Raw genomic sequence first — 57,671 nt, 5'->3', positions numbered from 1 at the left:
TGTGGTGTATCAGATCACAGGGATTCGGGTTAGCGAAACCGTACCTGATGCCTTGTTAAAACGTTTGAAAGATATTCGTCTGGTCGATCTACCTGTGCCTGAATTATTAGAACGTATGAATCACGGCAAGATTTATTTGGCTGATGTTGCACCGCATGCACTGCAAGGTTTTTTTAAACCTGCACATTTAACCGCTTTACGTGATTTAGCGATTCAAACCGTTGCAGGACAAGTTGAAATTGATTATCGGGAAAAGTTTGTCGCACAAGGACAGATTATCCCGATTCAGAATCATGTCATGTTGGCGATTGATGGATCAGAGTTTTCGGAGGACTTGGTACGGCGGGCGCATCGTATTGCCGAAAGACGCAATGCAGCTTGGAGTGTGATTTCGATTCAAAAAAGTCAGAATTCCAATACACTAGTTTTTGCAGTGACCAAAGCCTTTAATCTAGCACGTAAACTGGGTGCAGATACCTATTTGCTCTATAGCAATCATATTGCGTCGACCATTTTACAGGCGGCCTATGATTATGGTGCATCGAATATTCTGCTCGGCAAAAGTCCTCAGAAATCATTATGGCAGCGTTTATTCTCAGACCATATTGCCGATCAACTGTTAGAAAAGCAGCATCCTTTTGAAATTACTTTTGTCCAACCCTTAAAAGCCAAAAATCATGAGACGAAGCCGCAGGTCGATAGCAATGCTTCACCGTGGTCGAAGCAAGCACTGACATTTCATCCACGTGAAATGATAGAAAGTATTTTGATTATCTTGCTGGGGCTGATTGCTGCAACGGTGAGTGATCATTTTATTGGTTATAGTGAGTTGGCTCTAATTTTTGTGGTCACGGTACTTGTGGTCGCAATGCGAGCAAGGATGTTTATCACGATTCTAAGTGTCCTGATTTGTTTCTTGCTCTACAACTATTTCTTTATCGAACCTCGTTTTACCTTTCGAATTAGTGCTGAGCGTGGCGTGATGACGATTGTTATCTTTATCGTTTCAGCCCTGCTGGTGGGACGTTTAGCTAATCAGTTACGTGCTCAGGTTTTGAGTTTACGCGCGGCGAATTCTCTCTCTTTACAACTACAAGAATTGGAACGGAAATTATCCAGCTGTGTTGATATTGAACAAGTTTTAAGTGTCGCCAAACAACATTTAGAAAGTTCTTTAAATGCTGTGGTTTGGCTTCGGATTGGAACACAGGAGTTGGGTGATCATTCTGTATTTAATGAAAAAGATCAGATTGCAGCAAATTGGACTCAGAAAAACGCCAAGCCTTGTGGCCGTTTTACCAATACCTTAACCCAGTCTGAATGGTGGTTTAATCCGCTCAATCTCGTCGGTGGATTTGGGGTGATTGCAATACGCTTTCAGCAAAATGCAGAAAATATCAGTTTTGAACAACAACGTCTGGCTGAGTTGATGATCGATGATATTGCCCAAACGGCTTCTCGGGTGCAGCTGTCTTTACAGTTAGAAAATTCACGAGTGGTGGCTGAAACTGAAAAGTTACGTTCTGCGCTATTGTCTTCGGTTTCGCATGACCTACGCTCACCGTTGGCCGCGATGATTGGTTCTGCGGATAGTCTGAAATACTACGGCGAGCAAATGTCAGAACAAGATCGACATGAATTGTTAGATACCATTCATGTCGAAGGTGAACGCTTGGATCGTTATATTCAAAACTTATTGGATATGACCCGACTCGGTCATCAAGGTTTAAGTTTAAGCCGAGACTGGATTGGGGTGGAAGAACTGATAGGATCTGCCACCCAACGATTGAAACGATATCAACCCAAGGTCAATATTGATGTGGCTTTGAGTGAGGATTTACCTCAACTCTACGTGCATCCAGCATTAATTGAACAGGCTATTTTCAATGTATTGGAAAATGCTGCCAAGTTTTCACCTGATGATGTACCCATCAAAGTAACAATCAAACAAGAGGATAATTTCTTACAGATTGATATCGTCGATCAAGGTGTCGGGATTCCCGAAGATGAACGTGAGCAAATCTTTGATATGTTCTATACCATGCAACGTGGAGATCGTGGTAAAACAGGAACAGGCTTAGGTCTCGCCATTGTAAAAGCCATTATTGGGGCGCATATGGGCAGTATTGAAGCCTTGGCAGGCACACAGGGTCAGGGCACCTTGATTAGAATACGATTACCACTTCATCAGGATTAAAATCATCATTTATGCCGCAAACATTCAATCAGCATGCTTCTATTCTCATTATTGATGATGAGCCACAAATTCGGAAATTTTTGGATATCGCTTTGCGTGCGCAAGGCTATCAAGTGTATGTCGCTGAAAATGGTATGAAAGGGTTGGAGGCGTTGGCGACACGTGGCGCTGATCTGTTGATTCTAGATCTGGGTTTACCCGATATGGAAGGACAAGAGGTTTTAACAGAATTGCGGCAGTGGTCAGATATTCCTGTCATCGTGCTATCAGCACGTCCAGACGAAAATCAAAAAATTAAACTGCTGGATGCAGGCGCCAATGATTATGTCACCAAGCCCTTTAGCATTCAGGAGTTATGTGCTCGTATTCGTGTGATGTTTCGAAATAAACCACAGCACTCAGAGCAAAATACGGTGTTTAATGATGGGCAGCTTTGGGTTGATGTCGCAGAACATGTCGCCAAACTGGCAGATGAAGAAATCCCGTTAACCAAAAAAGAATTTCAGCTATTGGCGTTGTTGATCCGTCATCAAGGCAAGATCGTGACACAAAAACAGATCATGACCGAATTATGGGGAATTACCCATGAAGAAGATACCCACTATCTGAGAATATTGGTGAAAAAACTCAGAACTAAAATAGGCGATTCTGCAGTGACACCAAAGTATATTTTTACCATTGCTGGGGTTGGATTACGCTTTGGTGAATAGTGAGTTTCTTCTGTCACGGTATTCCGTCACTAGGATTTTAGTAAAAAATCTCCATATTTTTCACGCAGTTCTGCTTTAACAATTTTTCCAGTTCCATTGATAGGCAGAGCCTCAACAAAAATCACAGCATCTGGAACCTGCCAAGATGCGATTTTATCTGCAAAATATGCAAGCACATCTTGTTCGGTTAAAGAAGCGTGCTCTTGTTTCACAGCAATTAAAATTGGACGTTCATCCCATTTTGGATGGCGTGCAGCAATGGCTGCTGCCATACGAATTTCAGGATGGCCCACAGCAATATTTTCTAATTCAACTGATGAAATCCACTCACCACCAGATTTGATTAAATCTTTGGCGCGATCACGAATGGTCATGTATCCATCTGAATCAATGGTTGCAATATCACCTGTATCAAACCAACCATCTGAAGTAAGAGAACTTTTCGCTTGATTAAAATAGTGATCAACGACCCATGGACCACGGACTTGTAGGTTTCCTTGGGTGTGCCCATCGTTTGCTAGCGGTGTGATGCTATTTTCATCAACAATGCGTAGCTCTATACCAAAAGGTGGACGGCCTTGGCTTTGTCGCAATTTCTCAAGTTCTTCTGGATTTAACGCATCATGTTTTGCTTTGGGTTGATTGGCTGTGCCCAGTGGGCTTATTTCTGACATTCCCCATGCATGAATTGTGTCGCAATGATACGTGTTTTTAAATTCACGGATGATCGATGGCGGGCAGGTCGCACCTCCAACAACATTGCGCTGCATACTTTCCAAGCTGCTGCCTATTTTTTTAGCAGCAACCAATAGACCTTGCCAAATGGTTGGCACACCCAAAGCCACGCTCACTTTATAATTGTCAATCAAGTGAACGAGGCTCTCACCATCTAAATTTGGTCCAGGCAAAACCAAAGAGCTACCTACCATCGCAGCTGCATAGGGGATGCCCCATGCATTGACATGGAACATGGGAACCACAGGCATGACAATATCTCGAGCAGAAATATTTAAAGAATCAGGCAGTGCAATTGCCATACTATGCAGTAAGGTCGAACGATGGCTATATAAGACACCCTTAGGATTTCCTGTCGTGCCAGAGGTATAACATAAGGAACTTGGTGTTTCTTCTTTGAATTGTGGCCAATCAAATTCAATCGATTGATCTTGAATTAACGCATCATAGAAAATAACGTTTGGAAGTGCAGCAGCGACGCTTTCATCATACGCACTTAAACAGATAAATTTCTCAACAGAAGGCACCTTATCTTTAAGGGCGCTGATTAATGGTAAAAATGTAATATCGAAGAAAATAATTTTATCTTGGGCATCATTAATAATGAAGGTTAATTGCTCTAAAAATAATCGGGGGTTAATGGTATGGCAAACATAACCACATCCAGAAATGGCATACCATGATTCTAAATGGCGGTGGTTATTCCATGCAATTGTTGCAATACGATCGCCCTCGGTTAAGTTAAATGCCTTGAAAGCATTTGCTAAGCGTTTGCTATTTTGCTGGACGCGTTTCCAATCCGTTTTGTAGAGTTGACCATCGACTTCACGTGAAAAAATAGCAGTATCTGCATGGTATTTTGCTGCATGCTCAATTAAGTTACTGATCAATAAATCCTGATGTATCATTTTTCCAAACATTTTTTATCCTTTTTCGCGGGTTGGTGTATTCAATTATGGGGTGAGCATGAAGTTGATTGTGTGACTTTTTATCGTTACTGACTGAAATAAAATGATATTTAAAAGGTAAGCTCAGGACAAATGAGCGATCTAAAAACCTACCATATCGGTATAGAGAAAATTTTAGGTATGGCAAAATGAAAGTAGCATTGAGAAAAATAGTGGTCAATATGAACGCAAATTTTATTCATATTTATCATACAAACGCTGAATAACGCGATGCATTTCAGCTCACTGATTTACAGCAATTTTATACAAGTTATATGAGCAAATTAGATACATAAGATTTTAGAAAATAATAGAAAATTTAAAATATATTTTTGAAACGCTAATTGTCATTTTATGTGATTGAGACAAGAAATAGGTTCATCTGCTCGTTCATCACAGCGTATTGAGCGATCATCAGATACTTGTAATGTGTAATATATTTGAAGGTATAAAATTAATTTTTATTATAATTAATAATGGTTTAGCCTTTTAATGGTTATAGGCTATATTCAGCTTTTTAGTATATACTGCTGAGACTTTTTTATGTCTTGCTTATTAGAGTCAAAATGAAAAAATTATTAGCGATTACTGTATTCAGTTCTTTAGGTTTAATGGCCTGTTCAACCACAGAAACTTCAAAATCAATCCAAAGCCCACAAGTGACGGTAGCAGTACAACAAATTAAATATAACGGCGTGAAAGTACCTGTTTCAATTGGCAAGTTTGATAATCGCTCAAGTTATATGAGAGGAATATTTTCAGATAATGTCGATCGTCTTGGCGGACAGGCAAAAACTATTTTAGAAACACATCTACAGCAAACAGGTTATTTCTCGGTTTTAAATCGCGATAATTTGTCTGAACTCAAACAAGAAGTCGGTTATAGTAATTCGGCCCAAACCATTAAAGGCGCACGCTATGTCATTACAGGCGATGTATCTGAGTTCGGCCGAAAAGAAGTGGGTGACCAACAGTTATTCGGTATTTTAGGCCGTGGTAAACAGCAAATTGCCTATGCAAAAGTGAACTTAAATATTGTAGATGTGAAAACCTCAGAGATTGTTCATTCAGTGCAAGGTGCAGGTGAATACGCATTGAGCGCGCGTGAAGTGCTCGGTTTTGGCTCTACAGCATCTTATGATTCTACTTTAAACGGTAAAGTCTTAGACTTGGCGGTACGTGAAGCAGTCAACAATTTGGTTACCGATATTCAGAATAATCGCTGGACTGCACAATAAGACTGGGCCGTTGTAACATGAAAAAAATTCTTTTGGCCAGTCTGATGGCGATCGGATTGGTTGGCTGTGCTGCTGGGCCTCAACCTTTGTATAGTTGGGGTTCTTATACACAGCAAACCTATCTGATGTATAACGCGCCAGAAAAAGCAACGCCCAATGCACAAATGATCAAGTTGGAAGCAGAAATAGAGAAAGCGAAAGCAAAAAATCTGGCGGTTCCACCTGGACTATATGCACATCTAGGGTTGTTGTCTTTACAGCAAAATAATGCACAGAAGGCAGTTGAATATTTTCAATTGGAGCGGCAGGTCTACCCTGAATCTACGGTATTGATGGATCGTTTGTTGCAGAAAATGAATGCCAATGCAGGGGACCCAAAGCCATGATGAAGGCATTTTTAGTTTCGAGCCTTCTGCTCGCGAGCGTGCTTGTGTCGGGATGTGCATCATCTCCTGCGGTGAATAAGGATATGACTGTTTATAAACAGCATATGCCGAAATCCATTTTGGTATTACCCCCTGTAAATGATTCTCCTGATGTTAAGGCAACCTATAGCTATTGGCCGACAGTGATTACGCCAGTTGCTGAAGCAGGATACTATGTCTTTCCAATCTCTGTGGTCGATTCGATGTTCAAAGAGAATGGTGTGACCAATGGTCATGATGCTCAAAGCATTTCGCCGCAGAAATTACAGGAAATCTTTGGGGCTGATGCGGCCTTATATATTCGAATCAAAGAATATGGATCAAAATATCAGGTCATTCAAAGTGTTGCTACCGTAAGCGTGGAAGCCAAACTGGTTGATCTAAAGACCAATGAAACTATTTGGACTGGCGAGAAGAAAGCGGTTCAATCGAGTAATAATGGCAACAACGATTTACTTACTGCACTGGTTGGAGCATTGGTTGAACAAATTGCGGGCAGTGTCAATGATCGTGCTTATCCTTTGGCGACGATTGTTAATACCCAATTATTTACACCAACACAGCACAATCCTGGATTAGGGTTGCTGTATGGACCTCGTTCACCCAAATATCAACAAGATGGCATGATGAAGTAAACCATTTACTTGCATGTAAAAAATAAAAAAGCCTCATCTAGAGGCTTTTTTATTTTCAGTGATTATTTAATATTTGGGTCGCCCTGTTTCAGGAAGAAACGTATAGCCAGTTTTTGTACCCAAGTGCCATAAGGAGGATAGAACAGTTGGGTTGGGAAGAAGCGATGACGGGCAAAGACGGTTTTTGCATGGGAAAGTTCACGGAAACCTTCTTCGCCATGATAAGTTCCCATGCCTGAGTTACCAATCCCACCGAATGGCGCATCATGGTTTACCACATGCCAGCCCCAATCATTGACGGTGACTCCACCTGAGTGAGTCCGTTTTAAAATATAATCAAGTTCGTTGGCATCATGGCTAAAGCAATATAAAGCCAATGGTCTTTCACCTGCTTGAATATACTGAAGCGCATCATCTAATGCCTCATAAGCAACGACAGGTAAAACAGGACCAAACAGTTCTTCTTTTAAAATACGCATCTCTGGTGTGCAATTCAGTACGATATGTACAGGCATACGACGCGCATCTTGGTCGCGGTCATATTCACCACAGGCAATGACTTGTGCGCCTTTGGCTTTGGCATCATCCAGAATTTCGAGCAAACGTTTCAGGTGGCGATCATTCACAATCGAGGTGTAATTGTCGTTATTGCGAATACTTTTGCCATACATGCTGGTGAAATTCGCTTGGCATTCTGCGACAAATTGATCGACTTTTTCTTTTGGTACCAGTGCATAGTCGGGTGCAACACAGATTTGACCACAGTTCGTTGCTTTACCATGTAAAACACGTTTTGCAGCATCGGCTAGAGGATAATTACGGCTGACCAATGCAGGAGATTTACCACCCAGCTCCAAGGTGACTGGAGTTAAATTATCTGCTGCGGCACGCATGACCACACGACCAATTGCTGGCGAGCCTGTAAATACAATATGGTTGAATGGCAGTGAAGTGAATTGTGCTGGATCAAGGATCTCTTCACCAAAAACAGCAACCTCATCTTCATTAAAGATTTCAGCCAACATCCGTTTAACCACTGCATTAGTGGCTGGAGTCACTTCAGGTAACTTGATCATCACGCGATTGCCTGCTGCAATTGCCGCAACCAATGGACCAAGTGCTAAATAAACAGGAAAGTTCCATGGGACAATGACACCAACGACACCTTTGGGTTGGTATTGCACGCGCAAACGATTCGATAAAAACAGCAATTCGGTGCTACGTTTGCTTGGTCGCATCCAACGTCTCAAATGACGAATGGCATGTTCTGCTTCAAGCACAGAACCAAGCAAATCAAGTAGTTTGGATTCATCTAGAGAGCGTGAACTAAAATCCGCATTGATTGCAGCCGCAATTACATCTTGATAACGGATAATTTGTTTTTTAATTTTCAGTAACTTGGTACGTCGATCATCGAGATCAGGGTAGGGCTGAGCATCAAAAGCAGCACGCTGTTGATTAAAAACCGAATACATATGTTCGGTTGCAGAATCACTGAATTGTTGTGAAGTTGAAAGTGTCATTGTTGCTCCTTTCATGCTTATTAGTAGAATAGACTTTATGATTGATGAGATTTGTAGTCGATGTTAAATTGAGACAACAAAAGGTAATTTAGTGCCATTATGCATCATCACTCAAGGGATGAGGTGAAAAAATGCGTAAACAGGATGTGAACTCGAAGATGATTGAAGCACGATACGATCAGAATCAATTAGGTCAAGGTACAGCAATCTTAGGTCTTAGCAGTCTTCTTGAAGCAATGCAACAACAAGGTTATAGCTTAGCTGAAATATTAAAAGGTACAGGTATCGCTCATGATGCACTGAGCAGTGCAGCTTCCCAGATTTCACCCTATCAAAAATTACAACTTTTTCAGACGATTCAGCATTTATCAAAAGACCCTTTGATTGGTATGCGAGCAGGACAAAAACAGAAACTTTCGGACTTTGGTGTCTATGGTTATGCGCTTTATTCTTCTCGTAATTTTCAACAGGCGGTGGAGTTTGGGATTCGCCATATTAAGCTCGCTGCACCTGTATTAAAGAAATCATTTTCTATTCAAAAGCACGCTGCGGTTTTTGAAGGGAGTGAAATTATTGCACTGGGTAAATTACTGCCTTTGGTTTGTGAGTTCTGGTTTAGTTCAATGCAAACTTTGATTGAGTGTGTATTAGAAGCGCCTTTTCAGGCTCAAAAATTATTGTTACCTTATCCTGCACCGGACTATGCCGATGAATACCAAAAGGTATTTCGTTGTCCAGTTGAATTTGATGCAGAGGTGATGCAGTGGCATTTTGATCTTGACTGGCTAGACAAGCCTTGCCCAAATGCCAATCCGATTACGGCTGATATGTGCCAGTCATTCTGTGAACGAATGCTAGGTACAGATGAGCATGAAGAACCAGAATTGGTTCGTAATATTCGGCTGCTGTTGTTAGATGCGGTAGGTAGCTTTCCAACAGCGCAACAGATGGCGGATCAATTGCATTTATCTAAAAGAACACTCTATCGTCGCTTAGCGGATATTGAGGTCAGTTATCAGGATATTCTAGATAGTACCAGAAGGCGACTTGCTGATGAGTATTTAGAGGCTACAACATTAAGTATTGATGAAATTGCAGCAAGATTGGGCTTTTCTGACACCTCGAATTTTAGGAAAGCATATCGAAATTGGGTAGGGATTTCACCAAATGAATATCGAGAGCATCAAACTCACCATATTTAGTTTTAATCAGTGCTATTATTCTCAAAATATGAGTTTTTTATTTTATTTTTAATATGAAATAAAAAGCATTATTGTTATAATTTTTCCGTAATTTTGAATAATACTGTTTTCGCTTGGATTTTAACCAGATTGGCTGTCTGATAAATAAATACGATTTGTTTTGATTATCATTTCCTCAAAATTGTTAAATTTTAATCAAAAAATGCACCATAATATTACATTCTTTTCTTGAATATAGTTCATTGAAAAAGTTGATTTTGATTGAATGGTATATATATTAAAAACAAAATTAATTACAAATCATAATCTTATATTGAAAGTATATTTGCATACTTTTAAGGTATTTTTCATGTGAATGGGTGCTTTAGGCATATAACTAAATTAAATGAATTGACTAAAGTTAAATCGCATAGAATCTGTGCTGGATTAGGGTAGGTCTACCCATTAAAAAAAACTTATTATGCTAAGGATTGCTTTCAATGCTGACTTTTTTAGGTATCAGCATGATCATGTGCTTTATGTATTTGATCATGTCAAAACGTCTCAGTGCATTAGTTGCATTAATTTTAATCCCATTCATATTCGCTATTATCGCTTGGGGCTTAGGTTTTTATTTTGAGAGCTTAAGTCATATTCAATTGGCCGAACTTGGCAATACCATGTTAGAGGGTATTAAAAAGTTAGCACCAACAGGCGTAATGCTTCTTTTCGCTATTTTATATTTTGCATTAATGATTGATTCGGGGTTATTTGACCCTTCGGTAAGATGGATTTTAAAGAAAGTAAAGGGCGATCCATTAAAAATCACTTTAGGTACTGTTTTTCTAACATTATTGGTTTCTTTAGATGGTGATGGTTCAACCACGTATATGATTTGTGTGGCGGCAATGATGCCATTGTACAAACGTGTTGGCATGAATCCATTGATCATGACCTGCTTGATGCTGCTTTGTAGTGGAGTCATGAATTTGACACCATGGGGTGGGCCAACAGCACGTGCTGCAAGTGCGCTTCAGGTCGATGCCAGTGAAGTCTTCATTCCAATGATTCCATCAATGATTGTTGCTGCTGCCTGGTTATTCTTCTTAGCCTACTTGTATGGTATGTATGAACGCAAACGTTTAGGCGTGATTGAACTGGTCGATATCAGCCATGCGGATGACATCTCTATTTCAAAAGATCCAGAAGCACAACGTCCGCATTTACGCTGGTTTAACGGTATCTTGACCTTAGTTTTAATGGCTTCTTTGGTAAAAGGATTTTTACCAATGTCGATTCTGTTCATGCTGGGTTTCTGTATTGCTTTAGTCGTGAACTATCCATGCGTCAACATGCAGAAAAAACGTATTGCCATGCATGCAGATAGCGTACTCGCAGTCGTCGGTGTGATCTTTGCTGCAGGTGTTTTTACCGGAATTCTATCTGGTACAGGCATGGTTGAAGCGATGTCTAAAGGTTTCGTGGCTGTGATTCCACCAAGTATGGGACCTTATTTGGCACCAATTACAGGTGTCTTAAGTATGCCTTTAACCTTCTTTATGTCGAATGATGCCTTTTATTTTGGTGTTTTACCGATTCTTGCCGAAGCTGCATCACATTATGGAATTTCAGCGGTTGAAATTGCACGTGCTTCAATTATTGGGCAACCGATTCACCTGTTATCACCACTCGTTCCTTCAACCTATTTATTATGTGGTTTGGCGGCTGTAGAAATGGGTGATCATCAGAAATTCACGTTGAAATGGGCCTTTATTACCTGCTGCGTGTTGATGGGCAGTGCGTTAATATTTGGTGTATTCCCATTTTATAATATGTAAATCAAATTGTTATAATGCTTTTATATTCATGAGAATATAAAAGCAGACCTGTTTACACATTCCCACTTAATTCTAAATTTTGCTTGAAACAGAGCGAAATGGGGCTTTTTTACACTTTTTTTAGATGGTTAGGAACATAAAAAATGAAGATGAAACTTGCGCTTGCGACAATCATAAGTATTGCAACCAGTTCTGCATTTGCAGCGCCAAAATTGTATGGAGAAATTGACGCAAGTTTGGATTATTTACCTGAAGTGAATGCCAACTCATCAGATCGTGATGTATGGAAAATAAATAGTAATAGTTCATTTCTTGGGATTAAAGGCGAAGAAAAATTAACTGAGCATTTGAGCGCGATTTATTTAGCGGAATGGGCTTTTTATGCCGATGGTGATAAAACAGACTGGTCACAACGAAACCGTTATGTTGGATTAAAAGATGATCGCTTCGGTGCAATTAAAGTGGGCAAGCACAATACACCTTTGAAAGATTTATCGAGCCCAGTCGATAGCTTTAATAACTATATTAGTAATAAAGCTGATATCACGGGCATCATGACAGGTGAGAACCGTGTCAATAACGTCGTGGTCTATGATTCTCCTGAACTTGCTTTTAATGGTGGTAATTTTGAAGCAAGCGTCTTAGTTGCAACGGGTGAAAATAAAAGTAAGGGAATTGAAGATGACAACCGTGGTGGCGTCAATGTCGCTGGTGGCGGTCTAGGGGATGCATGGTCTGCGTCACTGAGTTATAGCCATCCATTATTCTTAGTCGGTTTGGGCTACGATAAAGCGATTCCAAGTGATTTCTTGGGACATGGTTTATTGAACTCTAGCGACACTGAAACGCAAGTGGATGAAGTGTTTGCTGCTGCGAATACAGTGCGTGTGATTGGTCGTTTGACGCCAATTGAAGGACTGGCATTAAAAACCTTATATCAGACCTCGAAAGTTGCTGATAAAAAAGGAAATGATGACGCTGCGATCAATATTGATGATTCGCAAGGCTGGCTCATCGGTGCTGAATACAAGTTACCGAATCAATCAAAATGGACGGTGAAAGCACAATATAGCCAAAATTCAACCAGCTTTAAAAGCAATGCAGTTGACTTTGATGCCAAGCAACTTTTATTAGGCGCAGACTACTCATTTACTAAACAAGCGAAAGTGTATGGTTATGCAGGCTATTCAACTTTTGAACAAGCAAGTGCCAAAGATAAGCAACCTGTTGCGGGCACTGGTTTAGAATTTAAGTTCTAAACTTCAGTCAATTAACGTCAATAAATAGGATAAATTTGTCCTATTTATTGATGATTTTAGTTGAGGGATTTTGTTATAAAATTCAGCAATACTTGACTTCAATCCTTTTGGAATATGTGAATAATAAAATATAAAAATTATTAATAATTTCTTCATTATTATCCTGTATATTGAGCGCATTGATCTTCATGGATAGTGTGGATAGAAACGGAAATGATTTTTAAAGAATTAAATATCTCTTTGTTTAATAGTATAAATTCTTTTGCAAAGGAACATGCAGTTTTAGACAAGGTCGCAATTTTTCTAGCCGATGATCTCAACACTGTGTTTATCAGTTTTCTTGTATTTTTGTTAGTGACACAATGGAAAATCTATAACCTGCTGTTCGCAAAAACATTGGTGATCGTCCTGTTTTCTTTACTGCTCAGCGACATCATTGAGTTTTTTTATCATCATCCACGCCCATTTCAGATTGATTTAGGTCATAAATTGATTGGTCATGGTTCAAGTTCATCATTCCCAAGCCAGCATACGCTAACCATTGTTATTATTGCATTTTCATATTTATTGGCGGGTTTCAAAAAGATTGGAATCATCGGTTTGATCTTGAGCGCGATTGTTGGGTTATCACGGGTTTTTGTCGGGGTACATTTTCCATTCGATGTGATCGGTTCGTTTGTAATTGGTTTCATGCTAGTTGTTTCAATCAATTATGCATTGAAAGAATTGGCTGTAAGATTAAGACGATTAAAGTCCATTCGGCTCCTCGACTAAGCATCAAGAATAAATTGATTTATTGTTTTAAAAAACGGAGTCTGACTCCGTTTTTTATTGCGCGTTTTTATGAAAAATTTATTCAATACCACAATGAGTTTACGCACTGTTTACGTTACTTATATTGAGGCTTGTTCTAAGCTGAATCTATCGAATAACTAGAGTTTTCAGCTATGAGTGCTGTACTTGTTGAGATCAATCATCCATCTGTACTTAAAAAGTATATGCATACCACCATGCATAAAAATGAGCGCAATGATCTTGAGTTAAAGAATTTATTTATAGAAGAAATTGAGGCCTATTTACAACAGTATCCAAATACTCAACATGTCGATGTGTACTTATGTGATTTGAATGGGCACTTGCGTGGCAAAAGAATTGATATTGGCTGCTTAAAAAATCTGGTAAAAGGTTGCTATTTCCCATTGTCGATTTACGCCATGAGCTTAGATGGCAAGGTGATTGAAGAGACAGGATTGGGAAAATATATCGGTGAGCCAGATCATTTGTGTGAACCTATTTTAGGGTCCTTACAACCTCATCCCACCGATCCTGAGCATAACGCACAGTTGCTTCTTAGTATGAAAGACGATTGTGGAAAAGATTGTTTGTATGAGCCTCGGAATGTGTTGAAAAAGATTTTGTATCAATTGCATGACAAAAATTATTATCCTTGCATCGCAGCAGAAATAGAGTTTTATTTACATCCTTTAAGCACTGCTAGAGACGCTGAAGAAACGATTACGCAATGCTTTGATATTAATACTTCTGACCATTATCAAAATATTCTGAATGAACTTGAATCGGTTGCAAAATTACAGAACATTCAGATTACAGGCATCGTTTCTGAGTCATCATCGGGGCAATATGAGATCAATCTGCAACATACTACGAATATTTTAAAGCTATGTGATCAGATCATGGTGTTGAAGAGAACCATTAAGCAGATTGCACATAAATATCACTTGCGAGCAAATTTCCTTGCCAAGCCAGAGATGCATAAGGCGGGCAGTGGGATGCACTTTCATATGAGTATTTTAGATCAACATCAGCAGAATGTTTTTAGCTCAACGTCAGACAAGCTCTCTGAGGCATTATTAAAAGCAATCAGTGGTTTGCTATTATTTATGCCTGATTCTATGGCAATTTTAGCGCCAAATTTAAACTCTTTCCGTCGCTTCAAGTTGGGGAATCATGTTCCTTTGGAAGCCAATTGGGGGTTGAATAATCGAAATGTGGCGATCCGAATTCCCTGCTCAGATCAAGAAAATCAGCGTTTGGAATATCGCGTAGCAGGAGCAGACTGTAATCCTTATTTGGCGGTAACTACAATTTTGATCGGTGCTTTGCATGGTTTGACCCACCAGTTGACGCTGCCAAAGCAAGCACACCAATTAAAACTTAAAAGTGAGCATGTGTTATTGCCAACTGAGCAAATGCAAGCACTGAGCTTATTGAAGGACAATACATGCTTAACTGAATATCTAGGTAAAGCCTTTGTTGAACTGTGGTGTACGGTGAAACAGGCAGAGTACCAAAGTGTCTATAGCCAAATTACCGCCATCGAAAAGAACTGGGATATTTAATCTTTCCCTTCTTTAAAATATAAAAGAGCTAAAAGGTTATGCGCTCAGCGGGACTCGAACCCACGTCGGTCGCTTAGGAGGCAACTGCTCTATCCAGTTAAGCTATAAGCGCATAATTTTATGATTATAAACAAAAAAGTGATTGCAGAAGCAATCACTTTTTCATCAAACCGATCAACTGTTAAAGAGAAAGATAAATTTATGGAAAGCCTCTAGGGATAAATAAGTTAGCTAAACCAAAACTGACTATCGCTAATAGTAAAAAAATTATAAACAAAGCTAATCTATTTTTTGAGAGTTTAGAAAATTTTGCTGGTGCAATAGGTGCATAAAGAGCCAGAATAAAAAAGATAGGAACGAGGCACCCGAAAAAATAAACAAGAGCATTTGTAAAAAAATTTGGATTATCAATCATAATTTTCTCTTACTTCGACAGCTTAACTTCGTCAATCAACCCTTTCTCAGTTGTATCCAGAATAATATGCCCATTCCTATATGCTACTCGTTGCTGCCACATATATGATTGTTCTGACGCAGTGGTCTTAGATCCATTAATTAAAGGGCTGGCATTCGTAGTATGTCCCATAACGGATGATTGTGTTTTACCTGCACTATACAGCTTTTTAGACCATTCAGAAGCAAGATTATTCGCAGCTTGCGGATTTGCGGCAGTCTGGCAACCGTGAATCTCTATTTTTGCATTTTGTGTAAAAGTCTTATATTGCAAAGAGGATAAGTCCGAAGATGAAAAAGTTTTATTGTGAAACGCATAACGCCATAAGCGATATTGGCTCGGGGACCAGCTATCAGATTGGCGTACAGATACCATGTAAAGCGAATCTTCGCCGCCGTGAGTGAATATATCTAATGAGCGTATGCTATTTTCAGGCTGGCGATTAATCAGATCAATAAAATCATCTTTAGTTTTAATCTCCCTCACAAATATATTGTATTTGTTTCCATCCTTATTTTTATAAGCCCTTTGTAGGTTGTTTGCAGTGTCTAAAAAGGTGTGATTATCACTTTTAGAATAAGCCCCACCCCAAGCGATAATCCTGTTTTTACGATTCACAGTTACTTGAGTGGTCGAGTTTTTAGAGCTATTCGTTGGTACTTTTTTGGGCTGGGTTGTCATGTTTGATTAGCCTCATTTATTTTAATTTCGGCATCATCACCTAGCCAGACTTTTAATTCACTTTTCTTTGAAGTTGCGATTCTTGGACAATTTCCAAAGCTATCGGTTTTGCCTTTGTATATTTCACCCTCTACCGTTTCGATGTAATAACTTATATCTGGTATAAGTGCACCTTGCTCATCGACAGCGATAATTTGTTCATCGTAAATAAGATGATTTGTCTGGGAAAAACTTGATTTGGTTGAGCTAGAAGATCCAGATCAATTGCTTGGTCCCGTAGCCCCAACAACGAGATTTTGTTTAGGAAGCAATTTACAGCCGCATGAAAGGCTATCATTCACTCTTGCTGCCGCTTTACCTATAACTTGCATATACGGATCACCTGAGATGATTGTTGAAACCGTCTTATGCTTTGGACATGTTGCTTTATCACCTACACAGGCAATGGGGATACCTTCAATTAAAAAGCTACAGTTTCCTGAGATAACTTGGCCACCGCCCGTTGTAGGGCATCCAATCACAATATAAGGTGTTGCCATAATTTATTTTACCCTCTTAATTCTTATAGAAGGATAATAGTAAGCCATATACAGAACATACTGTTTAGTTTTTTTAATAAGTTTCTAAAATTAAAATTTAATTATTCTAAAACTGGTTCAGGGCTTTTGGTTCTTTCAGAGCTTTGTGGCTAAAAAATAAAGTCGTTCTATTAACCGTAATTTAATGATTATAAACAAAAAAGTGATTGCAGAAGCAATCACTTTTTCATCAAACCGATCAACTGTTAATGTTCAGTTTTGCGATTTAAAATTTTATAGAAAATAAACATGCCTACGATCCAAATCGGAATCATCAGTACAGATTCTTTGAAGCCCTGTTGCCACATGATATAGAGCACAACAGCAATAAATGCTAATACCAAATAGTTGCTGAATGGAGACCATAATGCTGGATAAGAAGTTTTAATTTGAGCAGCTTTGATGTGACTTCTATATTTCAAGTGGGTCAAGCTGATCATGGCCCAGTTTAGAACCAGAGCACCAACAACGACATACATCAAATGACCTAAGGCATCTTCAGGCACAAAGTAGTTGAGTAATACGCAGCCAAAAATCAGGAATGCTGAGAGGAGTACTGCTGGAACAGGGACACCTTGTTTATTGGTTTTGGTAAATACTTTCGGCGCATTACCTTGTTGGGCTAGACCAAACACCATACGGCTGTTGGCATACATACCACTGTTATAAACCGATAATGCTGCCGTCAGAATAATAAAATTAAGTAAATGTGCTGCCCAAGCAATACCCATCTGACTGAAAATCATCACGAATGGACTTTTATCTAAGCCACCTAGGTCCAGTTGGTTCCAAGGCACCAGCGACAATAGAATGGTCAGTGAGCCCACGTAGAAAACCAGAATACGAATAACCACTTGGTTAATCGCTTTTGGAATAGTTGTTTTTGGATCTTTAGCTTCTGCTGCGGCCATACCAATCAGTTCAATGCCACCAAAAGCAAACATCAAGAAAGCCAACATATAGAACAGGCCATCAAAGCCATGCGGAAAAAAGCCGCCATGTGACCAGAGGTTGCTAAATGAAGCTGTTGAGTTTGCATCGGCAGTGAAGAGCAGGAATAAACCAAACAAGATCATGGCAACCACGGCAGTGACCTTGATGATCGCTAACCAGAATTCTGATTCACCATAAAATTTAACATTGGTCAGGTTGACTGCGGTAATCACGACAAAGAAAAATAATACAGACTGCCAAGCGGGGATTTGAGGCCACCAGTAATTAATATATTTACCTACCGCCGTTAACTCAGTCATTGCGACAAGGATGTAGAGCACCCAATAGTTCCAGCCTGTAATAAAGCCTGGAAATTTACCCCAATACTTATAAGCAAAATGACTAAATGAACCTGCAACAGGCTCTTCGACAATCATTTCACCTAAATGACGCATGATGAGAAAAACAATCAAGCCGCCAATTGCATACCCCAAAATAATAGATGGTCCAGCAGACTGAATAATTTGCGCAGAACCTAAAAATAAGCCCGTACCAATTGCTCCACCCATCGCGATGAGTTGGATATGGCGGTTTTTTAGTCCACGCTGAAGTTGAGAAGAATCGTTGTTCAAAGGACTGAGCTCGACGAGGAATTAACTGGATTATTCTAATAGATTGAAAGATTTTCGCCTAGTAAAAGTACAGTGATGCTATGACTGGAAAGTTGTTTTTAAAAGTTATTTAAAATCTTATATTTATATGAATATTAAAATGAAATATGCTGTAATTTTATACAGTTGGGAAATATCCCTGTTTTTCCCGACGGATGGATCACTATTTCTACCATGATCAAAGCCTTGAAATCTACTCACTAAAATGCACAGATTCTAGGCGTTACGACCAATCCCAAAACAATTGGTCGTATGGTATTTTTGATGGCAGTGCAGTACCTTTAGATTCAAAATTTATCTGCATCAAGAACATGATAAAAGGAAGACATTGACATGAGCTCAGTACCGCAAATTAAAGTCCCAGCAACCTATATGCGTGGTGGCACAAGTAAAGGTGTATTTTTCAAACTGGATGATTTACCTGAAGCGGCACAAGTAGCAGGCAAAGCACGTGATCAACTTCTTCTGCGTGTGATTGGTAGCCCAGATCCTTATGGCAAGCAGATTGATGGAATGGGTGCTGCAACTTCAAGTACCAGTAAAACCGTGATTTTGGCAAAAAGTTCACAGCCAGAACATGATGTTGATTATCTATTTGGTCAAGTTTCGATTGATCAACCATTTGTCGACTGGAGTGGTAACTGTGGCAATCTCACTGCGGCAGTGGGATCATTTGCGATTTCAAATGGTTTGGTGGATGCAGCGCGTATTCCTGAAAATGGGATTTGTACAGTACGGATTTGGCAGAAAAATATTGCAAAAACGATTATTGCACATGTCCCTGTGAGCAACGGTCAAGTTCAGGAAACAGGTGATTTTGAACTGGATGGCGTGACTTTTCCTGCCGCTGAAGTGCAAATTGAATTTTTAGACCCTGCTGATGATGGTGAAGAAGGGAGCGATATGTTCCCGACAGGAAACGTTGTTGATCAACTGGTTGTTCCTGATGTAGGTACTTTTCAGGCAACATTTATCAATGCAGGCATTCCAACCATTTTCTTAAATGCTGAAGACATTGGTTATCAAGGGACAGAATTACAAGATCAAATTAATGGTGATGCTGCAGCTTTAGCGCGTTTTGAAAAAATCCGTGCGTATGGCGCAGTACACATGGGTTTGATTAAAGATATTTCAGAAGCTGTTGCGCGTCAGCATACGCCTAAAATTGCTTTTGTATCACAGCCAAAGCGTTATAGCTCTTCGAGTGGTAAAGCCGTTGAAGCGACTGATGTAGATTTATTGGTACGTGCGTTGTCGATGGGTAAATTACATCATGCCATGATGGGAACGGCAGCAGTTGCGATTGGTACAGCAGCAGCCATTCCGGGAACCTTGGTAAATTTAGCTGCGGGTGGCGGTGAGCGTGAAGCAGTTCGTTTCGGTCATCCTTCTGGAACCTTACGTGTCGGTGCTCAAGCTGAATTGATTGATGGAAAATGGTCTGTAAAAAAAGCCATCATGAGCCGTAGCGCACGTGTACTGATGGAAGGCTGGGTTCGTGTACCCGGCGATACCTTCTAATTTATTTTGTTTTGAATTTATTGCTAAAGCCTTCATTTGAAGGCTTTATTATTTTGAATCTATTAAAAATACAAACACAATTTCATGAGATAAATAATGTTATGATGTTGCCATTCTGACAAGTCTTGTCATTTTACTCTTCCATTCAGATTTCCTGAGGCAACAACTGTGTCATCTATTTCTCAAGTTAATGCGGATGTTCTAAAACAAGCTCAACAACGTATTCAACAGGATTTATTGACAGCATTGGCTGCATTTTCAATTCCAGAACCTTTAAAAGCTGCTGTTCACCACACGGTGATGTTGGGTGGGAAACGTGTTCGCCCAGCTTTGTGTTATGCGGCAGCTTCATTGCAAGCCAATCATAACTTTGCAGCGGCACGACGCGCGGCGGTTGCAGTAGAATTGATTCATTGCTACTCGTTGGCACATGATGATTTGCCTTGTATGGATAATGACTTACTACGTCGTGGACAACCAACTTGCCATGTCGCATTTGGTGAAGATACTGCCTTATTGGCAGGTGATATTTTACAGTCGATGGCCTTTGAAATTTTGGGCAGTCGTTTGTTTGATGAGCAGGGTCAAGGTACTGAAGCAGCCATTGTCTTAAAACAGGTGCAGATTTTAGCAACAGCAAGTTCAAGAATGGTTTGTGGTCAGGTATTGGATTTGCAGGCTGAAGGGGAAGGAAAGCAAGTCGATCAAGCTGAATTGGAAAATATTCACCGTAATAAAACAGGTGCTTTGATTCAAGCGGCAATCATGATGGGTGCGGTGACCATTTTTAATGGCACTGATCCAGCAATTCCGAAATTACGCCAATTTGGACAAACGATTGGTTTAGCCTTCCAAGTGCAGGATGATATTCTGGATGTTACTGCAAGCACTGAAACTTTAGGCAAGACCGCTGGTAAAGATGAGCAGGTTCAAAAATCGACTTATCCATCCTTGATGGGCCTAGCGCAAGCACAAGATTATGCACAGACTTTACATGATCAAGCCTTTGAAGCATTGGCTTATTTCGGTGAAGATGCCAAAGAATTGGTGGCAATCTCGCAATTTTTATTGGCACGGAAAAGTTAATATTTTTTCAGCTTTGATCGATTCTTGAATGTTATAAAAGACCATACTTGTATGGTCTTTATTTTTGGAATAGATGTACATTTAAATACGATCAATAGAATGGGTTTAAGCGACTTATAAATCATTGTTTTAATATAAAAGCGAATCTAAGATAAAAAGATGATCCAGAGAAATAACAACAGGCCATCGCTTTATGAATGACGATCAACTTGAACAATGTGCTTTGCAATATGGCAAAAATTTGGCTTTTGCAAATCAGTCACAACCCTTTGGACCTGATTGTGAAGTCTTTAAAGTCTTTGACAAAATGTTTATGTACGTGGCTTCCCATGCGGGGAAACTAATTGTAACCGTCAAATGCAAGCCTGAGAAAAGTATGGAATATCAGGAACTTTATTCCTCAATTTCGGCTGGTTATCACATGAATAAAAAACACTGGATTTCGATTGCAAGTAGTAGTGAGATTACGGCTGATTTACTCGAGGATCTGATCAACGATTCTTATGATTTGGTGGTGAAGAAACTGTCCGTCAAAGATCGAAAAAAGATTCAAGAAGCTTAAAAAATAAAGCAGCGTGAACGCTGCTTTATTTGATCGAAATATGGATTAGTGTTTGCCCATAATTCCACGAATGGCATTGAGTACATCGGCTGGAAGTACCACAGTTTTTGCATTACTTGATTTAGAAAGATCCTGCATCGCTTTCACATATTGCTCACCAAGTAAGTAAGCAACAGGGATTTCTTTATCACCGACAGCAGTAGTGACCATTTCAATCGCACGTTGTGATGATTCAGCAAGTACAACCTGTGCCTCTGCATCACGACGCGATGCTTCTAAACGACCATCAGCTTCTAAAATTGCAGCTTGTTTTTCACCATCTGCTCTGGTTACAGTCGCACGACGTTGACGTTCAGCAGCAGCTTGAGCTTCCATCGCCGCTTGCATGGTGTTAGATGGTTGAATATCTTGGATTTCAACTGTTTTAAGCGTAATCCCCCAATCTGAAATATCATCAGAAATGGCTGCTTTCAATTTCGCTTTGATATGATCACGTGAAGACAGTGCATCATCCAAGTCCATTTCACCCACAATTGAACGGAGTGAAGTTTGAACAAGGTTTTGAATTGCCCATGTATAGTTTTCAATCCCGTACACCGCTTTTTCTGGTGTTGTAAGATTGATATAAGCCACGGCGTTCATGACCAGTACGGCATTGTCTCGGGTAATTACTTCTTGTGAAGGAATATCTAAAACAATATCTTTGGTGGTAATTTTATAAGCAACTTCGTCTACATAGGGGATAACGAAGTTGAGACCAGGATTCAACGTAGTATGGTATTTACCTAAACGTTGAACAATCCATTTATAACCTTGGGGAACAATACGAACCCCTTTAAAAATGGTTACAGCGACAAAAGCGGCAAAAGCTAAAACAATAATAATACCGACAGACATTGAAAACCCTCTTTCTGTTTATGACGTATGAGGTTGGACGACTAAATCATTACCCAAAATATCAACCACACGAACGCGATCACCAACTTGTACTGGAGTCATACAACGGCAATGCCATTCATCAGAACCTAAGACAGGTATTGGGAAGCGCACAATAATTTGTTCATGCTCAAGTCCAGTCTGGATGACCATACCCACTTGTCCAATAGTTGCTTCACGAGGAAGTCCTGCTTTGGTTTTATCAATGGAGAGTGGTTTGATAAATTTGAACCAAAGAATCGTACATAAAATAGATAAAATCCCCCAAGTAATCACTTGGGTTGTAAAGCCCATCATCGGGAAAAGCCACAGTAAAATACAGACCATGACTGCTGCTATGCCAAACCATAATGCAGCAAAAGCAGGCAAAATTAACTCTGAAAGAATCAGTAAAATCCCTAATACAAACCAGTGCCAAGGTTCAACTACAAATTCCATAGATTTGCTCGCATCATTAAACGGAGTGGAGGTGAAAAAATATTCACCTTTAGCACTCTAGCAGATCATTATCTTTATGAATATACAAAGATTGTTTTTTTAGGATTTAGGGCTGATGCATGCTAAAAATCTGCCTTGAATCGCAAGTATTTATAGACAACAACAGCCCTAGATGAGGGCTTTTAGAATTTTGGTCTAGGAGCAGGTTTTAATGCAGCAGGGGAGTTCTTAAATGTAGTAATGGCATTCCGAATAGCAGTGATCTTGGCCTGTGTTGCTTTTTCACCTTCTAAAATCGCTTCATTACTAGATTTAAGGTCAAGTACACCCAAGTGGCCTACTTTTGGTTGAATCACAATGGTGGCTTGATTGAGTTCTTCATTAATACTCTGCTGGCCCATGATGTTAATGGTTTGGTCCAATAGACCCCACATGCTTAAGGGCTTATCACCCGCTGGACGAGCAGAAATATCCACGGCAATGACAATATCTGCACCCATATCTTTTGCTGTTTTGACTGGAATCGGGCTGACTAAGCCACCATCCACATATTTGGTATTGCCAATCACAGCAGGGACAAACACGTTTGGAATACTACAAGATGCACGTACCGCTTGGCCGGCATTGCCTTTGATAAACTCTGCTTTTTTTCCACTGTCTAAGCGCGTTGCGACCGCAGCAAAACGAATCGGGAATTGTTCGATCGGTTTATTGCCGACTTGGTTATTCACATAATTTTGTAGCTTTTGACCGAGGATAATGCCTTGGCTATTGAGGGTTAGATCACGCAAGTCAGATTCTTGCAGTTTTAAAGCCAGATTCTGCATTTGATAAGGCGTTTGCCCACTGGCATAAATGCTGCCGACAAAGCTACCTGCACTGGTACCTGTCACGATTTTGGCTTTAATACCATGCGATTCTAAAACTTTAATCACACCAATATGGGCAAAGCCCTTGGCACCGCCACCGCCTAAAGCGAGAGCAATCACGGGTTCACGTGCTTTAATTGCTGTTATAGGTGGTGTTTTCTTTGCTGTTTGATCACAACCAAATAAAGCCAAGCTAATAATAGCCAAGCAAGACAGTCGAGCAATTTTCATATCAGGTGCAGATAAAATGTACAAAAAGATGGGCACATCAGAGCAGATTTACCCTCAATTTTCTAGTTTTTTTTCACAAGTTTTTGTAAGGGTTCTGCCAACCAATCTGGATTCTTTGGTGAGAAGTGTCCTACATAGCATTGCATGATTTGTTCGAGGTCTTGTTGGTAGTGGCCTGTCGGTGTAAAGGCACCCAAGCAATAAATAGTTTTGTGATCATAATCAAAGGCAAACATCACGATGGGGATACCCGCGGCATGGGCAATATGGTAAAAACCACTTTTCATTTTTTCGGCTTTTTTGCGAGTACCTTCTGGGGCCATGCCAATCCAGATTTTATCGTGCTGATGAATCGTGGCAACAACCTGTTCTGTCAGTCCGTGTGCGCTGTCGCGACGGACAGGAATCAGACCAGCCCAATTTAATAAGGGCTGAAATGGTGGCTTAAACAGACTATCTTTGCCTAACACGGTAATTTTTAAACCTAAGCCGCCAATGGCTAAAAAGCCATACCAACCATCAATATTGGAGGTATGCGGGGAAATAATCGCAACCGCTTTGGGTAAGTTTGGTATTTCACCAACGACCGTCCAGCCTTGCCCGAGAAAAAGCTTTTTACACAGCGCACGGCTATAAGCGGTCCCACGTTGTGGAACCAGCGGAGGTAAATCAGGAAAATGTTGTGGCATAAATCACGATATGTAATGACAACTATAATCATGTTAAACACTCATTACAGCGACTGCATTGGCAAAAAATAAGATTTTATTGCCATGTAGATGAAAGGATTAGATACTTGAGCAACTTCATCGTATAGCCATGGAAAACTCAAAAATGCTTAATCTTAAACAGGTTTACATTTTATTGTTTTCTTTATATTGGGCACAGGGCTTACCTGTTGGATTCATGACCCATGCTTTGCCCGTGATCTTAAGAGCGCAAGGCGTATCGTTGGCGCATATCGGCGGTTTTGGCTTATTGATGTTGCCTTGGTCGATTAAGATTTTTTGGGCAGCTTATGTAGATCGTTTTGCTTTATCAACATTAGGACATTACCGTAGCTGGATCATTCCGACGCAACTGTGCAGTGTCATTATTCTGATTGTCCTATCATTTTTCCCTATTCATACTTTGGATCAACCGAGTTATCTACTGATTTTCTTTGTGTTGCTGCTGTTAATGAATTTAACTGGCGCAACCCAAGACATTGCAACTGATGGCTTGGCAGTGAATTTACTCAAAAGTGATCAACAGCATTGGGGCAATACCTTTCAAGTGGTTGGATCTCGGTTGGGCTTTATTGTTGGGGGTGGAGCTGTACTCTGGTGTTTGGATTGGCTGCATTGGCAAAACACCTTTCTGGCTTTGGCTGTTTTGGTGTTTCTAAATACGCTCCCAGTTTTGTTTTATCGCGAACCGCAACACCTGAGCAAAACTACGCCTGATAGCGTTGCTTCGCAATCCTTTATGCAAGCGGTAAAGACCTATTTAAATTATTTTCAATCCTCCAAAGAACTAAAAGCATGGTTGTTGGTGCTGATCAGTTTTAAAGTGGCTGATGGTCTCGCAGGTCCACTATTAAAACCTTTAATGGTCGATATGGGACTGAACTTCACTCAAATAGGTGTGTTTATTACCATGTTTGGTGCCGTGGCTGCGTTGTTGGGTGCTGCCATTGCAGGTTTATTATTGAAGCATTATTCCAGAGTACATTGCTTAGTTGTGTTTTCGGTTCTGAAAATCATCAGTTTAGGGGGATATATCGTTCTCGCTTATTACTATGAAGCTCAGAAGCACATTACACCGATCTGGCTGTATGGTGTGAATGCATTTGAAGATGCCTGTTCAGCCATGCTACTTGTTGTCATGTTAACGCTCGTTATGCAGTATAGCCGTAAACAATTTGCAGCAACTGACTTTACGTTCCAAGTTTCTATTATGGCAACCGTGAGTGGCGTGCTCTATTTAGGCAGTGGCGTGGTGGGTGATTGGCTTGGATACTATCGTTATTTGATTGTGATTTGTATGGTTTCGATGCTTTGTTTGGCACCAATTTATTATTGGAAAAATAAAGCAAGATAAGGATCATCTTTTATTACAATTTTTGTATTAAGCAGACACTTTGTGAAACAAAGCGTATTGGCTTATATAGAAATGAGGCAATATCTGTCGGATTTTTTATTTTTTTGAATATAGAAAATAATAGCAGAAAATGGTTAATGGAAGGGTTTTAATTAATTGATATTGCAATTAATTTGTTCATCAATAAAAGCATAAAAATCTTTTGTGCTCATAAAAAGTGAGTGTATAAAAATTAAACTTTAGTCGAAATTGGAATAAATTAATAAGATTTTAATCGTTTTGTCATATAAAGTTAATGTGTAGGATTTGTTACAAATTTAACCAGGATGTAAACAATGAAAATCAAAATTGTAACAGCAGCAGTGCTTAGTTTACTTGCAACAACCACATTTGCAGCACCGACATTTTATGGTGAGATTGATGCCAGTGTTGATTATTTACCAGAAAAAAATGCAACCAAATCAAACAAAGACGTTTGGGAAATTAGCTCAAACAGTTCATTCCTTGGATTAAAGGGTGATGAAAAGCTGACTGATCGTTTAAGTGCAGTTTATGCGATTGAATGGGCGTTTAATGCTGATGGTGATGGCGACGACTGGAGCAAGCGTAACCGTTTTGTCGGTTTAAAAGATTCACAATTAGGTACATTGAAAATTGGTGCGCATGACACGCCATTAAAGCAATTATCGAGTGTGGTAGATACGTTCAACAACTATGTTGCTAATAAAGCGGATATCACGGGGATTTTTACAGGTGAAAACCGTGTGTCGAATGTTGTGGTGTATGAGTCTCCAGCACTTAAATTATTAGATGGTGCATTTAAATTCAATGCTTTATTGGCTACTGGTGAGTCGAGTGGGATCAAATCAGACAAAGGCGTTGTCAAAACTGCAGGTCGTGGTTTAGGTGATGCATGGTCTGCATCTGTCACTTATGAAAACCCATTAGTGGTTGCTGGTATTGGTTATGACAAAGCCATTCCAAGTAACTTCTTGGGCCGTGGTTTCTTAAATGCAGCTGAACCAGCTATTCCAACAACTAATCCGTCTTCTGCACCAACTGTTTTTGCAGCGGCGAATACTGTACGTGCAATTGGTAAAGTAACGCCGCTTGATGGTTTGGCATTAAAAGCACTTTATCAGACATCTGAAGTGGAAAAAGCTGACGGAAATACAACTGGTTCTGAAAACATTGATGATGCACAAGGTTGGTTAGTGGGTGCGGAATATAATATCCCACAAGCAAAAAACTGGACGGTGAAAGGTCAATATAGCCAAAACGATACAAGCTTTAAAAATAATACTGCCGACTTTAAAGCAAAACAAATTATCGCTGGCGCAGACTATGCATTTAACAAGCAAGTTAAAACCTATGGTTATGCAGGTTATCTAACGCTTGAACAAGCAAGCAAAAAGGATAAACAACCTGTTGCAGGCTTAGGTTTAGAATATAAATTCTAATCTGCGGTTATTCAAAAAAGCCCTTTAAGTCTGCTTAGAGGGCTTTTTTATATTAGATTGTTATAAGAACAAAAAATTTACTTTATCAATGATAAAAAATGTGATCAGCACTTTTAGCTGATGTTGTTCATCCTACTTTTTGAATAAAGCAATCCTACAATTCAGCAAATCCACGCCCTTATTACAGGGTTTAAGTGATTTTTAAGTTTTTATTCTTATTTTAAAAAAAGCAAAGAAAATTATTTTTAGATTGTGATGCCTATGTTGCTACAAAGATTCAAGCTCAAGCCTATTTCGTTACTGACCTTCAATGTGCTACTCGCAATTTGGTTAGGTGTATTTTTGAATGCTGCATTTTATCAAAAGATGCAAGCATTAACGCCTTATACGGGACTTAAGGCTGGACTGTTTGTGGCTGCTTCTGTGGGTGTCGTGACCGCATTGTATCTGTTTGCTTTACAGATTTTAAACTGGAAATGGACGGCAAAGCCTATTGCAATTGCTTTGATATTTATTGGTGGTTTTGCAGCCTATGCGGTGAATACTTTAGGCGTTTGGATTACCGCTGACCAAATTCAGAACATGATGCAAACCAATATTGCAGAGGCCCGTGATACCTGGTCTTGGCGGTTAGTCATTTGGTTTATTGGCATGGTGATTGTGCCGATCGTGGTTATTTTAAAAGTTCGGTTAAAGCCTGAGTCTGGGTTGAAACAAGTCTTCAAGAAAATAATGGCATTGCTGGTTTCTTTAATGTTGGTGGGCGGCTTATTATTTATTTTCTATGTCGATTTTGCGGCAATCTTTCGTGAAAATCGTGATTTAAAAGGCATGATTTCCCCACAAAATATGATTGCTGCCTCGGTGTCTTATTATAAAAAGAAAGCACCTAAACAGAATTTACCGCTCGTACATTACGGTGAGGATGCACAACTTTCTCAAGCCTTAAAAGGTGCACCTAAATTAATGGTGTTGGTGGTCGGTGAAACGGCTCGTGCTGAAAACTTTGCTTTAAATGGGTATGCGAAAGACACTAATCCTAGACTCTCTAAGCAAGATATTTTAAATTTTTCTCAAGTCAGTTCATGTGGTACTGCGACGGCAGTATCCGTACCATGTATGTTCTCTGGTATGCCACGGGTCGATTATGATGAGCGTTTGGCCAGTCATCGAGAAGGGCTACTGGATATTGCAAAACGTGCGGGTTACCAAGTCACTTGGATTGATAACAATTCAAGCTGTAAAGGCACATGTGATCGGATTGGAGAATATAAAATTCCAGAACCGATCAAGCAGAAATGGTGTAAGAATGGTGAATGTCTGGATGAAATTTTGATTGATAGCCTGAAAGCTTATCTTGAAACCATTCCAAAAGATGATCAACGGCCACAATTGGTAGTCTTACATCAAATGGGCAGTCATGGGCCAGCTTATTATAAGCGTGCACCTGCAGCGTTTCGTGTCTTCAAGCCAATTTGTGATACCAATGCGATTCAGGGATGTACTCAAGAAGCCTTAATCAATACCTATGACAATACCTTACTTTATACAGATTATGTTTTAGACTCATTGATCAATACATTAAAAAATACTACGCAATATCAAACAGGTTTGTGGTATTTATCAGATCATGGTGAATCAACTGGTGAAAGTGGGATGTATTTGCATGGTGCACCGTATGCGATTGCACCGAGCCAACAGACACATGTTCCGATGTTGATGTGGTTCTCTAGCGCATGGCAGCAACAGGAAGCCAAGCAAATTAAATGTTTAGCACAACAAAGTAAAAATAAACTCAGTCAGGATAATTTATTCCCAACTATGCTCAGTTTGCTTGATATTAAAACTAAAGTAATTAATCCTAAAGATGACATGTTACAAACATGTCCTAAGCCATAAGGTGAAGTGAAATCATGACCAAGATCTTGATGATAGAAGATGATTTTATGATTGCAGAGTCAACCTTGACTCTATTGCGATATCATCAGTTTGATGTGGAGTGGGTCAACAATGGGGTAGATGGATTGGCTTTGCTGACCAAGCAGGCTTTTGATTTGGTTCTGTTGGACTTGGGCCTTCCTTTAATGGATGGCATGCAAATTCTTAAACAGATTCGTCAGCGTAGCACCGTTCCTGTATTGATTATTTCTGCGCGTGATCAGCTACAGAATCGGGTTGATGGTTTAAATCAAGGTGCGGATGATTATCTGATCAAGCCTTATGAATTTGATGAACTGCTTGCACGAATTAATGCTTTGTTGCGCCGTGGCAGCAATGAGACTGCACAGCTGAAAAGCCAGTCGCAATTGCTAAAAAGTGGTGAATTGACTCTGGATGTCGAGCAGCACCTAGCTACATTTAAAGGCCAACAGATTGAACTGTCCAATCGTGAATGGGCCATCCTCATTCCGATGGTTTCTCATCCAAATAAAATTTTCTCGAAAGCTAATCTTGAAGATAAGTTGTATGATTTTGATAGTGAAGTCACGAGTAATACCATTGAGGTCTATGTGCATCATTTGCGCGCCAAATTAGGCAAAGACTTTATTCGTACGATTCGCGGCTTAGGTTATCGTTTGGGACAAGCTTAAATTGATGAAAGCAGCACGGCATTATTCACTGAAGAAAAGACTGATTTGGGGAACCTCCATTTTCAGTATTGTGCTGGGCTGTTTTTTGATTTTGGCCGCTTATAAAGTTTCCTTGCATGAAGTTGATGAAATTTTAGATACCCAAATGCAATATATGGCTGAACGCTCAACCTTGCAGCCACTTACGCCAACGGCCAGTCGGGTTGAGTTACATCGCACCTATCATGAAGAAGATTTGTTGATTGATATCTGGGCCTATAAAGATAAGAGTCATCTGTGGCATCAAACCCATTTACTGGTTCCACCCGTGAAGCAAGCGGGTTTTTATATGCAAAACACGCCGCAAGGGAAGTGGCGTGTTTATGTGATTCCTTTGAAAGATTTCCAGATTCAGGTCAGCCAGCAGGAACAGGTCCGTAAGGTTTTTGCGTTGGAGTTGGCTGGAAGCATGTTTATTCCCTACCTGCTTCTGCTACCGATCGCAATTATTGTGCTGGCATTCATCATTAGCTTGAGTTTAAAGCCTTTAGATGACTTCAAAGCTGAATTGACCCAACGTGATTCAGATGGCTTGGCACCGATTGATAGCACTGATTATCCTCAAGAATTACAACCGACCATTGAAGAAATGAATCGGTTATTCGAGCGGATTCAACATGCACAGACTGAACAAAAGCAATTTATTGCCGATGCGGCCCATGAGCTACGGACACCTGTGACGGCACTGAATTTGCAAACCCGAATTCTGATCAGCCAGTTTCCCGAGCATGAAGCCTTACAGAATCTCAGCAAAGGTTTAGCCCGTATTCAGCACTTGGTCACCCAGCTTCTGGCTTTGGCAAAACAGGATGTTGCGCTGAGTTTAATTGAACCAAATACACAGTTTAAGCTCAATGACGTGGCTTTAAATTGTGTAGAGCAATTGGTCAATTTGGCGATGCAAAAGGAGATTGATTTAGGCTTTGAGCGTAATGATCCGATTGAAATGCAGAGTCTTGAATCAACAGTACATTCGATTATTTTTAATCTGATTGATAACGCCATTAAATACACGCCCAATCAAGGAATTATTAATATTTCAGTGTATAGCGATACCGATGGCTATGCCTATATCCAAATTGATGACAGCGGGGCAGGTATTGACCCCGAACAGTATGACAAAGTACTAAAACGTTTTTATCGCGTGCATCATCATTTAGAAGTGGGCAGTGGGCTGGGGCTATCGATTGTAGATAAAGCAACCCAACGTTTAGGTGGCATTTTAACTTTGTCGAGAAGTATTGAACTCGGTGGCTTGAGCGTATTGGTCAAGCTACCTAAAAAAATGGCACATCATGAACAACATTAAGAATGAGAAAACACCTCATCTAGTGTTCATTCACTTTTGTTGACTTCTGCTTGTTCTTTAAGATAACGCAGGAACAGCACACATTTTTGAATGCGTTTACCATCATTCCCCACTTTGCTCACATTCAAACGCAATACCCAGTTCAAGCGTTTTCCAACTTTGCAAATGTCTTTGTAAACTTGAGGTTCATCCAGTAAAGCTTGATAGAGTAACTGACTGGCTTGCTCAAGTTGTTCAAATTCAAAATGATACGCCGTAGAAAAGATAAACAGTAACCAGTCGCGGACAAAGCAATCATGTAAGCTAAGCACATCTTGAGGATCAGTTTCAAAATCAATAAATGTAAATTGATTTTGTTGATCAACCAAGATATTTCGCGCAAAGGCTTCACTCAAATAGCCTTGTTGTTGATGTAGCTGACTAATCGATTGGATGGCTTGGCTAAACAGTTGAAATTGTTGTTCTGGATGATGCTTCAAGCTTCCTAACTTTTGATCTAGTTGACTGACAGGGCTTTGGCGTTGTGAGCCGACATCTTCTAATAAAATGCCTTTTTTAGAGAGCGCCAAGACATTTGGGGTGGAAATGCCCAATGCTTTGAGCTGTTGGATTCGCTTGAATTCACATTGGATTGCAGCAGATCCCCCTTGGTTGGGAACAGGGGTAATTGAACCTAAATTGAATATTTTAGCTAACCATTTCAATGGAGTATATAACCATAATCCATGGCGTTCAGATGCTTTTTTAAGCCATACTTTACGTGAATCTAGTTCATAGGATTGAATAGAGTCTTGTTGTGTTTTTAAAGTGGATTCTAAAAAAGTTTCAAAGTCAGACATAGGCCAGCAAAAATAATCCTAATATGAATGTAAGCAGTACTCGTTCTATGAGCACGAGCATTTACTTTACCATATCAACTACCGGGAAAGGTACAGAATTACGATTTGCAACTGCTTGATGATGCTTATAAGTCAATGCATAACAAAGTAAATTAATCGCAACACAAACCCAAGCCGTCCAAAGATTATGACTCAGGAAATGAGCGCCACGCATCATTTGTGCCCACCCCATGGCAAAGCCGAGGATTAGACCTGCTATTAAATAGAACCAAGCACGTTGTGTTTGATGTAAGCGATAAACAAAATAACCAGTGATGAGCGCGAAACCTGTGCTGGCATGTCCACCTGGGAAACAATGTCCAGCTGTTGCTGAGAAATCCCAGACAAAGCCTATGGCAGTTTCATGGGTCATATACCACGGGCAGGCTTGGGCAGAATGTGCTTTGAGTAATCCGACAATACAGGTGCAGAGCATACTGACCCAAAACATATAGCCATATTGCCAACGATTTGGTTTTAGTTTTTCAACTTTAAAAGAAGCAGCCCATAAAAAGAAAAACATGACATAAACAACGGTTAGCAATTGTTTGACATAACTATGATTCAGTTTATCGAGGAACCAATCATTTTTATATGGAAATGTACCATGTTGGCTGACCCAAGGTTGAATCAGCTTTAAGTCAATTGTTCCACCGACAGGAAATACCCATAACAAAATGAAAAAACTAATAAAAAGTAAAAAACTTAGCCATAAAAAAAAGGGTGTTTTCAAGATCATGGAACTGGCTGTGAGGGCTAGATGATGGTCTGATTATTTAATGCGGAGAAGCTTAATTGGCTCTTAAATGAGTCTTAAAAAGAGCGAAAGGTGATCACTGAAAAATAAGCTAGGTGATTTATTTTATAAGGTATTCAAGATCAAGCAGCCCAAAAAGGCTGCTTGATCTTGGGTTGAAAAAAGAAGGATTTAATGCAGAATTTTATCCAGAAATTGCTGGGCACGTTCACCACGTGGTGTACCAAAGAATTCATCTTTGGAGCAGTCCTCAACAATTTTTCCTTGGTCCATGAAAATAATACGATTGGCCACCTGACGAGCAAAGCCCATTTCATGGGTTACACACATCATGGTCATACCTTCTTTGGCCAGTCCAACCATCACATCGAGAACTTCATTGATCATTTCTGGGTCAAGCGCAGACGTTGGCTCATCAAAGAGCATAGCAATCGGGTCCATGCTCAGCGCACGAGCAATCGCAACCCGTTGCTGTTGACCACCTGAAAGCTGAGCAGGATATTTATTGGCATGTGCGCTCAGTCCAACCCGATCCAGATAAGCCAATCCCTTTTTATTGGCCTCTGCTTCTGAGCGGCCAAGTACCTTGACCTGAGCAATAGTCAGATTCTCGGTAATGCTCAGGTGTGGAAACAGTTCAAAGTGCTGGAAGACCATACCAACACGGCTACGTAGTTTGGTCATATCGGTTTTGGGTTCGTGAACAGGGACACTATCGACAAAGATTTTACCTTGCTGAAACGGTTCTAGCCCATTTACGGTTTTAATCAAGGTCGATTTACCTGAGCCTGATGGACCACAGACCACCACCACTTCACCTTGACGGATCTGGGTGCTACAGTCGGTCAGTACCTGAAATTGTTCATACCACTTACTGACATTTTGGAGGTCTATCATTACTTTATTGTCGCTCATACACGTAACCTCCTTTGTAAACGTTTCACTGTGAATGTCGCTAAAGCACTGATGCTAAAGTACACCAGTCCTGCAAATAGAATATATTGGGTGAGTAGTGACATTAAATCGCCACGAACATAATTGGTTCTGAAAAAATCCAGTAACCCGATGGCATAGACCATGGTTGAATCCTGAAACAGGATAATCGTCTGTTGTAATAGCAAGGGCGTCATTTTTCTGAATGCCTGCGGTAGAATAATCAAGCGCATCGACTGGTTGTAATTCATCCCCAGTGCATATGCTGCAGCAGCTTGACCCTTAGGAATGGATTGAATTCCAGCACGTACAATTTCAGAAAAATAAGCAGCTTCAAAGAGCATGAATGCCACGATGCTTGAAACCAAAGCCGTATCAATGGTGAGGTATTGACCTGTGATCGCGGTATAAAAAAACGGAACGGCAAAGTAAAACCACATCAACACCAACAGTAGGGGAATCGAGCGGAATAGGTCGACATAAGCCTGCGCAATCCAATTCAGAATTTTGATCGATGAGAGACGCATCAGTGCCAGTATTGTACCAATGGCAATACCGCCAATTGTTGCGAGAACAACGACTTTTAAAGTAATGCTGAAACCGTACCAGAGCGCAGGCCCAGACTGCTGTAAATCATTAAGAAAAGAAGTTAACCATTCCATACTACTTTCCTCCTGATATTAAACCAGGAATACGCAGACGTTTTTCCAGCAGGTTCATACTAAAAATAAGACAGACATTGATCACAATGAAAATGATGGTGACGTAGGTGTAAATTTCGATGGTGTTCTGGGTATATTCACTAATGGTTTTCATCTGCGAAATAATTTCTGCTACTCCAACCAAAGAGGCGACTGAGGTATTTTTTACGCAGTTGGTCAGCTCTGAACTCAGCGGCGGTAAAATGGTGCGAAAAGACTGTGGCAGAATGATATAGCGATAGAGTTGTGCCGTGGAAAACCCCATGGCATAACCTGCATTAATTTGCCCCTTGGGTAAGGCTTCAATACCTGTCCGCACCTGTTCACATACACGTGCAGCCGTGAATAGCCCGAGCCCAACACTGGCAGAAATCAGGGCCGTGGTATTGGCACCCAGATCATTCATCCACCAGCTTTTGATGGGCGCAGGGAGAAAATTGGGAACCACATAAAACCAGATAAATAACTGAACAAGTAAAGGCACATTCCTGAACAGCGTGACATAGGCTGTACCAACGGCTCTGGCGGTTTTATTCGGGAGCGTACGCATAATGCCAAGGATGCTGCCGAGAAGCATGGCAATGCTCCATGCGACAATCGCAATCACCACAAGCCATCCCAGACCCGTTATAATCCAGCTAAGGTAGGTTGTATCCCCGATACCTGTAGATTGCCACAAAACTCCCCAGTTCCAGCTATAATTCATAATAACTCCTGAGAAGAAGCGGGAGAACATCCACTGTTCCCCGGTTCCATAATAAGATTTTGGTTATAAGGACAAATTATTGATCCCGATCATGCGGGCTGCTGATTAATGCTTTAAGTTGATCGGACATGGCAAAGTTCAAATTAATGTTCTTTGGTGGAATCGGTTGCTGGAACCATTTTTCATACATCTTGTTGATTTCACCAGAGGCATAGGTTGCTTTAATTGCATCATCGACGACTTGTTTAAAACCAGTATCGCCCTTACGCAGCATACAACCATAGATTTCATGAATCGGTGCAGTACCAACGATGTCCCATTGATTTGGATCTTTGGCTTTGGATTTCTCACCTGCGAGTAGGATATCGTCCATCATAAAGGCCACAGCACGGCCATTTTGCAGCATCAAGAAAGATTCAGCGTGGTCCTTGGCAGAAATGATTTCACCGATACCAAGTTCTTGCTGGTGTTGGCGGATATAGCGTTCAGAGGTGGTTCCTGCTGTGGTCACCAGTTTTTTGCCTTTTAAATCTGAAAAATCTTTAATTCCAGAGTTTTTAGCCGTGAGCAATCGAGAGCCAACTTCAAAGAAACCAACAGAAAAATCAACCTGTTGCTGTCGCTCTTTATTGTTGGTGGTTGATCCACATTCCAAGTCCACCGTACCATTCGAGACCAGAGGAATACGGTTCTGACTGGTCACAAGGTTATAACGAACTTTCAGATCTGGCATGTTGAGTTTCTGCTTTACGGCTTCAACAACTTTTAGTTGCAGATCGTGTGCATAACCTACTGGCTGATTTGGGGTAGAGGCAATATAAGAAAATGGAATAGATGAATCACGATAACCCAGCACAATAGTGCCCGAGCTTTTGATTTTGTTTAACGTACCAGAGTCGGAAGCGCTACCTTCAGCAGCTTTTTCACCAGCTGCGGGTGCTTTATTGTCACTACAGGCACTTAAGCCGAGCATCAAGGCGCTTGCACAAAGCAGGGAAGTCATGGTGCGTTTAGGTGTCATATACAAAACTCCTTTTGTATCGTTATGATCGCATTCGTAATTGTTGCGGTTTAACCGTTCATTGTTATGAAAAATAATGTGCTCTTTTTTATGCATAAAAAATACATTATTTTTCATCTTAATAGACTTCAATACGATTGCTCAAGCGATATTCTTTACCGTTTTGTTAATAGTAACTGTCGATGAATTAAGCAATTTTTAAATGAATGAATTACAGTAAAAATTGCAAGAAACGTAAAGCATAATATGTGCCATGATTGTTATTTTGATTTCAAATGCAACCAAGAATTGCTGTGTCTATTCCAATTGATAGACATGCGCAATCAAATAGCTTTTGGTGCTGATAAGGGCACATCAATTAGATTAAAGATGCGCTTATATTTTTAATCACATATAAAAAAAGCGGCATGGATAGCCGCTTAAATAGCTTGAAAAAGACTAGAACATTGACTCTTCAGAGTTGGCTGAGATTTTGTGAATCGAAAGGTCTGCACCACGGTATTCATCTTCTTGAGAAAGGCGAATTCCCATGGTTACTTTGAGTAGGCCATACACAATGAAACCACCTGCAAGTGCAATGCCGATGCCTAAACTGGTACCAATGATCTGAGAAATGATTGACACACCACCGAGACCGCCAAGTGCTTGTTGCCCAAAAATTCCTGCCGCAATACCGCCTAATGCACCACATACGCCGTGTAAGGGCCACACCCCAAGTACATCATCTACTTTCAGTTTGTTTTGAGTATAAGTAAATAAGTAAACAAAGAGTGCACCAGCAGTACCACCAATTACTAGCGCACCAATTGGGTGCACGATGTCTGAGCCTGCACAAATCGCTACCAGCCCAGCCAATGGGCCATTGTGTAAGAAACCAGGGTCATCTTTACCCATAAAGTTTGCAGCTAAGGTTCCACCGACCATTGCCATCAGAGAGTTGATTGCAACCAGACCAGAAATTGCTTCGACACGTTGTGCGCTCATCACGTTAAAGCCAAACCAACCCACGATTAGAATCCATGAGCCTAAGGCAAGGAATGGAATTGATGAAGGTGGGTGTGCGCTGACACGACCATCATTTTTATAACGGCCATGACGTGCACCGAGTAAAATCACAGCAGCCAAGGCAATCCATCCACCCATTGCATGCACGACAACTGAACCTGCAAAGTCATGGAAACTTGCACCAAAAGAGTTCTCTAACCACTTTTGCAAGCCATAGTTACCATTCCAGATCATGCCTTCGAAGAACGGATAGATCAATGCAACCAAGATTAGCGTTGCAATCGCTTGAGCGCGCATTTTGGCACGTTCTGCAATGCCGCCTGAGATAATTGCAGGAATTGCAGCGGCAAAGGTGAGCAAGAAGAAGCAGCGCATCAGGTTATAGCCATGATCGGCTGCTAAGGTGCTGCCTGCATGGAAAAAGTTTTGACCATATGCAATCCAATAGCCTACAAAGAAATAGGCAATCGCTGAAATGGCAAAATCGGTAAGGATTTTACTCAGTGCATTGACTTGGTTTTTATGGCGGACTGTGCCTAATTCCAAGAATGCAAAGCCAGCGTGCATTGCTAGTACCAGTACTGCACCGAGCAGTAAGAAAAATAGATCTACGTTTTGCATAGTGGTGCTCAAAAAAAGTGCTAAATTCTATTTTTATGCAAATATTTGATTCATTTTTTGCACCAAAATAGATTTAGTAAATCTAAAAACTCAAGTTGTCTTGAAACAACTCAATTTGATGGAATTTATAATGCAAAAAACGCACCAATATAGAAATTAAATTGTAATTTTGATGAAAAGTGGTGCAATTTGCTTAAAAATAGCACAGTTTCTGGCATGAATAAAATTCAACAGCAGAATATCGCTTTGATTTGTTTAGAGGCATGAACAATCGTGGAGCAATAAAAAACACCGTAACGTTTCATCCTGATCAGATTAAAGATGAAAGATTACGGTGGATAATGATGAAGTAATTACATCACGGGCGGGGTGTAGGTTAAGGTACGTCCTAAAATCCAAAGTAAGAACAACACCAAAGGAAGATGGAACACCAACTGAGTGACGGTAAAACCAATCACGTCTTTGGCCTTGAGTTTCAAAATCCCCAACATCGGAAGCATAAAGAATGGATTGATCAAATTCGGCAATGCTTCGGCAGCATTATAAATCTGTACCGACCAGCCCAAATGTACTTGCAAATCATTGGCGGCTTGCATCACATAAGGCGCTTCAATAATCCACTTACCACCGCCAGATGGTACAAAGAAACCCAGTACTGCAGAATAAATACCCATCACAATCGCAAAGGTTTCTTTCGAAGCAATCGAAACAAAGAACTCTGCAATATAGTGCGATAGTGATAGATCCTGACTATTCAATGCTTGGGTCATAATGAAAGCAATACTGCCGTAGAGCGGGAACTGGATCAGAATCCCCGACACCGCAGGCACCGCCTGACTGACGGCATTGAGAAAATTACGTGGGGTACGATGGAGTGCCAGACCGAGCATCAAGAACACAAAGTTATAGGTATTGAGGCTGGAAATGGCGATGATGGGATTGGTTTTAGAAAACTCGATAAACATCCAGATCAAGCCTAATGCCACCACAATAATAGTTAATAGTGGGGAGTTCTCTAACCAATCCCCAGGTCGAGTCGATTTGACTTCGGTTTTTTCTTCTTCGTCAAAGTTGAGCTCAAAATCCTGCATGGTTTTGACATTGTCACCCTTCGGTGCAGACCAATAGGCAATCGCAATCGAGACAATCACCAAGATCAAGGTCATGAGCATCGATTGCCACAGAAAGATAGTTTCGGTAAATGGAATCACACCTGTGAGGTTATAGATGGATTCAGGCAAACTGGCTTTATTGGCCTGTAATTGTGCCGCAGATGAACTAATGCCCAGTGCCCATGTTGCGCCCATACCAATAATTGCCGCAGCGGCAGCAGCACGATAGTCCATTTGTAGTTCTTTACGCTTTGCCAACGCAATTACCAACAATGCGGTCAAAATGGTACTGACTGCCCAATTGACCAGAGAAATCAATAAACTGACGGTAGCCACCAATACGATTGCACTGCGACCTGAGTGCGGAATACGTGCCATCTTCTGAATCAGTTTTTTTACAGGTGCAGAAACAGAAACCACATAACCGACAATAATCAGCATGGTCATTTGTAAGGTGAAGGGGATTAAGCTCCAAAAGCCATTACCAAATGAGCTGGCGACATCTTGTACGGATGCACCAATGCCAATGGCAGCAAATGAAACAATAATTACACCGAGCAGGGCAAAAATGTAGGAGTCTGGAAACCACTTTTCCGACCAATTACTAATACGCAAGGCAAAACGTTCTAACAAAGCAGGTTGTTTATTCATCTTCAGCATCCATCTTTGATTTTGTTGTTTCTCATTCATTTGTCCTAAATGAATTTCTGCTGTTAAAAAACAGCGAAAAGTGATGCTCGTAAAAAGCATCACTTCAATAAGAAAAAATAAGATTAAAAAGTTTGATTAAGCTTTGGCTTCAATCAAAAGTTCGACACCTGTAGCAGCTTGAATTTGCTGTTTAGTCACATCAGGTGCTAACTCCACCAGTTTGATTCCTTCAGCAACAACATCCAAAACACCTAAGTCGCTAATAATGCGATGCACGACTTTTTGACCCGTCAGTGGCAAGCTGCACTGTTTAACAATTTTGGCAGTACCATCTTTGGCATTGTGTTCCATCAACACCACCACGCGCTGTACGCCTGCGACCAAGTCCATCGCACCACCCATGCCTTTGACTTTCTTGCCCGGAATCATCCAGTTGGCCAAGTCTCCTTGCTCGGAGACTTCCATTGCACCCAGAATGGCAATGTTGACGTGTCCGCCACGAATCATGGCAAAGGATTCACTGCTTGAGAAAAAGGCTGCACCTGCACGAGCGGTGACGGTTTGTTTGCCTGCATTGATTAAATCGGGGTCGAGTTGCTGTTCAGTTGGAAATTCACCAATGCCAAGTAGGCCATTTTCCGATTGCAGCCACACATCCATATCCTCTGGAATGTAGTTGGCAACTAGAGTTGGCAGGCCAATACCTAGATTGACGTAGAAACCATCTTGTAATTCTTGCGCGGCACGTTGTGCCATTTGTTCACGTGTCCATGCCATGATTATGCGTCCTGTGCTTTTAGGGTTTTTTGTTCGATACGTTTTTCTGGTGTGGCATTGAGCACCACACGATTGACGTAAATCCCTGCTAAATGGATTTCATCTGGATCCAGTTCGCCAATTTCAACAATCTGTTCAACCTCGGCAATGGTGATTTTTCCTGCCATTGCACATTCAGGGTTAAAGTTTTGAGCGGTTTTACGGAACACCAGATTGCCTGCTTTGTCTGCTTTATAAGCTTTGACCAATGCCACATCCGCAGTGAGAGATAGTTCCAGAATATAGGTATGACCATTAAATTCGCGTTGTTCCTTACCTTCAGCCACCAATGTGCCCGCACCAGTTGCGGTATAAAAGGCTGGAATGCCTGCACCACCAGCGCGTAGTTTTTCCGCCAATGTGCCTTGTGGGGTGAGTTCAACTTCGAGTTCACCATTTAGATATTGGCGTTCAAATTCTTTATTTTCGCCCACATAAGAAGAAATCATTTTTTTAATTTGTCGGGTCTTGAGTAATACACCCAAACCAAAATCATCAATACCTGCATTATTGGAGATACAAGTCAGGCCCGTGACACCTGTTTCTTTAAGCGCCTGAATCAAGGCCTCTGGAATACCGCATAAGCCAAAACCGCCAACCGCAAAAGTCTGCTGATCTTGCACCACATCTTGTAGTGCCTGTGCCGCTGTTGAATAGACTTTATTCATTTTTTCACCTGTAAATTCCTTGGTTTCTATTAGTTTTAGCACTCAGGGATTATTTACAGAAGTTTAAATTTTTAAAGGATTAATGAGAGAAACTCATTAATACAAGAAAATTCATCTATTTCACTAAGACGGCACTCTGACGGGGCTTAGCCAAAATCATGTTGTAGCAAGATCTCGATAAACTCGGCCGAAATATTGGAAAGCTCAAAGTCCTTCTTATACACAATACCAATCGCCTGAGGTAGTTTGCCATCCTCAATCTCAATCAGCACATTATGTTCCTTGTCGATAAAGTTCTGAAAATGACGCGGTATGGCACTGACACCCATATCCAGCGCAACAAAGCTGGAGAGGGAACTGATCTGATGGCATTCGACTTTTAAATCCAAAGTTAGGTGATTTTTGAGACAGTTTTCTTCAATCAGGTGCCGCACAATCGAGGGGTGTTGCAAGGTTACAAAGGGATTGGCGCACAGTTGTTTCCAACTGATCGATTCTGCTGTTGCCAGTGGATGCGTTTTTGGTAAGAGCGCAAGGAAGTCTTCTTCAAATAAAGGTTTAAATTCTAGTTGATCATTGCGTGGCGGCTCAAAGCAAATGCCAATTTCAAAAATGCCATCCTGAACATTTTCCAGCACTTTTTCATTCGGGATATCATGAATGGAAAAGCTGATATTGGGATGCTTGGCTAAAAAGCTATGAATCACTTGCGGTAAAATCGCATGGGTGACAAAGGGCATCGAAGCAATATTCAATGTGCCGCGATTGAGCTTAAAACGTTGTTTGACGTCTTTTTCCATATCTTCCCAATTGGCTAATAATTTCTTGGCATAGGGAATCAGAGACTTTCCTTCTTGTGTCAGCTCAACGCGACGGGTATTGCGTTTAAATAGCTTGCCGCCCAGTTCTTCTTCTAGTGATTTGATACTCAAACTTAAAGCAGACTGACTGAGATGCAATTCAGCAGAGGCGTTTGCATAATTCAGGGTACGAGTCAAAGCCAGAAATGCTTTGAGTTGCTTTAAAGTCATGGTGGACGACCTATGAGAAAAGTTTTTGATTTATATGCTGTAATTTATAAAAAAAACAGCACATTGTGACTGGCATTTTTGTTAATTCGCTGATCAGAGGCAAGTCGTTTATTTTTTTAAATATGATATGAGATTATTCATTTATTTTATCTCAATATCGAAAAATAGATTATTAAAATAATAAGCTAAATATACTTTGAATGGATTGATGAGTATTTTTAAATAGTTAATTTGTTTTATTAATCAATCAAAATAATTAAGCTTTATTTTGTTATATATTTGATTTTTATAATTAATTTAAATTATTATTTTTGTTTTAATGATATTGTTTTTTATGATTTTAATGCTATTTTAAAATACGTTTTAACATGCGTCTTTGCTTTAGATTCTGTACTGCAGTTCGCAGTATTTTAATTTTATTTATGGTTAGGATAACCACCACACAGTATAAAAAAAATAATTTGGTTGACCCTGACATATATTCTTTGGAATGGAGTAAAAGAATATGTGGGACTTATTTGTCATTCTGCTGTCTTTAGGTTTGTTGATGTACACCGCCTATCGCGGTTTTTCTGTGATTTTGATGGCGCCATTGTGCGCATTGCTGGCGGTTTTTCTGATTAACCCCGCCAATGTACTGCCGTTTTATTCAGGCGTTTTCATGCCGAAAATGGTCAATTTCATCAAAGACTATTTCTTGGTGTTCTTGCTTGGTGCAATCTTTGGCAAAGTGGTGGAAATGTCGGGGATTGCCGAGTCGATTGCCCGTACTATCGTCAATTTGATTGGTGCAAAGAAAGCCATTTTAACCGTGGTTTTACTCGGTGCCATTCTGACTTATAGCGGTGTCAGCCTGTTTGTGGCGGTGTTTGCGATTTATCCATTTGCCAACCAATTGTTCCAACAAGCCAATATTCCAAAACGTTTGATTCCCGGCACTATTGCCTTAGGCGCATTTACATTCACCATGGATGCCTTGCCGGGCACACCACAAATTCAGAACGTGATTCCAACCACGTTCTTTGGCACCAATATCTATGCAGCACCATTTCTCGGTGTGATTGGAGCGATTTTCGTCTTAAGCATGGGCCTACTTTATTTGGAGTCACGTCGTAAAGCTGCGGCACTTGCGGGTGAAGGCTATGCAGGTTTTGCTGCGGAGGGTGAAGTTACACAAGCGACTGCGGATGTAGAGTTATCTCAGCAAAGCAACGGTTCAGTGTTACGTCAAGGTATGGCCTTTGTGCCATTGATTCTGGTTGCAGTCATGAACCGTTATCTGTCTACGGCAATCAAAGAATGGTATCCAAATGGCTTTGATTTTAATGCAATTGGTCTCGCTAACTACACTGTTGATGTGGCAAAAACGGGTGCGATCTGGGCAGTCGGTTTGGCATTGATTGTCGGTATTATTGCTGCGATCTTGTTTGATTATCAACGAGTTGTAACCAATTTCAAAGAAGGTGTGAATGCCAGTATCAGTGGTTCATTATTGGCAGTGATGAACACTGCATCTGAGTATGGTTTTGGAGCGATTATTGCGGCATTACCGGGCTTTGCTTTGATTAGCCATGCATTGGGTACAACCTTTACCAATCCTTTGGTCAATGGTGCAGTGACCACGACAGTACTGGCAGGGATTACAGGATCTGCTTCGGGTGGGATGAGTATTGCCTTGAGTGCGATGGCGGAAACTTATAACGCAGCTATTTTAGCAGCAGGTATTCCACCTGAAGTGATGCATCGTGTGGTGGCGATGGCATCGGGCGGTATGGATACACTGCCGCATAATGGCGCAGTGATTACCTTACTCGCCGTGACAGGTTTAACCCATAAGCAATCCTATAAAGATATTTTCGCAGTGACGATTATTAAAACCTTGGCGGTATTTGTGGTGATTGCTGCATTTACATGGTTCGGTATTGTCTAAGTCGAACTTTAATTTCAGCTCGTCCGTATTGACTGGCGAGCAATCAAGATCATCAAGAATAGGAGTAATACAATGACTCAACAACTCGAAGCCAAAGTGGCCTTTATTACTGGTTCGGCGAGCGGTATTGGTTTAGAAATTGCGAAAAAATTTGCTCAGGAAGGCGCGAAAGTGGTGATTTCTGATGTCAATGCAGAGAAATGCCAGCAAGCGGTAGCGCAGTTAAAACAGCAAGGTTTTGAAGCCTTGTCTGCGCCTTGTGATGTAACTGATGAACAAGCTTATAAAGCTGCGATTGAGTTGACCACGCAAACTTTTGGGCGTCTGGATATCCTGATCAATAATGCGGGTTTTCAGCATGTTGCAGCAATTGAAGATTTCTCAACGGACATTTATCAGAAGCTGGTACAGGTGATGCTGACAGGTTCATTTATCGGAATTAAACATGCGTTTCCAATTATGAAAGCGCAAAAATATGGCCGGATTATCAACATGTCTTCGATCAATGGATTGATTGGTTTTGCAGGGAAGGCGGGATATAACAGTGCCAAGCATGGCGTGATTGGTTTGACCAAAGTGGCGGCTTTGGAATGTGCGCGTGACGGAATTACTGTGAATGCATTATGTCCGGGTTATGTGGACACGCCATTGGTGCGTGGGCAAATTGCTGATTTGGCGAAAACCCGCAATGTGAGTCTGGAAAGTGCTTTGGAAGATGTGATTTTAGCGATGGTGCCACAAAAGCGTTTACTCAGTGTTGAAGAAATTGCAGACTATGCGATTTTCCTTGCCAGTAAAAAAGGGGCTGGAATCACTGGGCAGGCGGTGGTGATGGATGGTGGTTATACTGCGCAATAATCCATTTATGTGATTGAATAAGCCGCTCAATTGAGCGGTTTTTTTATGAAATGAAAGTGATGAGCTAGCACAACGCAATGCGTTTAATTTTTTCATCTGTTAGGAAAAACACAGAAGTTGCACAGGTTTCTTCTAAGACATTGACAGAAATACCATCACCCTTGAATTTTAGATAATGTTTTGGGTCAATTTGCTCATCAGCTAAGATGTTTCCATCTTCATCAAAGCGATAGTCTTCATCCACATAAACCTCTGTTTTAGGTGCAAATTCAAAAGTTCCGAAAATATCGAGGTCATAATCTTTATCTGTATTTTCGTAATAATAAACTTTGTCGCTATTTGAGATACGGAATTCAAAGAGATATTTCATTCCTTTTTTATTGGGGTTTTTCAGCACTCGAAAGGTGTCTAGATTTCCATCGCCATCAAAATCAATGAATACAGGTTTTTTGAGATGGGTTGTATCGACTGAATAGCCTTTTGGTAGTGGAGTTGAATTATTGGCGAGATAATCGGATTCGGGTGTAGCGGGAATAATTACAGGGTCCGATGCGGCTTGAGTCTGTTGTACTGCTTTTGGTGCGGGTTGATCGCTTTCTGAAGATGTTTTTGGTTTTTCATTACATCCAGCGAGCAACATAAATGAGGTGAGTAATAGGACTTTATTCTTCATACAATTCGAGTATTTAAATGATGATGCATATAAAAGATTTTAGCTTAAAAAATGGGTTTGTCATTTTTAATGTTTCATTCAAATTGAGGAGTATGAGAACGTTCTTTAGTCACTCATTTTTTGAGTTAAAATGAATCAGCTTTCATTCTAATACGACCTCATATGAACAATAAATTCGTCAGCTTTTGCCTGTTATCTTTGTGTTTAATTCAAATAAACCAAGCTCATGCAACGCCATTTAAGACCTATCAATCTGAGCCCTTACATTGTGGTGAAGCAACCTTTCAGGTGATTTCATCCTGTTTTGATCCAGATGAAGGCACATTGAGAGGAAGTGGTGGCGTCATACGTGAATCTTGTCAATTGAGTCATTTGCAGATGAATTGGAAAGGACAGCAAAAGCGGATTGATTTTCCAATTGCAACCGCAGCACAAACGCAGCAATTAAAAAGCAAGGGCTATACGTTGCAAAAAGTGATTCGCCAAGGAGATTGGTCACCACAAAGTTTAGCCTGTGGTCAGGTCAAAGGCATTGCGGGGTATTTTGTGGTAGTGAATCAAGCAACCACCAATGATTTGAATCAAGAGTACTTAGGCAAAGGATCGCTGAGTGAAGAGCCTGTGTTACTGAATTTGAATGGCAGCATGACCAGTGATGCACTTAAACAAAAAATCTATCCCTTGCTTAAACAAGATAAAGTTAAAATCACCAAAGTCGTTTCAGCAAATGCGTTATTTGGCAATGAGTAAAGCTTAGTTAGGCGACTCGTTTCTCCAAACACGATATTGAAAGTGTTTACTGACTTTGCCGGCTGATTATTGCTACACTTTTTTATTTTTAGGCGGCAGCATTATGTCCTTTGATCTCAAAGTCAGTTTAAAGCAAAGGGCTGAACCTTCCTCACAGCAGAAAAAACTGAATCGCCTGATTGATCAAATAGAACAGCAAAAAATCAGTCTTGCTACATGGCAGAATGCGCAAGCTGAGATTCAACAGCATACACGGCAAAAACTGATGCCTGTGTATAGTGAGTTGCATGAAATCCTGTTTCAGCAGTTAGATCAACTTTGGACGCTGTTACAGCAGTATGAGTTTTCCAAAGCCGATATGCAGCAACTGGATGAAAAAATTGCTCAGCTTGCCCAAATGTTAAAGCGTTCCAAAAGGTTAAATGATGAACAGTTAAGCTTGGTCAAGCAGATCGATACTTTTTATCAGCAACATGCACAGCAATCGCTTAAAAAGAATAAAAAAGTACAGTCAGCCAAGTTTGAACAGGATGAAAGTTTTGAGCACAGTACAGCATTAGAACAAGATGACTTTGAACAGTACGCTGCCGAGCAACAACAGGCACGAGAACAAGCCAAGCAACTTCGACAACAGCAGAAACGTGAACAAGCTGAGCAAATGGCAGCGCAGTCGCTGAAAACGGTCTATTTAAAAATTGCTGCGATGATTCATCCTGACCGTGAGCAAGATGAGACCAAGAAAGAAGAAAAAACCGAGTTATTCCAACAGGCAAGTCAGGCTTATGAACAGCAGGATTTGTTTTATTTACTCAAGCTTCAATTACAGCTTGAACAGAACAAAGGTGTAGGCGCTAAAGAGTTATCGGCAGAGCAAGTGAAGTTTTATAAACTGGCTTTGGATGCACAGAGTCAGCAACTTGAAATTCAAATTAATGAGATTTTAGATTCTTTTCAGTTGGCGAAAAAGGTAAAAGCGGAGCATCTGCATATCAGTGATGTGTATAAAGCCATAGAGGCAGACTGTGCTGAGTTAAAACAGCAGTTGAAATGGGAAAAGGAACGTTTAAAGCATATGAAAAAAGTGAGTGGGGTGGAGATGTTGTTGGGGCATGGGGTTTTGTAAGTTACCCTCACCCCAACCCTCTCCCATAGGGAGAGGGAGTTACAAGTGATTATATACCTACATAAAATTTATGAGGAAAGTTCCCTCTCCTTTTAGGAGAGGGTTAGGGAGAGGTAAAAATAATAAATGAAACTAGACCCACAATTATTAGAATTCGCTAAAGCCATGCGTAGTAATGCGACAGATGCAGAACATCTGATGTGGCAACTACTTCGTGCTAAACGATTTATGAATCTTAAATTTCGCAGACAGCATGTGATTGCACCCTACATTGTCGACTTTTACTGCCATGAGTTGTGTTTGGTCGTTGAACTGGATGGTAGTCAGCATGGGACTGAGGATGGGCGGGCTTATGATGCTGAACGAACCAAGTTTTTAGAGGCTTTGGATTTAAAAGTAGAACGGTATTGGAATCATGAGATTTTGAAAAATACTGAGTTGGTTTTAGATGATTTATGGAATAAATGTTGCGCACTTTCTAATAAGACCTCTCCCTGACCCTCTCCTAACTGGAGAGGGAATACCGTATAGCAGCTATAGGGCAACATTCCTCAACTTGAGAGGCATCTAAGAACCTAAAACTTGGATTTATTTTTAATATAAAGGGCTGAATAATCAGCCCTTTATATTATAGATTAAATTGTGAACTCTAAAGATTAAAGCGCAGCAATCTGCTCCATACTTTGCTTAATTTTCGCTAACTGATCAGCAAACTCAGCCAATTTAACCTTTTCACCTTCAACAACCGCTGCTGGTGCTTTAGCAACAAAGCCTTCATTCGAAAGTTTATTGGCAATTTGATCATGTTGCTTTTGAACTTTATCCAAGTCCTTCTGCAAACGACCCAACTCAGCTTTAGGATCAATCAAGCCTTTCATTGGTACAAATACCGATGCATGGCTGACAACGCTAGAACAAGACAACGGTGGCTCTTGCTCATTGCTTAAGAACTCGATGCTTTCAACTTTCGCCAATGCTTTGAATAATGCTTCAATACGGATGATTTGCTCACGCTCAGCATCAGAAATGTTCTTGAGTAATACAGGCAATAAACGCGCATTACCTAAGCCCATTTCACCACGAATATTACGTACCGCACCAATCAAACCTTGTAACCACTGCATGTCTGCTTCAGCTTGATCATTCACTTTCGCTTGATCAGGAACAGGGTATTGCGCAGTCATAATCGTAGCACCGCCTTTGCCCAACATTGGCGCAAGCGTTTGCCAGATTTCTTCTGTCAAATACGGCATCAATGGATGTGCCAAACGTAAAGATGCTTCCATTACAGCAAGCAACACACGACGAATTTCAGCTTTACGCTCTTCAGACACATTGGCATCGTTCAGAACTGGCTTGGTTAACTCAACATACCAGTCACAGTATTCATTCCAGATAAAGTCATAGATCGCTTGTGCAGCAAGGTCTAAACGATACGTCGCGAATGCTTGATGTACCGCAGCTTCTGCTTTTTGCAGACGGCTCATGATCCATTTTTCAGGAAGTTCCCACAGCTCTGGACGCGCTTCTTGAGCTACCGTTTGACCTTCAACATTCATCAATACGAAACGGGTTGCGTTCCAGATTTTGTTGGCAAAGTTACGATAGCCTTCAACACGTTTCATATCAAACTTTATGTCACGACCCGTGTTCGCAAGCGCACAGAATGTGAAACGAACCGCATCTGTACCGTAAGCTTGAATACCTTCTGGGAATTCTTTACGAGTTGATTTTTCAATCTTCGCCGCTTGTTTCGGGTTCATCAGACCCGTCGTACGTTTTTGTACCAAAGTCTCAAGGTCAACACCATCAATCAAGTCTAATGGGTCAAGTACGTTACCCTTAGACTTCGACATTTTTTGACCTTCGCCATCACGAACTAGACCGTGAACATAGACCGTTTTAAACGGGACTTGTGGCGTACCATCTTCATTCTTCATGAAGTGCATCGTAAACATGATCATACGAGCAACCCAGAAGAAGATGATGTCAAAACCAGTCACCAATACATCAGTTGGGTGGAAAGTATTGAGGAAATAGTTTTCCGCATCTTTCTTGGCATCGCCAGTCCAACCTAAGGTTGAGAAGGTCCACAGCGCAGAAGAGAACCACGTATCCAGTACGTCTTCGTCTTGGTTTAATGCAACATCGGCAGGGATGTTATTTTTGGCACGAACTTCCGCTTCGTCACGACCGACATAGATGTTACCTTCAGCATCGTACCAAGCTGGGATACGGTGACCCCACCACAATTGACGAGAGATACACCAGTCTTGGATGTTGTTCATCCACGCCATGTACATGTTGCTGTACTGTTCAGGAACAAACTTGATACGACCATCTTGAACTGCTTCAATTGCAGGTTGAGCCAATGGTGCAATTTTTACATACCATTGGTCTGTCAATAACGGCTCAACGATTACACCTGAACGGTCGCCACGAGGTGGTTTAAGCGTATAAGGTTGGATTTGATCTAACCAGCCTTCAGCTTCGGCTTGTTCAACCAGTTTTTTACGTGCTTCAAAACGCTCTAAACCGATATAGTCCGCAGGAGCAGGGATGGTTTTAGAAATTTGTTCGCCTGCCTTAGCGATGTATTCAAACTCAGCCAATACTTCTGCATTTTTATTGAAGATATTGATGATTGGCAATTCACAACGCTTACCGACTTCATAGTCGTTAAAGTCATGTGCAGGGGTGATTTTCACACAGCCTGTACCGAATTCTTTATCTACATATTCGTCTTTAACGATTGGAACAGCACGGCCTGTAATTGGCAGGATAATGTTCTGACCCACAAGGTGTGAATAGCGTTCATCATCAAGTGCCACAGCAACTGCGGTATCACCTAACAAGGTTTCAGGACGAGTCGTAGCGACAACGATGTGGTCTTTACCATCATGGGTACGTAGGTTTTTATCTTCAAAGAAATATTTGAAGTGCCACAATGAACCTGCTTCTTCCTTATCTGATTCAACTTCTAAATCTGACAGCGCAGTTTGTAGTTTCGGGTCCCAGTTGACTAGGCGTTTGCCGCGATAGATCAAGCCATCTTCATGCAGTTTAACGAAGACTTCTTTGACCGCATTAGACAAACCTTCATCCATAGTGAAGCGTTCACGCGACCAGTCCACTGAAGAACCTAAACGACGGATCTGACGGGTGATGGTATCGCCCGATTGTTCTTTCCATTCCCAGATTTTTTCTATGAATTTTTCACGACCTAAGTCATGACGGCTGACACCTTGCGCACCCAATTGACGCTCGACCACCATCTGCGTTGCAATCCCCGCATGGTCAGTTCCTGGTTGCCATAAGGTGTTTTTACCCATCATACGGTTGTAACGAGTCAGTGCATCCATGATGGCATTGTTAAAACCATGCCCCATGTGCAAGCTACCCGTGACGTTCGGTGGTGGAATCATGATACAGAATGATTCACCTTGACCTGAAGGTTTGAAGTAACCTTGTTGTTCCCAGATTTGATACCATTTCTTTTCGATCTCGGTTGGATCGTAAGTGGTTGCAATATTTTGAGCAGATTGAGCGTCAGTCATAGTACAGAAGATTAAAATTGAATAAAAAATTGCATCTATTGTAGCAAAAAATCCTCACTTCTGTAGGCATTTCAGCCTGACCTTATGTGAATGATTAAAGCCGCTTAAATAATGGCTAAATTGCGGTTTCTTGAGCTTTTATCGATGAGATGTTTAGTACATCTTCATAATGTGGCCTTTATTAAAACTAATCGACGACTCAATCAAGATAAATGCTTTATAGACTTCATTTTTTTCTGAAAAAGCCGATGAAAGGCGTTGGATTTTTATACAAATAGGATTAGATTTGTGTAATGCATCACATAACTTAAAAATATTGATGCTCAAAACAACAATATAAGAATGCGAAAAACTAAAAAAGGGATGCTTCTCATGAGTTATTCAATCCTATTGAAGATTAATGACGTTACACATGGACAATTTGAAGTGATTCGTCAGCAGCTCAATGCTGGCACCTATGAAAGCCAATCTAGAATTTTAGGTGAGGTACTTTCAGAAATTGCCTGCGATATTGTCGAGCAAGTCTTTTCAGTGTTATTGATCCAAAATCGCCAACCAACCCAGTTAACGCAAAAATATACCGCTGAATCTGAAAAGGTGATTCAACAGATTATTGCTGCGGTGCGTAAATATATGCCATGGTCGATTGCATTATTCGGTAATGAACGCCTTTGTCCTTTTGCCAATTATTTCTCCAATATGATCAAGTATCATGACGAACAGGTTTATGTGTCTTATCCGATTGATCGGCATTTGGTGCAACAGGCGCATGCCTTGGTAGAGCGACTAAAAAATAATGAAATCAGTGATATGGTTGATGTGTTCCAAACCTTGATTCAAATCGTGGATTTGGGGGTAACCAGCTTGATTCGTGAACCGAAAAAATGCCTTAACTTTAATACTGTGGTCGATAAAACCTTAAATGGGGTGATTAATATGACTGCGCATCTCAGTTATAAGCGTCTAGAGAAAATGGGTAACCAAGTCGATACTGGCGCCGCAACGGATTGCGTTAATCATTTTTTAGCATTTATGCATGTCGATACAGAATAGAGTGTGATAAATTCGGCGTGTACAATGCCAAAAACGTAGAAAAATAGATTGAATTAAAGGGCTTGTTAAACAAGCTCTTTTTTTATGGAATCTTACAATTAGGGTTATGAGAATGAACACCGCCGTTTTTTTAAATATTCATGCGGATACATACGCAAGGTTTGCCCATATTAGAACGCAATTGTTGCAAGGAACGAAGGAAAGCCAAGCCAGTGCACTGGGCAATGTCTTGTCAGAAATTGCTTGTGAGGTGATTGAACAAGTATTTATGGTGCTATTACAAGAAAATCAGCACTATTCACAAACAGGTGAATCTGAGAAAGTCATCCAACAAATTTTAGAAGCGATTCGCAAATATATGCCGTGGTCGATTTCATTCTTTGGGAATGATCGTTTAATTCCGCTGGTTGAATATCTTTCAAAGACCTTGCAGATTGAAGATGAACAGGTATACATGACCTATCCTGTAGAGCAGCATTTAGCACAAAAAGTCATCGCTTCGAGCCAGAAGTTGGCAGGTGGAGATCATCGAGAAATTTCCAATGCATTGAAACTTCTCACCGAAGTGATTGACGAAGGTGTGACACATTTAATTCGCGAACCGAAGAAATGCCTCAAGTTCAATTTTGTGGTTGATAAAACTTTAAATGGGGTAATTAATATGACCACACATCTGGGTTATAAACGTTTGGAAAAACTCGGTACGCAAATTGATCAGCAAGTGGCTGCAACGTATGTGGATTATTTCCTCAAGTTTATGCGTCATCAAGCATAGGTAGGGCAGAACAATGGCAAAACTTAAAAGTCTTGAAAATAAAGTGGTGTGGATTACAGGCGCTTCGTCTGGTTTAGGCAAAGCTTTAGCACGTGAATGTGCATTACAAGGTGCGCAGGTGGTGTTGACTTCACGTCGTTATGATGAGTTAGAAGCAGTACGTGTCGGTTTACTCAAACCAGAACAGCATATTTCGATTGCTGCGGACATTACCGATGAAGCTCAAGTTCGCCATGCACATGAACAGGTTCTAGCCAGTAAAGGTCGTATTGATTGGCTCATCAATAATGCGGGCTTGAGTCAACGTGCCTTGATCCAAGACACCACCATGCAGACTGAACGTGCCATCATGGAAGTTGACTACTTCTCGCAAGTGTTCTTTACCAAAACCGTATTGCCGACCTTGTTAAAACAAAAATCAGGTCGGGTGGTCTTTGTTTCCAGTGTGGCGGGTTTGTTAGGTACGCAATATCGCGCTACTTATTCGGCTGCAAAAGGCGCGATTCATTTATGGGCCAACAGCTTGCGTGCTGAAGTGTCTAAAGACGGTGTTGAAGTCTCTGTGGTGTTCCCTGGGTTTGTGAAAACCAATGTATCTTTTAATGCTTTAAATGGCGAAGGTAAGCCACAAGGACATCAAGATGAAGCCATTGAAAATGGTTTAGATGCCGATGTATTCGCTGAGCGTGTGGTGGAGTCGTTGATGGCAGGGGGTGAATATATTGTGGTGGGTGGGAAAAAAGAGCAACTGGGCGTGCTGGTTTCTCGTTTGTCGCCAAGCTTGTTGTATAAAATGATTCGAAAAATGAAAGTGAAATGAGTGTGAATAACCGTAAGAAAGCCGTTTTCAATTGGAGTGGTGGTAAAGATTCATCCTTGGCCTTGTACAAAGTTTTACAGCAGGATGAATTCGAGGTGGTTGCCTTATTAACCACGGTGAATGAAGAAACCGAGTTGTCTTCGATGCATGCGATTCCACATAGACTGCTCGAAAAACAGGCTGAAAGTATTGGTATTCCACTCTATCCAGTGTTTTTGCCAAAGAATGTCCCCGCATATGAACAGCGTATGTTGGATGCTGCCAATCATTTTAAAGCACAGGGTGTTGAGCATTTTATCTTTGGTGATATTTATTTAAGCGATGTGCGCAAATATCGGGAAGACCGTTTACATCCATTAGGCATTGAAGTGGTTGAGCCGATATGGAATCTGAACTCGACTGAAGTAATGCAGGATTTCTTGGATTCAGGCATTAAAACCAAAATCATTGTAACGGATGCCAGTAAGCTAGATGAGTCATTTATTGGGCAAGATATCGATACCGCTTTGATTAAGCGGATGCCATCAGAAGTCGATGTCTGTGGTGAGAATGGTGAATATCACACCTTTGCTTATGCTGGTGGTTTATTCAAGCATCCTATTGAGTTTGAAATTGCTGAAACGCGTCAGATGTCATACGAGTTTAAGTTGGAAGATGGGGAAGAAAAAACCTATCACTATTGGCAAGCGATTTTTGCAGAGTAGGGTAAATTATCCTGCACATGACACAGGATATTTTTAAAAATCATTAAACCCGTTATTTACTTTTTATTAAAAAAAGCTACTTGATAAAAACCAGACATTTTTTGCACAATCATTCGATTGGTCTTCACTGAAAAATAAGCATAATACAAAGCTCTGGCATCAGCGTGAATCGCTGCCTAGATCCAAATGAATAATACTCACCTCTCTTAGCAGTGAAGGCATGGAGATAGTACATGGAACGACGACTTTCACTTTTGGCCAAGGAACGCACAATTGCCCATTCTGGTTATAACCGTTGGCTCTTGCCTCCTGCCGCGCTGGCGATTCATCTCAGTATTGGTATGGCATATGGTTTTTCCGTATTTTGGTTGCCATTATCCAAAGCATTGGGAATTGATGCGCCGATCGAATGTAAAAATATAGGGCTGCTTGAACAGCTGTTCACTACAACCTGTGATTGGAGTGTGTCTACATTAAGCATCATGTACACACTATTTTTTGTATTTCTCGGTTCTTCTGCATTTTTGTTTGGTGGTTGGCTTGAGCACGCGGGACCTCGAAAGGCAGGTGTAGTTGCGGCATTTTGTTGGGCAACGGGTTTGATCTTGTCTGCGCTGGGTGTTTATACACACCAGCTATGGTTGATGTGGTTAGGTGGAGGTGTAGGGGGAATTGGGCTCGGGCTTGGCTATATTTCTCCAGTATCTACCCTGATTAAGTGGTTCCCAGACCGTCGTGGTTTAGCAACAGGTCTTGCCATTATGGGCTTTGGTGGAGGCGCCATGATTGGTGCGCCACTCGCAGATAAATTGATGAAGTTTTTTGCAACTGATACTTCTGTTGGTGTGTGGCAAACGTTTTTGGTACTGGCTGCTGTTTATTTTATTTTTATGATGGGAGGAGCATTCGGTTATCGGATTCCACCTTCAAATTGGAAACCGAGTGGCTGGCAACCAAGCGCAACAAATGCGACGGGTTTAGTTACCAATCGGCATGTACATTTAAATAAAGCATGGAAAACCAAACAGTTTTGGCTAATTTGGGGCGTACTCTGTTTAAATGTGTCTGCGGGGATTGGTATTCTAGCCATGGCGTCACCCTTGTTACAGGAAGTGTTTGGTGGACGTCTCATCGGGTTAGATCTGGGTATCAATGAGTTAAATACCGAGCAAAAAATGCAGATCGCAACTTTTGCAGCAGGTTTTACGGGTTTACTGTCGTTATTTAATATTGCAGGGCGTTTCTTTTGGGCATCAGCATCGGACTTTATTGGCCGTAAAAATACATATTTTATTTTTCTGGCATTGGGCTTTTTGTTATATGTCTCGATTCCACAACTGGCCCAGACAGAAAATCTGCCCTTATTCGTTTTAGCTTTCTGCGTGATTCTGTCGATGTATGGTGGGGGTTTTGCCACGGTACCTGCTTACTTGGCCGATATTTTTGGTACGCAAATGGTCGGTGCAATTCATGGACGCTTGCTGACGGCATGGTCTGTGGCGGGCGTATTGGGGACATTGTTGATAACCAATATTCGAGATTATCAACTGGCACATGGCGTGGCTCAGGCGCAATCTTATGACACGACAATGTATATTTTGGCTGCTATGCTGGCGATTGGATTTATACTCAACTTAATGGTCAAGCCAGTCGATGAAGACAAATACATGACCGAGGCTGAATTAGCGACTGAGAAGTCTTTGGCGCATGAGAAATTACCGCAAGATTTAAGCGTAGAAAATGATGTAGCACATGCGCCATCCAAGACGATTACCGTTGTGTTCGCATGGCTAGTCGTGGGTCTTCCTTTGTTGGCTGGTATTTGCTTTACCTTGCAAAAAGCGATTGTTTTATTTCATTAATCTGACGATGTCATGATCAATAAAAACTGCCTCGCAATAAATGCAGGCAGTTTTTATTATTTCTTCTTGTAGTAGGAGCTGAGTTGGGCAGGGCAATCTTTGTGAGAAGAAGCTTAATTGACGATGGCAGTTCCATAAGCAAAGACTTCAACCATACCACCTTGCATCCCTAATTCGGTGGTACTGAGTCGAACCCCCATAATCTGATTGGCACCCATGGCATGTGCTTCTTGCTTGAGTCGGATCATGGCTTCACGACGTGCACGCTCTACCACACTTTCGTAGCTGACTAAACGACCACCAAAGAAGTTGCGAATGGTTGCCAGCACATATTTAAAATAATCGTGGGAGATCACGACATTACTGCTGATCATTTGTCCATGCGCTGTCGTTTGCACAAAACGATTAGTATCAATTTGAATATGAGCAAACTGTTTTTCTTTTTCGTCCAGTTCGCGCAAGTGTTTTTGCTCGATATGACGGCCAAAACCCCAACCCACTGAAAATAAAATCAGAAATAGAATAATCTGAAAAACTAAACCATCCATAATATCGCCTATGCGCCAAATGGATCAGGGAGCTTAGGTGCAACAGGTTGAACTACAACCGCTGTACCATAGACAAATAACTCTGATGCGCCTTGGGCAATATTTGAAGTTGAGAAACGAATACCGACAATGGCATTGGCGCCTAAACCTTTTGCCTTATCAATCATCCGTTGCGTCGCTTCTTGGCGAGATTCTTCAAGGAGTTCGGTATAACCGGTTAGTTCACCACCGACAATATTCTTTAAGCCTGCCATCAAGTCACGGCCAACGTGCTTGCTGCGAACGGTGCTGCCATACACTACATCGAGTTGACGTAAAATTTCATGGCCAGGTACAGATTCTAAACTGCTCAGTAACATAGTATTTTTCTAAATCATCAATATTTAGCTTTGAAGATAAGAAATATTCGCAATTGTTGCAATAAAAAAGCTCACCGAAGTGAGCTTTTTGTTCGCAAATCATAAAAATTATTTTGCGTAGTGTTGTTCTGAACTAGACGGTTGATGAGCTACAGTTTCGCTGCTTGAGGCTTTGAGACCACCACCAAGTGTTTTGTACAGCTCAACTTGGTTATTCAAGTTTGCTTGTTGTAGCAGCAATAAACCTTGTTCAGCTGAATAAGCTGAGCG

54 protein-coding genes and 1 tRNA gene (2 of these 55 only partly in view) are annotated in these 57,671 nt (G+C 40.8%); 28 read left to right on the top strand and 27 right to left on the bottom strand.

Annotation, left to right across the window (positions count from 1 at the left end; genetic code table 11):
* Positions 1-2,197 carry the 3' portion of a sensor histidine kinase gene (locus F887_RS03670; protein ID WP_005296487.1) on the top strand. Its footprint begins 452 nt before the window's first position, so 2,197 of the gene's 2,649 nt are visible here — the last part of the coding sequence; the start codon falls outside the window, past its left edge; the stop codon is at positions 2,195-2,197.
* Positions 2,198-2,208: 11 nt separating this feature from the next.
* Positions 2,209-2,907 (top strand): response regulator, encoded by a 699-nt coding sequence (locus tag F887_RS03675; protein WP_005296484.1) that lies wholly within the window; start codon positions 2,209-2,211, stop codon positions 2,905-2,907.
* Between the two features lie 29 nt (positions 2,908-2,936).
* On the opposite strand, the gene F887_RS03680 is transcribed toward F887_RS03675, so the two are convergent.
* Complete coding sequence (locus tag F887_RS03680; protein ID WP_005296483.1) at positions 2,937-4,562, bottom strand: long-chain fatty acid--CoA ligase; 1,626 nt, start codon at positions 4,560-4,562, stop codon at positions 2,937-2,939.
* Between the two features lie 593 nt (positions 4,563-5,155).
* Between F887_RS03680 and F887_RS03685 the strand changes: the two genes are divergently transcribed.
* From F887_RS03685 to F887_RS03695, 3 genes are read left to right on the top strand one after another with little or no spacing between them, the layout of a single operon-like run.
* Entirely contained in the window at positions 5,156-5,827 is a 672-nt protein-coding gene (locus F887_RS03685) for a CsgG/HfaB family protein (protein WP_005296480.1), read from the top strand.
* 17 nt (positions 5,828-5,844) lie between these two features.
* Positions 5,845-6,213, top strand: a complete 369-nt coding sequence (locus F887_RS03690) for a DUF4810 domain-containing protein (RefSeq protein ID WP_005296477.1) — start codon at positions 5,845-5,847, stop codon at positions 6,211-6,213.
* Positions 6,210-6,887, top strand: a complete 678-nt coding sequence (locus tag F887_RS03695; RefSeq protein WP_005296475.1) for a DUF799 domain-containing protein — start codon at positions 6,210-6,212, stop codon at positions 6,885-6,887. Before F887_RS03690 ends, F887_RS03695 begins: the two co-directional genes overlap by 4 nt.
* A gap of 62 nt (positions 6,888-6,949) precedes the next feature.
* Here F887_RS03695 and F887_RS03700 read toward each other — a convergent pair whose 3' ends face one another.
* Positions 6,950-8,410 (bottom strand): coniferyl aldehyde dehydrogenase, encoded by a 1,461-nt coding sequence (locus tag F887_RS03700; protein ID WP_005296472.1) that lies wholly within the window; start codon positions 8,408-8,410, stop codon positions 6,950-6,952.
* Between the two features lie 131 nt (positions 8,411-8,541).
* Between F887_RS03700 and F887_RS03705 the strand changes: the two genes are divergently transcribed.
* From F887_RS03705 to F887_RS03725, 5 genes are all read left to right on the top strand, one after another.
* Positions 8,542-9,612, top strand: a complete 1,071-nt coding sequence (locus tag F887_RS03705) for an AraC family transcriptional regulator (RefSeq protein WP_005296469.1) — start codon at positions 8,542-8,544, stop codon at positions 9,610-9,612.
* 479 nt (positions 9,613-10,091) lie between these two features.
* Positions 10,092-11,429: a CitMHS family transporter gene (locus F887_RS03710; protein ID WP_005296467.1), complete on the top strand. Its 1,338-nt coding sequence runs from the start codon at positions 10,092-10,094 to the stop codon at positions 11,427-11,429.
* A gap of 143 nt (positions 11,430-11,572) precedes the next feature.
* A complete protein-coding gene (locus tag F887_RS03715) occupies positions 11,573-12,688 on the top strand; it encodes a porin (protein WP_005296464.1) in 1,116 nt (371 codons plus the stop codon).
* Between the two features lie 213 nt (positions 12,689-12,901).
* A complete protein-coding gene (locus F887_RS03720) occupies positions 12,902-13,462 on the top strand; it encodes an undecaprenyl-diphosphatase (RefSeq protein ID WP_005296462.1) in 561 nt (186 codons plus the stop codon).
* Positions 13,463-13,635: 173 nt separating this feature from the next.
* Positions 13,636-15,048: a glutamine synthetase family protein gene (locus F887_RS03725; RefSeq protein ID WP_005296460.1), complete on the top strand. Its 1,413-nt coding sequence runs from the start codon at positions 13,636-13,638 to the stop codon at positions 15,046-15,048.
* 39 nt (positions 15,049-15,087) lie between these two features.
* Here F887_RS03725 and F887_RS03730 read toward each other — a convergent pair.
* From F887_RS03730 to F887_RS03750, 5 genes are all read right to left on the bottom strand, one after another.
* Positions 15,088-15,160: transfer RNA gene (locus F887_RS03730), tRNA-Arg, on the bottom strand.
* An 87-nt stretch (positions 15,161-15,247) separates the two neighbouring features.
* The gene (locus tag F887_RS03735) at positions 15,248-15,463 is read right to left on the bottom strand and encodes a hypothetical protein (RefSeq protein WP_005296458.1); all 216 of its coding nucleotides are present in this window, start codon (positions 15,461-15,463) and stop codon (positions 15,248-15,250) included.
* 9 nt (positions 15,464-15,472) lie between these two features.
* A complete protein-coding gene (locus F887_RS03740; RefSeq protein ID WP_005296456.1) occupies positions 15,473-16,183 on the bottom strand; it encodes a hypothetical protein in 711 nt (236 codons plus the stop codon).
* A gap of 260 nt (positions 16,184-16,443) precedes the next feature.
* On the bottom strand, positions 16,444-16,722 hold the full coding sequence (locus F887_RS03745) for a PAAR domain-containing protein (protein WP_005296454.1): 279 nt from the start codon (positions 16,720-16,722) through the stop codon (positions 16,444-16,446).
* 245 nt (positions 16,723-16,967) lie between these two features.
* Entirely contained in the window at positions 16,968-18,326 is a 1,359-nt protein-coding gene (locus tag F887_RS03750) for an amino acid permease (protein WP_005296452.1), read from the bottom strand.
* 372 nt (positions 18,327-18,698) lie between these two features.
* Between F887_RS03750 and prpF the strand changes: the two genes are divergently transcribed.
* The 3 genes from prpF (at position 18,699) to F887_RS03765 (ending at position 21,534) form a co-directional block, all read left to right on the top strand.
* Entirely contained in the window at positions 18,699-19,886 is a 1,188-nt protein-coding gene (gene prpF / locus F887_RS03755; RefSeq protein WP_005296450.1) for a 2-methylaconitate cis-trans isomerase PrpF, read from the top strand.
* Positions 19,887-20,054: 168 nt separating this feature from the next.
* A complete protein-coding gene (locus tag F887_RS03760) occupies positions 20,055-20,972 on the top strand; it encodes a polyprenyl synthetase family protein (protein WP_005296448.1) in 918 nt (305 codons plus the stop codon).
* Positions 20,973-21,165: 193 nt separating this feature from the next.
* A complete protein-coding gene (locus tag F887_RS03765) occupies positions 21,166-21,534 on the top strand; it encodes an MmcQ/YjbR family DNA-binding protein (protein ID WP_005296446.1) in 369 nt (122 codons plus the stop codon).
* A 45-nt stretch (positions 21,535-21,579) separates the two neighbouring features.
* Here F887_RS03765 and F887_RS03770 read toward each other — a convergent pair whose 3' ends face one another.
* The 4 genes from F887_RS03770 to F887_RS03785 form a co-directional block, all read right to left on the bottom strand.
* Positions 21,580-22,431, bottom strand: coding sequence for an SPFH domain-containing protein (locus tag F887_RS03770; protein WP_005296445.1), 852 nt, complete (start codon positions 22,429-22,431; stop codon positions 21,580-21,582).
* Positions 22,432-22,449: 18 nt separating this feature from the next.
* Entirely contained in the window at positions 22,450-22,908 is a 459-nt protein-coding gene (locus F887_RS03775; protein ID WP_005208594.1) for an NfeD family protein, read from the bottom strand.
* A gap of 182 nt (positions 22,909-23,090) precedes the next feature.
* Positions 23,091-24,008, bottom strand: a complete 918-nt coding sequence (locus F887_RS03780; protein ID WP_005296443.1) for a patatin-like phospholipase family protein — start codon at positions 24,006-24,008, stop codon at positions 23,091-23,093.
* A gap of 62 nt (positions 24,009-24,070) precedes the next feature.
* A complete protein-coding gene (locus F887_RS03785) occupies positions 24,071-24,697 on the bottom strand; it encodes a lysophospholipid acyltransferase family protein (protein WP_005296441.1) in 627 nt (208 codons plus the stop codon).
* 145 nt (positions 24,698-24,842) lie between these two features.
* Here F887_RS03785 and F887_RS03790 point away from each other — a divergent pair, with 145 nt between their 5' ends.
* The 5 genes from F887_RS03790 (at position 24,843) to F887_RS03810 (ending at position 31,489) form a co-directional block, all read left to right on the top strand.
* A complete protein-coding gene (locus tag F887_RS03790; RefSeq protein WP_005296440.1) occupies positions 24,843-26,090 on the top strand; it encodes an MFS transporter in 1,248 nt (415 codons plus the stop codon).
* Between the two features lie 335 nt (positions 26,091-26,425).
* Entirely contained in the window at positions 26,426-27,550 is a 1,125-nt protein-coding gene (locus F887_RS03795; protein ID WP_005296438.1) for a porin, read from the top strand.
* A 261-nt stretch (positions 27,551-27,811) separates the two neighbouring features.
* On the top strand, positions 27,812-29,449 hold the full coding sequence (locus F887_RS03800; RefSeq protein WP_005296436.1) for a phosphoethanolamine transferase: 1,638 nt from the start codon (positions 27,812-27,814) through the stop codon (positions 29,447-29,449).
* Between the two features lie 14 nt (positions 29,450-29,463).
* The gene (locus tag F887_RS03805; protein ID WP_005296434.1) at positions 29,464-30,141 is read left to right on the top strand and encodes a DNA-binding response regulator PmrA; all 678 of its coding nucleotides are present in this window, start codon (positions 29,464-29,466) and stop codon (positions 30,139-30,141) included.
* Between the two features lie 4 nt (positions 30,142-30,145).
* The gene (locus F887_RS03810) at positions 30,146-31,489 is read left to right on the top strand and encodes an ATP-binding protein (RefSeq protein ID WP_005296431.1); all 1,344 of its coding nucleotides are present in this window, start codon (positions 30,146-30,148) and stop codon (positions 31,487-31,489) included.
* A 26-nt stretch (positions 31,490-31,515) separates the two neighbouring features.
* Here the strand turns inward: F887_RS03810 and F887_RS03815 are convergent, their stop codons facing one another.
* The 11 genes from F887_RS03815 to F887_RS03865 all read right to left on the bottom strand — a co-directional run bounded on the left by F887_RS03815 (position 31,516) and on the right by F887_RS03865 (position 42,389).
* Positions 31,516-32,328, bottom strand: a complete 813-nt coding sequence (locus F887_RS03815) for a BUD32 family EKC/KEOPS complex subunit (protein WP_005296428.1) — start codon at positions 32,326-32,328, stop codon at positions 31,516-31,518.
* Between the two features lie 61 nt (positions 32,329-32,389).
* A complete protein-coding gene (locus F887_RS03820) occupies positions 32,390-33,106 on the bottom strand; it encodes a phosphatase PAP2 family protein (protein ID WP_005296424.1) in 717 nt (238 codons plus the stop codon).
* Positions 33,107-33,295: 189 nt separating this feature from the next.
* Complete coding sequence (locus F887_RS03825) at positions 33,296-34,021, bottom strand: amino acid ABC transporter ATP-binding protein (RefSeq protein ID WP_171067486.1); 726 nt, start codon at positions 34,019-34,021, stop codon at positions 33,296-33,298.
* A 14-nt stretch (positions 34,022-34,035) separates the two neighbouring features.
* Entirely contained in the window at positions 34,036-34,719 is a 684-nt protein-coding gene (locus F887_RS03830) for an ABC transporter permease subunit (RefSeq protein ID WP_005296418.1), read from the bottom strand.
* A gap of 1 nt (position 34,720) precedes the next feature.
* A complete protein-coding gene (locus tag F887_RS03835; protein ID WP_005296414.1) occupies positions 34,721-35,464 on the bottom strand; it encodes an amino acid ABC transporter permease in 744 nt (247 codons plus the stop codon).
* 76 nt (positions 35,465-35,540) lie between these two features.
* Entirely contained in the window at positions 35,541-36,485 is a 945-nt protein-coding gene (locus tag F887_RS03840; RefSeq protein ID WP_005296412.1) for a transporter substrate-binding domain-containing protein, read from the bottom strand.
* 438 nt (positions 36,486-36,923) lie between these two features.
* Entirely contained in the window at positions 36,924-38,111 is a 1,188-nt protein-coding gene (locus tag F887_RS03845) for an ammonium transporter (RefSeq protein ID WP_005296410.1), read from the bottom strand.
* Between the two features lie 353 nt (positions 38,112-38,464).
* Positions 38,465-39,874, bottom strand: a complete 1,410-nt coding sequence (locus F887_RS03850; protein ID WP_005296405.1) for a short-chain fatty acid transporter — start codon at positions 39,872-39,874, stop codon at positions 38,465-38,467.
* A gap of 135 nt (positions 39,875-40,009) precedes the next feature.
* A complete protein-coding gene (locus F887_RS03855; protein WP_005296403.1) occupies positions 40,010-40,651 on the bottom strand; it encodes a CoA transferase subunit B in 642 nt (213 codons plus the stop codon).
* Positions 40,652-40,653: 2 nt separating this feature from the next.
* Positions 40,654-41,358, bottom strand: a complete 705-nt coding sequence (locus F887_RS03860; RefSeq protein WP_005296400.1) for a CoA transferase subunit A — start codon at positions 41,356-41,358, stop codon at positions 40,654-40,656.
* Positions 41,359-41,504: 146 nt separating this feature from the next.
* Positions 41,505-42,389: a LysR family transcriptional regulator gene (locus F887_RS03865; RefSeq protein WP_005296398.1), complete on the bottom strand. Its 885-nt coding sequence runs from the start codon at positions 42,387-42,389 to the stop codon at positions 41,505-41,507.
* 505 nt (positions 42,390-42,894) lie between these two features.
* On the opposite strand from F887_RS03865, the gene F887_RS03870 reads away from it, so the two are divergent.
* A complete protein-coding gene (locus F887_RS03870) occupies positions 42,895-44,319 on the top strand; it encodes a GntP family permease (protein WP_005296394.1) in 1,425 nt (474 codons plus the stop codon).
* Positions 44,320-44,391: 72 nt separating this feature from the next.
* Entirely contained in the window at positions 44,392-45,177 is a 786-nt protein-coding gene (locus tag F887_RS03875) for a 3-hydroxybutyrate dehydrogenase (RefSeq protein ID WP_005296389.1), read from the top strand.
* A 64-nt stretch (positions 45,178-45,241) separates the two neighbouring features.
* Here F887_RS03875 and F887_RS03880 read toward each other — a convergent pair whose 3' ends face one another.
* Entirely contained in the window at positions 45,242-45,850 is a 609-nt protein-coding gene (locus F887_RS03880) for a hypothetical protein (RefSeq protein WP_005296386.1), read from the bottom strand.
* A 162-nt stretch (positions 45,851-46,012) separates the two neighbouring features.
* Between F887_RS03880 and F887_RS03885 the strand changes: the two genes are divergently transcribed.
* The 3 genes from F887_RS03885 (at position 46,013) to F887_RS03895 (ending at position 48,221) form a co-directional block, all read left to right on the top strand.
* Positions 46,013-46,600: a hypothetical protein gene (locus F887_RS03885; RefSeq protein ID WP_005296383.1), complete on the top strand. Its 588-nt coding sequence runs from the start codon at positions 46,013-46,015 to the stop codon at positions 46,598-46,600.
* A 103-nt stretch (positions 46,601-46,703) separates the two neighbouring features.
* Entirely contained in the window at positions 46,704-47,723 is a 1,020-nt protein-coding gene (locus F887_RS03890; RefSeq protein WP_005296382.1) for a hypothetical protein, read from the top strand.
* Positions 47,724-47,849: 126 nt separating this feature from the next.
* Complete coding sequence (locus F887_RS03895; protein WP_005296378.1) at positions 47,850-48,221, top strand: endonuclease domain-containing protein; 372 nt, start codon at positions 47,850-47,852, stop codon at positions 48,219-48,221.
* Between the two features lie 158 nt (positions 48,222-48,379).
* Here the strand turns inward: F887_RS03895 and F887_RS03900 are convergent, their stop codons facing one another.
* Positions 48,380-51,280, bottom strand: a complete 2,901-nt coding sequence (locus F887_RS03900) for a valine--tRNA ligase (RefSeq protein ID WP_005296375.1) — start codon at positions 51,278-51,280, stop codon at positions 48,380-48,382.
* A gap of 372 nt (positions 51,281-51,652) precedes the next feature.
* Between F887_RS03900 and F887_RS03905 the strand changes: the two genes are divergently transcribed.
* From F887_RS03905 to F887_RS03925, 5 genes are all read left to right on the top strand, one after another.
* The gene (locus tag F887_RS03905) at positions 51,653-52,333 is read left to right on the top strand and encodes a hypothetical protein (protein ID WP_005296373.1); all 681 of its coding nucleotides are present in this window, start codon (positions 51,653-51,655) and stop codon (positions 52,331-52,333) included.
* Positions 52,334-52,445: 112 nt separating this feature from the next.
* Positions 52,446-53,108, top strand: coding sequence for a hypothetical protein (locus tag F887_RS03910; protein ID WP_005296370.1), 663 nt, complete (start codon positions 52,446-52,448; stop codon positions 53,106-53,108).
* Positions 53,109-53,121: 13 nt separating this feature from the next.
* On the top strand, positions 53,122-53,928 hold the full coding sequence (locus F887_RS03915; protein WP_005296364.1) for an SDR family NAD(P)-dependent oxidoreductase: 807 nt from the start codon (positions 53,122-53,124) through the stop codon (positions 53,926-53,928).
* Positions 53,925-54,632, top strand: coding sequence for a Dph6-related ATP pyrophosphatase (locus F887_RS03920; RefSeq protein WP_005296361.1), 708 nt, complete (start codon positions 53,925-53,927; stop codon positions 54,630-54,632). Before F887_RS03915 ends, F887_RS03920 begins: the two co-directional genes overlap by 4 nt.
* Positions 54,633-54,865: 233 nt before the next feature.
* Positions 54,866-56,494 carry an OFA family MFS transporter gene (locus tag F887_RS03925; RefSeq protein ID WP_005296357.1) on the top strand — a complete coding sequence of 543 codons (1,629 nt, stop codon included), beginning with the start codon at positions 54,866-54,868 and terminating at the stop codon, positions 56,492-56,494.
* 113 nt (positions 56,495-56,607) lie between these two features.
* Here F887_RS03925 and F887_RS03930 read toward each other — a convergent pair whose 3' ends face one another.
* The 3 genes from F887_RS03930 to adeK form a co-directional block, all read right to left on the bottom strand.
* On the bottom strand, positions 56,608-57,042 hold the full coding sequence (locus F887_RS03930; protein WP_005296354.1) for a YbjQ family protein: 435 nt from the start codon (positions 57,040-57,042) through the stop codon (positions 56,608-56,610).
* An 8-nt stretch (positions 57,043-57,050) separates the two neighbouring features.
* Positions 57,051-57,401 (bottom strand): YbjQ family protein, encoded by a 351-nt coding sequence (locus F887_RS03935; protein ID WP_005296351.1) that lies wholly within the window; start codon positions 57,399-57,401, stop codon positions 57,051-57,053.
* 108 nt (positions 57,402-57,509) lie between these two features.
* A protein-coding gene (adeK, locus tag F887_RS03940; protein WP_005296347.1) for a multidrug efflux RND transporter AdeIJK outer membrane channel subunit AdeK crosses the window boundary here: on the bottom strand, positions 57,510-57,671 show its final stretch. The gene runs 1,299 nt beyond the window's last position; only the last 162 of its 1,461 coding nucleotides appear in the window; its start codon lies off the right edge, out of view — the gene reads right to left on this strand; its stop codon occupies positions 57,510-57,512.

It is taken from the genome of Acinetobacter sp. NIPH 2100 (genome assembly GCF_000369805.1).
Classification (GTDB): domain Bacteria; phylum Pseudomonadota; class Gammaproteobacteria; order Pseudomonadales; family Moraxellaceae; genus Acinetobacter.
Note: the sequence above shows the minus strand (reverse complement) of the source record. Positions and strands in the feature narration are given on the sequence as shown.

What these genes read in the sequence shown, in the direction of transcription:
- F887_RS03675 (WP_005296484.1), top strand. Translation starts at nt 2,209, where the DNA reads ATGCCGCAAACATTCAATCAGCATGCTTCTATTCTCATTATTGATGAT.
- F887_RS03680 (WP_005296483.1), bottom strand. Translation starts at nt 4,562, where the DNA reads ATGTTTGGAAAAATGATACATCAGGATTTATTGATCAGTAACTTAATT.
- F887_RS03685 (WP_005296480.1), top strand. Translation starts at nt 5,156, where the DNA reads ATGAAAAAATTATTAGCGATTACTGTATTCAGTTCTTTAGGTTTAATG.
- F887_RS03690 (WP_005296477.1), top strand. Translation starts at nt 5,845, where the DNA reads ATGAAAAAAATTCTTTTGGCCAGTCTGATGGCGATCGGATTGGTTGGC.
- F887_RS03695 (WP_005296475.1), top strand. Translation starts at nt 6,210, where the DNA reads ATGATGAAGGCATTTTTAGTTTCGAGCCTTCTGCTCGCGAGCGTGCTT.
- F887_RS03700 (WP_005296472.1), bottom strand. Translation starts at nt 8,410, where the DNA reads ATGACACTTTCAACTTCACAACAATTCAGTGATTCTGCAACCGAACAT.
- F887_RS03705 (WP_005296469.1), top strand. Translation starts at nt 8,542, where the DNA reads ATGCGTAAACAGGATGTGAACTCGAAGATGATTGAAGCACGATACGAT.
- F887_RS03710 (WP_005296467.1), top strand. Translation starts at nt 10,092, where the DNA reads ATGCTGACTTTTTTAGGTATCAGCATGATCATGTGCTTTATGTATTTG.
- F887_RS03715 (WP_005296464.1), top strand. Translation starts at nt 11,573, where the DNA reads ATGAAGATGAAACTTGCGCTTGCGACAATCATAAGTATTGCAACCAGT.
- F887_RS03720 (WP_005296462.1), top strand. Translation starts at nt 12,902, where the DNA reads ATGATTTTTAAAGAATTAAATATCTCTTTGTTTAATAGTATAAATTCT.
- F887_RS03725 (WP_005296460.1), top strand. Translation starts at nt 13,636, where the DNA reads ATGAGTGCTGTACTTGTTGAGATCAATCATCCATCTGTACTTAAAAAG.
- F887_RS03735 (WP_005296458.1), bottom strand. Translation starts at nt 15,463, where the DNA reads ATGATTGATAATCCAAATTTTTTTACAAATGCTCTTGTTTATTTTTTC.
- F887_RS03740 (WP_005296456.1), bottom strand. Translation starts at nt 16,183, where the DNA reads ATGACAACCCAGCCCAAAAAAGTACCAACGAATAGCTCTAAAAACTCG.
- F887_RS03745 (WP_005296454.1), bottom strand. Translation starts at nt 16,722, where the DNA reads ATGGCAACACCTTATATTGTGATTGGATGCCCTACAACGGGCGGTGGC.
- prpF (WP_005296450.1), top strand. Translation starts at nt 18,699, where the DNA reads ATGAGCTCAGTACCGCAAATTAAAGTCCCAGCAACCTATATGCGTGGT.
- F887_RS03765 (WP_005296446.1), top strand. Translation starts at nt 21,166, where the DNA reads ATGAATGACGATCAACTTGAACAATGTGCTTTGCAATATGGCAAAAAT.
- F887_RS03770 (WP_005296445.1), bottom strand. Translation starts at nt 22,431, where the DNA reads ATGTCTGTCGGTATTATTATTGTTTTAGCTTTTGCCGCTTTTGTCGCT.
- F887_RS03775 (WP_005208594.1), bottom strand. Translation starts at nt 22,908, where the DNA reads ATGGAATTTGTAGTTGAACCTTGGCACTGGTTTGTATTAGGGATTTTA.
- F887_RS03780 (WP_005296443.1), bottom strand. Translation starts at nt 24,008, where the DNA reads ATGAAAATTGCTCGACTGTCTTGCTTGGCTATTATTAGCTTGGCTTTA.
- F887_RS03785 (WP_005296441.1), bottom strand. Translation starts at nt 24,697, where the DNA reads ATGCCACAACATTTTCCTGATTTACCTCCGCTGGTTCCACAACGTGGG.
- F887_RS03790 (WP_005296440.1), top strand. Translation starts at nt 24,843, where the DNA reads ATGCTTAATCTTAAACAGGTTTACATTTTATTGTTTTCTTTATATTGG.
- F887_RS03795 (WP_005296438.1), top strand. Translation starts at nt 26,426, where the DNA reads ATGAAAATCAAAATTGTAACAGCAGCAGTGCTTAGTTTACTTGCAACA.
- F887_RS03800 (WP_005296436.1), top strand. Translation starts at nt 27,812, where the DNA reads ATGTTGCTACAAAGATTCAAGCTCAAGCCTATTTCGTTACTGACCTTC.
- F887_RS03805 (WP_005296434.1), top strand. Translation starts at nt 29,464, where the DNA reads ATGACCAAGATCTTGATGATAGAAGATGATTTTATGATTGCAGAGTCA.
- F887_RS03810 (WP_005296431.1), top strand. Translation starts at nt 30,146, where the DNA reads ATGAAAGCAGCACGGCATTATTCACTGAAGAAAAGACTGATTTGGGGA.
- F887_RS03815 (WP_005296428.1), bottom strand. Translation starts at nt 32,328, where the DNA reads ATGTCTGACTTTGAAACTTTTTTAGAATCCACTTTAAAAACACAACAA.
- F887_RS03820 (WP_005296424.1), bottom strand. Translation starts at nt 33,106, where the DNA reads ATGATCTTGAAAACACCCTTTTTTTTATGGCTAAGTTTTTTACTTTTT.
- F887_RS03825 (WP_171067486.1), bottom strand. Translation starts at nt 34,021, where the DNA reads ATGATAGACCTCCAAAATGTCAGTAAGTGGTATGAACAATTTCAGGTA.
- F887_RS03830 (WP_005296418.1), bottom strand. Translation starts at nt 34,719, where the DNA reads ATGGAATGGTTAACTTCTTTTCTTAATGATTTACAGCAGTCTGGGCCT.
- F887_RS03835 (WP_005296414.1), bottom strand. Translation starts at nt 35,464, where the DNA reads ATGAATTATAGCTGGAACTGGGGAGTTTTGTGGCAATCTACAGGTATC.
- F887_RS03840 (WP_005296412.1), bottom strand. Translation starts at nt 36,485, where the DNA reads ATGACACCTAAACGCACCATGACTTCCCTGCTTTGTGCAAGCGCCTTG.
- F887_RS03845 (WP_005296410.1), bottom strand. Translation starts at nt 38,111, where the DNA reads ATGCAAAACGTAGATCTATTTTTCTTACTGCTCGGTGCAGTACTGGTA.
- F887_RS03850 (WP_005296405.1), bottom strand. Translation starts at nt 39,874, where the DNA reads ATGAATAAACAACCTGCTTTGTTAGAACGTTTTGCCTTGCGTATTAGT.
- F887_RS03855 (WP_005296403.1), bottom strand. Translation starts at nt 40,651, where the DNA reads ATGGCATGGACACGTGAACAAATGGCACAACGTGCCGCGCAAGAATTA.
- F887_RS03860 (WP_005296400.1), bottom strand. Translation starts at nt 41,358, where the DNA reads ATGAATAAAGTCTATTCAACAGCGGCACAGGCACTACAAGATGTGGTG.
- F887_RS03865 (WP_005296398.1), bottom strand. Translation starts at nt 42,389, where the DNA reads ATGACTTTAAAGCAACTCAAAGCATTTCTGGCTTTGACTCGTACCCTG.
- F887_RS03870 (WP_005296394.1), top strand. Translation starts at nt 42,895, where the DNA reads ATGTGGGACTTATTTGTCATTCTGCTGTCTTTAGGTTTGTTGATGTAC.
- F887_RS03875 (WP_005296389.1), top strand. Translation starts at nt 44,392, where the DNA reads ATGACTCAACAACTCGAAGCCAAAGTGGCCTTTATTACTGGTTCGGCG.
- F887_RS03880 (WP_005296386.1), bottom strand. Translation starts at nt 45,850, where the DNA reads ATGAAGAATAAAGTCCTATTACTCACCTCATTTATGTTGCTCGCTGGA.
- F887_RS03885 (WP_005296383.1), top strand. Translation starts at nt 46,013, where the DNA reads ATGAACAATAAATTCGTCAGCTTTTGCCTGTTATCTTTGTGTTTAATT.
- F887_RS03890 (WP_005296382.1), top strand. Translation starts at nt 46,704, where the DNA reads ATGTCCTTTGATCTCAAAGTCAGTTTAAAGCAAAGGGCTGAACCTTCC.
- F887_RS03895 (WP_005296378.1), top strand. Translation starts at nt 47,850, where the DNA reads ATGAAACTAGACCCACAATTATTAGAATTCGCTAAAGCCATGCGTAGT.
- F887_RS03900 (WP_005296375.1), bottom strand. Translation starts at nt 51,280, where the DNA reads ATGACTGACGCTCAATCTGCTCAAAATATTGCAACCACTTACGATCCA.
- F887_RS03905 (WP_005296373.1), top strand. Translation starts at nt 51,653, where the DNA reads ATGAGTTATTCAATCCTATTGAAGATTAATGACGTTACACATGGACAA.
- F887_RS03910 (WP_005296370.1), top strand. Translation starts at nt 52,446, where the DNA reads ATGAACACCGCCGTTTTTTTAAATATTCATGCGGATACATACGCAAGG.
- F887_RS03915 (WP_005296364.1), top strand. Translation starts at nt 53,122, where the DNA reads ATGGCAAAACTTAAAAGTCTTGAAAATAAAGTGGTGTGGATTACAGGC.
- F887_RS03920 (WP_005296361.1), top strand. Translation starts at nt 53,925, where the DNA reads ATGAGTGTGAATAACCGTAAGAAAGCCGTTTTCAATTGGAGTGGTGGT.
- F887_RS03925 (WP_005296357.1), top strand. Translation starts at nt 54,866, where the DNA reads ATGGAACGACGACTTTCACTTTTGGCCAAGGAACGCACAATTGCCCAT.
- F887_RS03930 (WP_005296354.1), bottom strand. Translation starts at nt 57,042, where the DNA reads ATGGATGGTTTAGTTTTTCAGATTATTCTATTTCTGATTTTATTTTCA.
- F887_RS03935 (WP_005296351.1), bottom strand. Translation starts at nt 57,401, where the DNA reads ATGTTACTGAGCAGTTTAGAATCTGTACCTGGCCATGAAATTTTACGT.